General features: G+C 62.3%; 61 protein-coding genes and 1 pseudogene (1 of these 62 cut by a window edge). 50 read left to right on the top strand and 12 right to left on the bottom strand.

Translation table 11 applies throughout. From position 1 onward, the window contains the following. The 5 genes from NKJ09_RS28950 to NKJ09_RS28930 form a co-directional block, all read left to right on the top strand. Nucleotides 1-1,010: the final stretch of a hypothetical protein gene (locus NKJ09_RS28950; protein WP_352764280.1), read on the top strand. 1,264 nt of this gene lie to the left of the window's left edge; only the last 1,010 of its 2,274 coding nucleotides appear in the window; its start codon lies off the left edge, out of view; its stop codon occupies nt 1,008-1,010. A 253-nt stretch (nt 1,011-1,263) separates the two neighbouring features. After that, nucleotides 1,264-1,704, top strand: a complete 441-nt coding sequence (locus NKJ09_RS28945; protein ID WP_023723056.1) for a hypothetical protein — start codon at nt 1,264-1,266, stop codon at nt 1,702-1,704. A gap of 1,001 nt (nt 1,705-2,705) precedes the next feature. After that, entirely contained in the window at nt 2,706-3,038 is a 333-nt protein-coding gene (locus tag NKJ09_RS28940) for a hypothetical protein (RefSeq protein ID WP_352516071.1), read from the top strand. A 153-nt stretch (nt 3,039-3,191) separates the two neighbouring features. Then, nucleotides 3,192-5,945: a phage head spike fiber domain-containing protein gene (locus NKJ09_RS28935; protein WP_352764278.1), complete on the top strand. Its 2,754-nt coding sequence runs from the start codon at nt 3,192-3,194 to the stop codon at nt 5,943-5,945. A gap of 41 nt (nt 5,946-5,986) precedes the next feature. Further along, nucleotides 5,987-6,571, top strand: coding sequence for an acyltransferase (locus NKJ09_RS28930; RefSeq protein WP_352496028.1), 585 nt, complete (start codon nt 5,987-5,989; stop codon nt 6,569-6,571). A gap of 92 nt (nt 6,572-6,663) precedes the next feature. Here NKJ09_RS28930 and NKJ09_RS28925 read toward each other — a convergent pair whose 3' ends face one another. The 7 genes from NKJ09_RS28925 to NKJ09_RS28895 form a co-directional block, all read right to left on the bottom strand. After that, complete coding sequence (locus NKJ09_RS28925) at nt 6,664-7,410, bottom strand: hypothetical protein (RefSeq protein ID WP_352496029.1); 747 nt, start codon at nt 7,408-7,410, stop codon at nt 6,664-6,666. Between the two features lie 481 nt (nt 7,411-7,891). Beyond that, nucleotides 7,892-8,176 carry an acyltransferase family protein gene (locus NKJ09_RS28920; RefSeq protein WP_352496030.1) on the bottom strand — a complete coding sequence of 95 codons (285 nt, stop codon included), beginning with the start codon at nt 8,174-8,176 and terminating at the stop codon, nt 7,892-7,894. A 157-nt stretch (nt 8,177-8,333) separates the two neighbouring features. After that, on the bottom strand, nt 8,334-8,912 hold the full coding sequence (locus NKJ09_RS28915; protein ID WP_352496031.1) for an acyltransferase family protein: 579 nt from the start codon (nt 8,910-8,912) through the stop codon (nt 8,334-8,336). A 370-nt stretch (nt 8,913-9,282) separates the two neighbouring features. Continuing rightward, nucleotides 9,283-9,456 (bottom strand): hypothetical protein, encoded by a 174-nt coding sequence (locus NKJ09_RS28910; RefSeq protein WP_023723043.1) that lies wholly within the window; start codon nt 9,454-9,456, stop codon nt 9,283-9,285. Between the two features lie 164 nt (nt 9,457-9,620). Continuing rightward, nucleotides 9,621-9,788, bottom strand: coding sequence for a hypothetical protein (locus NKJ09_RS28905; protein WP_352496032.1), 168 nt, complete (start codon nt 9,786-9,788; stop codon nt 9,621-9,623). A gap of 181 nt (nt 9,789-9,969) precedes the next feature. Next, entirely contained in the window at nt 9,970-10,119 is a 150-nt protein-coding gene (locus tag NKJ09_RS28900; RefSeq protein WP_352496033.1) for a hypothetical protein, read from the bottom strand. Between the two features lie 169 nt (nt 10,120-10,288). Then, entirely contained in the window at nt 10,289-10,474 is a 186-nt protein-coding gene (locus NKJ09_RS28895; protein ID WP_023723040.1) for a hypothetical protein, read from the bottom strand. Nucleotides 10,475-10,625: 151 nt separating this feature from the next. Here NKJ09_RS28895 and NKJ09_RS28890 point away from each other — a divergent pair, with 151 nt between their 5' ends. The 6 genes from NKJ09_RS28890 (at nt 10,626) to NKJ09_RS28865 (ending at nt 12,889) form a co-directional block, all read left to right on the top strand. Next, nucleotides 10,626-11,423 carry an N-acetylmuramidase family protein gene (locus NKJ09_RS28890; protein WP_352496034.1) on the top strand — a complete coding sequence of 266 codons (798 nt, stop codon included), beginning with the start codon at nt 10,626-10,628 and terminating at the stop codon, nt 11,421-11,423. 1 nt (nt 11,424) lies between these two features. Next, nucleotides 11,425-11,637 carry a hypothetical protein gene (locus NKJ09_RS28885; RefSeq protein WP_352496035.1) on the top strand — a complete coding sequence of 71 codons (213 nt, stop codon included), beginning with the start codon at nt 11,425-11,427 and terminating at the stop codon, nt 11,635-11,637. After that, nucleotides 11,637-11,906, top strand: a complete 270-nt coding sequence (locus tag NKJ09_RS28880) for a hypothetical protein (protein ID WP_352496036.1) — start codon at nt 11,637-11,639, stop codon at nt 11,904-11,906. The genes NKJ09_RS28885 and NKJ09_RS28880 overlap by 1 nt, the downstream gene beginning before the upstream one ends. Further along, nucleotides 11,891-12,094, top strand: coding sequence for a hypothetical protein (locus NKJ09_RS28875; RefSeq protein ID WP_023723036.1), 204 nt, complete (start codon nt 11,891-11,893; stop codon nt 12,092-12,094). Before NKJ09_RS28880 ends, NKJ09_RS28875 begins: the two co-directional genes overlap by 16 nt. Further along, nucleotides 12,094-12,417 carry a hypothetical protein gene (locus NKJ09_RS28870; protein WP_036245970.1) on the top strand — a complete coding sequence of 108 codons (324 nt, stop codon included), beginning with the start codon at nt 12,094-12,096 and terminating at the stop codon, nt 12,415-12,417. The genes NKJ09_RS28875 and NKJ09_RS28870 overlap by 1 nt, the downstream gene beginning before the upstream one ends. 172 nt (nt 12,418-12,589) lie before the next feature. After that, nucleotides 12,590-12,889, top strand: a complete 300-nt coding sequence (locus tag NKJ09_RS28865) for a hypothetical protein (RefSeq protein ID WP_352496037.1) — start codon at nt 12,590-12,592, stop codon at nt 12,887-12,889. Between the two features lie 63 nt (nt 12,890-12,952). On the opposite strand, the gene NKJ09_RS28860 is transcribed toward NKJ09_RS28865, so the two are convergent. Next, complete coding sequence (locus NKJ09_RS28860) at nt 12,953-13,228, bottom strand: hypothetical protein (protein ID WP_023723033.1); 276 nt, start codon at nt 13,226-13,228, stop codon at nt 12,953-12,955. Nucleotides 13,229-13,398: 170 nt separating this feature from the next. Here NKJ09_RS28860 and NKJ09_RS28855 point away from each other — a divergent pair, with 170 nt between their 5' ends. The 5 genes from NKJ09_RS28855 to NKJ09_RS28835 all read left to right on the top strand — a co-directional run bounded on the left by NKJ09_RS28855 (nt 13,399) and on the right by NKJ09_RS28835 (nt 16,429). Continuing rightward, nucleotides 13,399-13,695 (top strand): hypothetical protein, encoded by a 297-nt coding sequence (locus NKJ09_RS28855; RefSeq protein ID WP_352481617.1) that lies wholly within the window; start codon nt 13,399-13,401, stop codon nt 13,693-13,695. 376 nt (nt 13,696-14,071) lie between these two features. Then, on the top strand, nt 14,072-14,377 hold the full coding sequence (locus NKJ09_RS28850; protein WP_031195423.1) for a DUF1236 domain-containing protein: 306 nt from the start codon (nt 14,072-14,074) through the stop codon (nt 14,375-14,377). 77 nt (nt 14,378-14,454) lie between these two features. Beyond that, nucleotides 14,455-14,712, top strand: coding sequence for a hypothetical protein (locus NKJ09_RS28845; protein ID WP_352481616.1), 258 nt, complete (start codon nt 14,455-14,457; stop codon nt 14,710-14,712). Nucleotides 14,713-14,795: 83 nt separating this feature from the next. After that, nucleotides 14,796-15,020: a DUF2934 domain-containing protein gene (locus NKJ09_RS28840; RefSeq protein ID WP_352481615.1), complete on the top strand. Its 225-nt coding sequence runs from the start codon at nt 14,796-14,798 to the stop codon at nt 15,018-15,020. Between the two features lie 707 nt (nt 15,021-15,727). Beyond that, entirely contained in the window at nt 15,728-16,429 is a 702-nt protein-coding gene (locus tag NKJ09_RS28835; protein WP_352496038.1) for a hypothetical protein, read from the top strand. Between the two features lie 143 nt (nt 16,430-16,572). Here NKJ09_RS28835 and NKJ09_RS28830 read toward each other — a convergent pair whose 3' ends face one another. Then, entirely contained in the window at nt 16,573-16,905 is a 333-nt protein-coding gene (locus tag NKJ09_RS28830) for a hypothetical protein (protein WP_023721299.1), read from the bottom strand. Between the two features lie 274 nt (nt 16,906-17,179). Between NKJ09_RS28830 and NKJ09_RS28825 the strand changes: the two genes are divergently transcribed. The 10 genes from NKJ09_RS28825 to NKJ09_RS28780 all read left to right on the top strand — a co-directional run bounded on the left by NKJ09_RS28825 (nt 17,180) and on the right by NKJ09_RS28780 (nt 25,995). Next, the gene (locus NKJ09_RS28825) at nt 17,180-17,434 is read left to right on the top strand and encodes a hypothetical protein (protein WP_023721298.1); all 255 of its coding nucleotides are present in this window, start codon (nt 17,180-17,182) and stop codon (nt 17,432-17,434) included. A gap of 167 nt (nt 17,435-17,601) precedes the next feature. Then, complete coding sequence (locus tag NKJ09_RS28820) at nt 17,602-18,327, top strand: GntR family transcriptional regulator (protein ID WP_023721297.1); 726 nt, start codon at nt 17,602-17,604, stop codon at nt 18,325-18,327. A gap of 3 nt (nt 18,328-18,330) precedes the next feature. After that, nucleotides 18,331-19,371: an ADP-ribosylglycohydrolase family protein gene (locus NKJ09_RS28815; protein ID WP_023721296.1), complete on the top strand. Its 1,041-nt coding sequence runs from the start codon at nt 18,331-18,333 to the stop codon at nt 19,369-19,371. Beyond that, nucleotides 19,368-20,342: a PfkB family carbohydrate kinase gene (locus tag NKJ09_RS28810; protein ID WP_352481613.1), complete on the top strand. Its 975-nt coding sequence runs from the start codon at nt 19,368-19,370 to the stop codon at nt 20,340-20,342. The genes NKJ09_RS28815 and NKJ09_RS28810 overlap by 4 nt, the downstream gene beginning before the upstream one ends. A 53-nt stretch (nt 20,343-20,395) precedes the next feature. Further along, nucleotides 20,396-21,457 (top strand): ABC transporter substrate-binding protein, encoded by a 1,062-nt coding sequence (locus NKJ09_RS28805; RefSeq protein ID WP_352481612.1) that lies wholly within the window; start codon nt 20,396-20,398, stop codon nt 21,455-21,457. Nucleotides 21,458-21,523: 66 nt separating this feature from the next. Further along, entirely contained in the window at nt 21,524-22,393 is an 870-nt protein-coding gene (locus tag NKJ09_RS28800; RefSeq protein WP_352481611.1) for an ABC transporter permease, read from the top strand. Then, a complete protein-coding gene (locus NKJ09_RS28795; RefSeq protein WP_031194613.1) occupies nt 22,393-23,181 on the top strand; it encodes an ABC transporter permease in 789 nt (262 codons plus the stop codon). The genes NKJ09_RS28800 and NKJ09_RS28795 overlap by 1 nt, the downstream gene beginning before the upstream one ends. Then, entirely contained in the window at nt 23,181-24,248 is a 1,068-nt protein-coding gene (locus NKJ09_RS28790; RefSeq protein WP_023721291.1) for an ABC transporter ATP-binding protein, read from the top strand. The genes NKJ09_RS28795 and NKJ09_RS28790 overlap by 1 nt, the downstream gene beginning before the upstream one ends. Before the next feature lie 80 nt (nt 24,249-24,328). Further along, a complete protein-coding gene (locus NKJ09_RS28785; protein WP_352496039.1) occupies nt 24,329-25,576 on the top strand; it encodes an aconitase X in 1,248 nt (415 codons plus the stop codon). Beyond that, nucleotides 25,573-25,995 (top strand): aconitase X swivel domain-containing protein, encoded by a 423-nt coding sequence (locus tag NKJ09_RS28780; protein ID WP_352496040.1) that lies wholly within the window; start codon nt 25,573-25,575, stop codon nt 25,993-25,995. Before NKJ09_RS28785 ends, NKJ09_RS28780 begins: the two co-directional genes overlap by 4 nt. Here the strand turns inward: NKJ09_RS28780 and NKJ09_RS28775 are convergent. After that, on the bottom strand, nt 25,992-27,074 hold the full coding sequence (locus tag NKJ09_RS28775; RefSeq protein WP_352496041.1) for an SIP domain-containing protein: 1,083 nt from the start codon (nt 27,072-27,074) through the stop codon (nt 25,992-25,994). The two genes, NKJ09_RS28780 and NKJ09_RS28775, sit on opposite strands and share 4 nt — an antisense overlap. A gap of 2 nt (nt 27,075-27,076) precedes the next feature. Continuing rightward, nucleotides 27,077-29,209: a TonB-dependent hemoglobin/transferrin/lactoferrin family receptor gene (locus tag NKJ09_RS28770; protein WP_352589779.1), complete on the bottom strand. Its 2,133-nt coding sequence runs from the start codon at nt 29,207-29,209 to the stop codon at nt 27,077-27,079. Nucleotides 29,210-29,459: 250 nt separating this feature from the next. Between NKJ09_RS28770 and NKJ09_RS28765 the strand changes: the two genes are divergently transcribed. From NKJ09_RS28765 to NKJ09_RS28755, 3 genes are read left to right on the top strand one after another with little or no spacing between them, the layout of a single operon-like run. Then, nucleotides 29,460-29,741, top strand: coding sequence for a hypothetical protein (locus NKJ09_RS28765; protein ID WP_352481605.1), 282 nt, complete (start codon nt 29,460-29,462; stop codon nt 29,739-29,741). Next, a complete protein-coding gene (locus NKJ09_RS28760) occupies nt 29,717-30,082 on the top strand; it encodes an ABC transporter substrate-binding protein (protein WP_352481604.1) in 366 nt (121 codons plus the stop codon). The genes NKJ09_RS28765 and NKJ09_RS28760 overlap by 25 nt, the downstream gene beginning before the upstream one ends. Next, nucleotides 30,073-30,342 (top strand): hypothetical protein, encoded by a 270-nt coding sequence (locus tag NKJ09_RS28755; RefSeq protein WP_352481603.1) that lies wholly within the window; start codon nt 30,073-30,075, stop codon nt 30,340-30,342. Before NKJ09_RS28760 ends, NKJ09_RS28755 begins: the two co-directional genes overlap by 10 nt. Nucleotides 30,343-30,405: 63 nt before the next feature. On the opposite strand, the gene NKJ09_RS28750 is transcribed toward NKJ09_RS28755, so the two are convergent. Continuing rightward, complete coding sequence (locus NKJ09_RS28750; protein WP_023721287.1) at nt 30,406-31,437, bottom strand: LacI family DNA-binding transcriptional regulator; 1,032 nt, start codon at nt 31,435-31,437, stop codon at nt 30,406-30,408. A gap of 373 nt (nt 31,438-31,810) precedes the next feature. Here NKJ09_RS28750 and NKJ09_RS28745 point away from each other — a divergent pair, with 373 nt between their 5' ends. The 21 genes and pseudogenes from NKJ09_RS28745 (at nt 31,811) to NKJ09_RS28645 (ending at nt 55,403) form a co-directional block, all read left to right on the top strand. Further along, nucleotides 31,811-33,424 carry an extracellular solute-binding protein gene (locus NKJ09_RS28745; protein ID WP_352764268.1) on the top strand — a complete coding sequence of 538 codons (1,614 nt, stop codon included), beginning with the start codon at nt 31,811-31,813 and terminating at the stop codon, nt 33,422-33,424. Between the two features lie 76 nt (nt 33,425-33,500). Beyond that, complete coding sequence (locus NKJ09_RS28740) at nt 33,501-34,361, top strand: carbohydrate ABC transporter permease (protein ID WP_023721285.1); 861 nt, start codon at nt 33,501-33,503, stop codon at nt 34,359-34,361. Then, nucleotides 34,358-35,317, top strand: coding sequence for a carbohydrate ABC transporter permease (locus NKJ09_RS28735; protein ID WP_352481600.1), 960 nt, complete (start codon nt 34,358-34,360; stop codon nt 35,315-35,317). The genes NKJ09_RS28740 and NKJ09_RS28735 overlap by 4 nt, the downstream gene beginning before the upstream one ends. Next, a complete protein-coding gene (locus NKJ09_RS28730; RefSeq protein WP_352481599.1) occupies nt 35,314-36,405 on the top strand; it encodes an ABC transporter ATP-binding protein in 1,092 nt (363 codons plus the stop codon). Before NKJ09_RS28735 ends, NKJ09_RS28730 begins: the two co-directional genes overlap by 4 nt. Nucleotide 36,406: 1 nt before the next feature. Further along, complete coding sequence (locus NKJ09_RS28725; protein WP_352481598.1) at nt 36,407-37,480, top strand: ABC transporter ATP-binding protein; 1,074 nt, start codon at nt 36,407-36,409, stop codon at nt 37,478-37,480. Nucleotides 37,481-37,515: 35 nt separating this feature from the next. Then, complete coding sequence (locus tag NKJ09_RS28720) at nt 37,516-38,619, top strand: Gfo/Idh/MocA family protein (RefSeq protein WP_352481597.1); 1,104 nt, start codon at nt 37,516-37,518, stop codon at nt 38,617-38,619. Between the two features lie 26 nt (nt 38,620-38,645). Further along, nucleotides 38,646-39,560, top strand: coding sequence for a sugar phosphate isomerase/epimerase family protein (locus NKJ09_RS28715; protein WP_352496044.1), 915 nt, complete (start codon nt 38,646-38,648; stop codon nt 39,558-39,560). Nucleotides 39,561-39,597: 37 nt separating this feature from the next. After that, nucleotides 39,598-40,539, top strand: a complete 942-nt coding sequence (locus NKJ09_RS28710; protein WP_352481596.1) for a sugar ABC transporter substrate-binding protein — start codon at nt 39,598-39,600, stop codon at nt 40,537-40,539. A gap of 46 nt (nt 40,540-40,585) precedes the next feature. Then, nucleotides 40,586-41,605 carry an ABC transporter permease gene (locus NKJ09_RS28705; protein ID WP_502900369.1) on the top strand — a complete coding sequence of 340 codons (1,020 nt, stop codon included), beginning with the start codon at nt 40,586-40,588 and terminating at the stop codon, nt 41,603-41,605. A 1-nt stretch (nt 41,606) separates the two neighbouring features. Beyond that, nucleotides 41,607-42,383, top strand: a complete 777-nt coding sequence (locus NKJ09_RS28700; RefSeq protein ID WP_352764265.1) for an ATP-binding cassette domain-containing protein — start codon at nt 41,607-41,609, stop codon at nt 42,381-42,383. Nucleotides 42,384-42,417: 34 nt separating this feature from the next. Then, the gene (locus NKJ09_RS28695; RefSeq protein ID WP_352496046.1) at nt 42,418-43,599 is read left to right on the top strand and encodes an aldose 1-epimerase family protein; all 1,182 of its coding nucleotides are present in this window, start codon (nt 42,418-42,420) and stop codon (nt 43,597-43,599) included. A gap of 91 nt (nt 43,600-43,690) precedes the next feature. Continuing rightward, nucleotides 43,691-44,779 carry a fatty acid desaturase family protein gene (locus NKJ09_RS28690; protein WP_352496047.1) on the top strand — a complete coding sequence of 363 codons (1,089 nt, stop codon included), beginning with the start codon at nt 43,691-43,693 and terminating at the stop codon, nt 44,777-44,779. A 42-nt stretch (nt 44,780-44,821) separates the two neighbouring features. Continuing rightward, nucleotides 44,822-45,136, top strand: a complete 315-nt coding sequence (locus NKJ09_RS28685) for a MocE family 2Fe-2S type ferredoxin (protein ID WP_352481591.1) — start codon at nt 44,822-44,824, stop codon at nt 45,134-45,136. A gap of 37 nt (nt 45,137-45,173) precedes the next feature. Beyond that, nucleotides 45,174-45,974 (top strand): 3-methyl-2-oxobutanoate hydroxymethyltransferase, encoded by an 801-nt coding sequence (locus NKJ09_RS28680; RefSeq protein WP_352764264.1) that lies wholly within the window; start codon nt 45,174-45,176, stop codon nt 45,972-45,974. A gap of 228 nt (nt 45,975-46,202) precedes the next feature. Then, nucleotides 46,203-47,646: pseudogene (locus NKJ09_RS28675) on the top strand (DHA2 family efflux MFS transporter permease subunit). Nucleotides 47,647-47,925: 279 nt separating this feature from the next. Further along, nucleotides 47,926-48,912, top strand: a complete 987-nt coding sequence (locus tag NKJ09_RS28670) for an ABC transporter permease (protein ID WP_352496049.1) — start codon at nt 47,926-47,928, stop codon at nt 48,910-48,912. Nucleotides 48,913-48,971: 59 nt separating this feature from the next. Continuing rightward, a complete protein-coding gene (locus NKJ09_RS28665) occupies nt 48,972-49,997 on the top strand; it encodes a sugar ABC transporter substrate-binding protein (RefSeq protein ID WP_352481587.1) in 1,026 nt (341 codons plus the stop codon). 83 nt (nt 49,998-50,080) lie between these two features. After that, nucleotides 50,081-52,204 carry an ABC transporter permease gene (locus tag NKJ09_RS28660; protein ID WP_352481586.1) on the top strand — a complete coding sequence of 708 codons (2,124 nt, stop codon included), beginning with the start codon at nt 50,081-50,083 and terminating at the stop codon, nt 52,202-52,204. Next, complete coding sequence (locus NKJ09_RS28655) at nt 52,201-53,259, top strand: SMP-30/gluconolactonase/LRE family protein (protein ID WP_352764262.1); 1,059 nt, start codon at nt 52,201-52,203, stop codon at nt 53,257-53,259. Before NKJ09_RS28660 ends, NKJ09_RS28655 begins: the two co-directional genes overlap by 4 nt. Beyond that, entirely contained in the window at nt 53,259-54,755 is a 1,497-nt protein-coding gene (locus NKJ09_RS28650) for a sugar ABC transporter ATP-binding protein (RefSeq protein ID WP_352496050.1), read from the top strand. The genes NKJ09_RS28655 and NKJ09_RS28650 overlap by 1 nt, the downstream gene beginning before the upstream one ends. A 240-nt stretch (nt 54,756-54,995) precedes the next feature. After that, entirely contained in the window at nt 54,996-55,403 is a 408-nt protein-coding gene (locus NKJ09_RS28645; RefSeq protein WP_352481584.1) for a carboxymuconolactone decarboxylase family protein, read from the top strand. Nucleotides 55,404-55,534: the final 131 nt, after the last annotated feature.

Genomic DNA, 55,534 nt, shown 5'->3' with positions numbered 1-55,534 from the left:
AGGCATTCGCGAACCTTGATGCGGCCTGGAGCAACCTGTCGAAGCCGGGAGACTATCGGGCGGCGATCATTGGCTCCATCGCCGCCCAGCAACAGTTGGGTTTTGAGACCGCCCAGCCGCTACCCAACTCTGTCGCTGAGGACATTGTCGGCAGACTCAAGGCCCAGCCGCAACACCAGACCGCAGAGCTGCGCAATGTGTTCGCCGCGCTACCGAATCAAGCCGCGCGCGAAGCGGTGCTGAGCCACCTGTTTCAGACCAGCGCGTCCCAAACGGACAACAGCATCGCGGACAGGTCGGTCCGGGCAGCTGTAGTCGACCCGATGATGCTGCTCGATTTAGCCAACACTGTCGAGCCAGGACGATCGGTATCAAACGCGGAACTCACCAACTACTTACCGACGAATCAAGAGTGGCTCGGGAGATTGATAGCCGGCGACAGTGAGCGGGGGAGCCTATGGCGTCTTCTCGCGCAAAAACTCGTGGGCTCCGATGGGCTTGGCGAAGACAGCATCTCGGTGGCCGACTTCACGCCGTTGGGGACGTCATTTGCACTGGAGAAGGCTGGAAATGCAGCGCTGGAAGGCAACTACGACCAAACACTGCTCAATGCCGCGGGCGCAATTCCTGGCGATAGGTTGGCGGTGGTGGCCCTGGAACGCGCCGCGGCGAAGATTGCCAAGCCCTGGGTAGAGAAACTCTCAATATTTTCGAGGCGGCCGACTGACCTAGTCGAAGGCGGCGAGGCACTTGTTCGTGGGGTCGATGCCGAAACCCTTAGGCACCAGCAAGCGCTTGCGCGCTCGGTCTCGCCACCAATCCCACGCCGGAAGACGCGAGCCGGTGAAATGTCCGATAGTGCCTTTGATACCGCGTTACTAGGTGCGATGCTTGCTAGGGATACGTCCAAAGTTAAACATGCCGGGGCGAAGGTTGGGTGGGCTCCATCCAAGGACTATCGAAAAACCTTTTTCGACGCGAATCCTAGTCTCAACAAAGCGACTATATAGTGCATCATGGCGTCGAGCAGGGAGTTTTTAAAAGGTATCCCGGGCTTTTTGCAGAGCAAGAGCTGCATTCAATCGAGAATCTTCGTGGAATCCGGAACGAGTTCGACATAAATTTGCACCAGAAGGTCATTCGGAACGAGTGGGAATATTTCTATAAGAAAAACCCTCATGCTACTCGCCAGAATGTCCTTGACTATGTTACGGAAATCGACAAGAAGTATGGACATTTGTTCTATCTACCAATAGGTGACTGATGAGATACTTTGACATTCTGCCCGATGTGGCCGGCGGATTGGGCGACGGCACTGTCATGGATACCAGTGTCCACCCTCCTATCGTGAGCAAGCTTGTGTACCAGATGGAGGGATGGATCGGTGATGTTCTTATAACAAGCTTTCCATGTTTCCTCGTGACGGAAGAGGCCGCGCACGCATTGTCAGAAATCGGCTTCACCGGAGCGGCATTCGCCCCTGTTGAAGTCATAACGTCCGAAGATTTTCGCGAACAGCAGCCCGAGGTAGAGCTTCCATCTTTCGTGTGGCTGAAGGTGAGCGGGAAGGCGGGTCACGATGACTTCGGCATCGCCAAGAACCTTGACCTCGTCTTATCAGAGCGAGTCTTCGATGTGTTTGATGAACGAGGTCTCCCTTCAGCTACCATCAAGCCGTTCGACATTTGGCATGAGCAGCGTTGAGCTTTGCGAGCCCATTCCGGTAGAGCCGTGCAGCGCACTCGCGACAAGCCTGTGCAGCGCTGAATATGGATGTGTCTCACGAGAAAGCGCTGGCCGACCGGGGGCACGCATCGTGCGAGAGCAGATCATATTAAACACCATAGCGATGCAGGAGACTATGCTCGCTGGGCAAGAAGAAGATGGCTCAAGCAAGAAATGAAAGGGAACACAAGTGGTCGAGCGAAATTGTAGCGACGTCAAACCCGACTTGACTAGCGTCACCCGCTTGCCGTCGGCTGACAAAAGCACAGGCGATGAAGAGCTTGATGCTGCACGTCTGGAAGCCCGAAAATATCTTGAGTTTTATGACTGGTTTCAGACATCAAGGGAGAATATCTTGGGTATGGGGCCGACGGCATAATATATATTTTCCTTTTCGAGATTGTACCTGGCAGGCCGGAAGTGGATCCGTGAGTATGGGTGATCGTAGGCGATGTGCCTCCGACATACCTGACTTGTGAGGACGCCAAGACTCCATACGAGGCGCTGGATGGATATGTCGGCGCCATGGAAGAGTGGGTCGAAGCTGCGCGACGAGGGGACCCGGTGGCGGATCTAATCCCGGTCGATGTGCCGGCTAGCCCAGCCAACGCCGAAATGTGGGTAGCCGTCTCAAGTTCCTTGATGAGAATGTGCTTCCGTTACTTCCGAAGTGATGTATAGGCGCTTCTCTGCAAGCGCCGTCAGCTAGCTAAAGGTTCTACCGTGCGGTGATCATCGGCAAGCCCCGAACTCGAGCAGCAAGCAGGCGCATTGCCCAGACTTCGATCGCAAAGAGCCGCGGCAAAGCAGCTTGGTTCAACCAGCTATACTAATCTTTTAGTGCTTTCACGATGCTGGCTTATGGCCCGCTAACCGCAGAGCGGTCAGTTGGCGGTGCCTTTTGGATCGCCCCCTGTTTCAGATGAAGGATTGACCTGTTGCGTACCGACTCTTTTGCGACCATGGCAAGGATCGCTTTTTTGCTTACCTTGGCCGCTGTTCTCCTGCTCGCGCTTTCGCCGGTGCGCTTCCTGCAGGAGTTGGACATGGGCTTCACCTTCCACCATGACAAGCTCAACCACGCCGCGGCGTTCGCTGTGCTGGCGGCGCTCGGAAGCCTCGGCTGGCCGGAACACAAGACGAGGCTGGTCGTGCTCCTTGCCATTACCGGCGCGGCGATCGAGCTGCTTCAGGGCGTGCAGCTGATCGCGCGCGATATGGATATCCTCGACTGGGTCGCCGACTGCGCCGGCATGGCCTGCGGGCTGGCGGCGATCGGCGGCACAAGAAGGCTTGTTGGCGGATTGCTATAGGCCTGGACCGCGTTGCTCGCTGTCCGCAAAATCGTCCGTGCCTGCCGCGCCGGATAACGCGGTGTCCGGCAGGCTAGCTTAGATTTCCCACCGCCAGCACCGAACCCCTTCCAGCCTCGCTTATGCGGGGCTTTTTTTATGGAGCAACCCCTCATGTCCCGACCTGCAACTGCCGCCGTTCGTCTCCTGACCGGCGAACGCGAACCCGTGCGCCTCGCAACCACGGCCGACATCCTCCTGCACGGCCTGCAGGCCATCGACGGCGTGCCGGCCGAAATCGGCGACCGCGTGCTGGTCAAGGACCAGGCCGACCCGACGCAAAACGGCATCTACACGGCGAGCGCAGGCGACTGGTTCCGTGCCGCCGACGCCCGCACGACGCGCACCGTGCAGAAGGGCACGACGGTTCACATCCAGATCGGATCGGTCAATGCCGACCGCGTGTTCGAATTCACCGCCGACGAGCCGGCCGTCGGCGCCGATGCCATCACCATCGCCGCATCCGTTCCGCCCGACATCGCCGACGTAGTCGAAGAGGTCGAAGCGCTGCGCGATGAAACCCAGGCCTTGAAGGATGCTGCGGAAACCAGCGCCGGCCAGGCATCGGCCAGCGCAGCCGCTTCCGCCGCGAATGCCAGCCAAACCACGGCCGACCGGGCTGCCACCAATTCCGATGCCGTCGCCGCCGCGGCGGCCGTCGTCAGCGCCCAGGCCGCACGCGACGCTTCGTTCTACGGCAAGGGCATTTTCCCGACGACTGCGGCGGCAATCGGCTTCGGCGTCGTCGGCAATGGTGCGATCACGGCAGGCTCGGGCGGCGCCAATGGCACGTTCGACCTGGCGTTTACCGGCGGCACCGGTTCGGGCGCCGCCGGCCGCTTCGTGGTGGCGGGCGGGGCGCTGACGCAGATACTGATCACGGCGCCGGGCTCCTACACAGTGGCGCCGACGTTGAGCTTTGCGGCGTCGGCGGGGCTGGCCGGCGCAGCGGCGGTGGCGGTAATGGGCAGGAATGTCGATGTCGCCGAGTATTTCTGGACGGAGGTCAGCGCCGGCTTGCTTGGCCTATTCCGAGTTGACGCCGGGCCGGTTGCAACCGACATAGGAGTTCGTTCATCGACGGCCAGCATTGTGACGAACGTCGATGCGCTGTCGCGCATAGAAGGGCTTGCGGTCACTACGATCAAGCTGACCGAGGGCACTGGTTCCGTCGCGCCGACCTGTTTCCGAACCTATACATTCTCGACTGGCGTCGTAGTCGAGCATGTCGTGACCGCCAGGGCATCCGAGCGCCGGCTGCTGCAGCTGCTTTCCAACGGGCCAGCTGTCTATACCGCCAATTTCGATCTGTCGGACGGTACCTGCACCGGTACCGGCCCGGCACTCACCAGCTTCTCTATGATCGCGCTGGGCGGTGGCGAGTACGAATGCAGAGCGGTAGTCACGCCGACTGCGAACGGCGCTGCCAACGTCCAGACGCGGTTTTCGCCGGCCGGCGTGTTCCCCTTCACCGGCGATGGCGCCTCCGGCGTTTACGTGCGGAACATCGTCCTGCGGCTTCCGTCAACGACCACCAATCTGTTTCCGAGCAGCGACCCGACGAACGCCGTCTTCACCAAGACCAACTGCACAGCCGCGGCCGCGACCGTCCCGGAAGTCAGGGTGGTGCCGCAGTTGCAGGCGCTGGTCGACGTCATCGATGTGCTGGTCAATGGCCGGCTAACGGCCGACAAGATCATCGAGCAATCCGGTTCGGGCAGCCCGTCTGTATATCAGGCCATCGCATGGGTGATCGGTCAGACCTTCGTTTGGGATGTGTATGCCCAAAAGGCCGAGAGGACACGCCTTAACCTGTTTTCCAACGGGGCCTGCGCCTTCGACTGCACCTTCGATCTTGCAGGTGGCACCGCTTCCGGCAGCGGCGCGGCATTCGGCACCGTTTCGACGCAGGCGATCGGCGCCAACTGGTATCGTTGCCGGGTGACCGGCACTGCGAACGGCACCGGCATCGCCAATGTCCAGCATCGCGTGTTCCCGGCCGCCGGTGGCCATCCTTACGTCGGCGACGGCGTGTCGGGCCTCGGTCTCCAAAGCTCTAGCCTGAGCATCAACGGGGGCGCGAACATCCTCAATTCGCCGCGCGATTTTTCGTCCGCAGCCTGGATCAAGGCTGCTGGAATGCCGCCGGTTGCCGCCAACACCATCCGCTATGTCGGCGCGCTCGATCCGAGCGCGATTGACGCGGATGCCGACGACGGTCGGGCAGCGCTTGTCGGCAAGAAATGGACGCTGCTCGGTTCGAGCATCACAGCCCAGGCGTTCTATAGGGGACCGCTGGCCGTGAAGACCGGCATGGTTCCGACAAATCTTGCCTATAGCGGTGGGTCCTTGGGAATTGCCACCAATGGGCACTATGGGTCGCAAAAGATCTACGACCAGATTGCCCTTATTCCGGTAGATGCCGAGATCATCACTTTAGAGCCGGGTCCGAATAATTTCGGAGCGGCCGACGTAGTTCTAGGCGACCTGGGGGATCAAACCCTTGCTTCCGGCTTCACCGGGGCCATGGTTGATGCCTTCAAGGCCATGCGCCTCCGAGCCCCTATTGCCAAGATCATATGCCTCGGTACTTACAGCGGTGGTCCTGGCCACGCTACTCATAGGCTTTTCAGGACAAACAGTCAGGGGAACACTCTCGACCAGTTCATGCGGAGGGAACGCGAGGTCTGTGAAATGATGGGGATCGGCTTCATCGACGTCGGCGGCGGCAGTGGTATCGGGTACCTGACCTCGACACTCTACATGTCGGACGAATTGCACCTCAACAGCGTCGGCGGGGAGAGATACGCCAGCTTCGTTGCCGATAAGCTGCGCGCGCTATCGCGGGTTGGATTCTTTGGCACTTGATCTAGTTGGAAATTTCGCTCGCTTGTGGCAGATACCGGTGAATGCGTATCTTCTCGACCTTCCTCGCTTTTCGCCGTCTCTTCTGGTCATGGATCGCCACCGGCGCTGCCAGGGAGAATGCGATCGTCGGACCCCGGACGCGGTTCGGTGCAGGGGCGGAAATCTTCAACATCCACGGCGACCGAGCGAGGGTTTCGATCGGTGCCGACAGCCATTTGGATGGACATTTGCAAATCTTCGCCCATGCAGGCCGCATCGAGATCGGCGATTGGTTCTACCTTGGACCCGGCTCAACGGTTTGGTCGTCTGATCCGGTGGGGATCAAGATCGGCAAGCGGGTGCACGTTTCATGGGGGGTCGCGATCCACGATACCAACTCGCATCCCATGGACCCTCGGAAGCGGTTTGCGCAAATGCAGGCCATCTTCAAGGAAGGTCACCCGCGCGTCGACCCCGGCATCCGATCGTCGCCAATTGTGATTGGAGATGACGTCTGGATCGGCAATAGCGCCATGATCATGAAGGGTGTCACCATCGGCGATCGGGCTATTATCTCGGCCGGGTCAATTGTTCGATACGACGTTCCGGCCGATGCATTGGTGCGGCCAGCAGACCTAGTGAAGTGATGCCTGTCGCTGCCGCTCATCAACGAGGGTCGTGCCGTCGTATCGCACTGCATGTCGAGCCGGTCGTCCAGTCTACATTTCTCGTCTCGATCTCAGGGCGCTTCGATAAAAGGCATATGCTTGATGCGCTCCCATTGGTCTTTAGCCGTAGTTCTAGACCAGCGGTTACGCAGGACGTTCTCTCGATAGGCCTGGGCAGGCTCTAATTCCGGTATGTCCGAAGCGTCAGGTAAGAAGAACGCGTTCGCGCCGGCGGCCGAGACGGCAACGAGCTTGTAGTCGTGCGTCTTGCATAGCTTGGTCAGGGCGGTGATCGATGCACCGTGATACCAGCCGCTGTCATGCTTGGCCGTGCGGTCGAACGCGAGATCATAGGGCACGGTGATTGGGTTGAGACCGAAACTGGCATTGTACTCCGCGACAATGACAGCCGGACGCACTGGCAGCAGGGCTTGCAGAAACCAGTAGTCGTTGCCGTCGACGTCGACGGAAAGCACTCCAAGCTGTGGAAAATGCGTGGCGAGGTTTTTGATGTTGTCAAGATCGATGAAGCTCTGGCGCACTTCGATTCGCTTTGGAAGCAGCGAGCGGGCCAACCGCACGGTCGTTGCGTCGCCGTCGACGAGCAGACCCCTGAAGTCGCTAAGCCCAATGCAGTTGTATTCCGTGGGATGAAAACCAAACTCCAAGAATGTTTTCGGGCTTTGACCAACGATCCGCGACAGGATCACGCTCTCGTCGGATTGTGGAGACCCACCAAGGTGAGCTTTTGCGAGGTGAAAACAATAGCGGAGCGGGGTTGCGCGAAGAAAGGCATGCACGCGCGACTGGACATTCATCGCTAGATGACTCCTCGATCGCCCGCCCGCAGCAAATTATTTGCAACAAACAGCGACGGTTTGCAACCTTGCGCAACGACCGCGACCGCCTGCCAGACGCTTCGTTCGAACCGCCGAAAAGAAGAACTGCGCTCGAGAGCGGCGCGAGTCGCATCTGCAAAGGCATTTGACCGGAAAAGGCGCTCCGGCTGAGGTTGATGGCCGAGGCGCCGAGACTACCAGAGCGTTTCACTAACCTGCAAAGCTGTCGGCTCAGGAACGCCTTGCGATCGGAACATTGGCGCTAAATTGGGTGAGCTGCTGTCGTGCAATGCCTTGCCGCAGATGGCGCAGATTCAGCAGTTGCGCTTGTTGAGGGTGGGATTCTGCGGTTTGTCGCTTCAAGCCGGTTCCACCTATAAAGCTTTCGCGACGCAACCATAGTCCTACGGCGACGCTTGCTCAGTTCCTCTGGCGAACCTGTTGGGATAAAGGTCGGTCCCTAGCCTTCTGATGACAGCAAGGGCGCCTGTGGTTCCGCATCTGAGATGGGCGCTTTTACGATATCTGGCGCAGCGCGGCGCGCTTTGCTGCCATAGTCGATCTTCTTCGACTGCTTCTTGGCCCACTCTTCGACAAAATACCAGAGCAACAAAGCCGCGCCGAAACACGCGGCAAGCGCAATAGCCGATGCCAGCCATGGGGAGCCGGGGAACACCCGCTCGGATAGTTTTACGAACCTCATGCCGATAGGGACGTGCACGAGGTAAAGCGAATACGAGATCATCCCGACCCTGCTGAACAGGGACGACGCCGGCACCCAAGAGATTGCAATCGCAGTCGAGGCTAGAAGACAGGTGATTGCCCGCTCCGGTCCAAGCGTCCACCACGGCGCAAAGGGCAGCGATCCCGACGCAGAACGTGTTGAGGTCAACCCGCTTCGTCTAGAACATGAAGGTCAGAATGCCGGTGCCGAACACGCTCAAATGGGCCGGCAGGAATTCGACATATCCGGTGCTCACGATAGAGAGCGCGGCAAACCCGCCAAGCATTGCCAAGCCTGCAGTCCTGCTGCTGACCTGGATCGGAAAGAGCAGTCCTATCACCACGTAATATTGAAACTCGATAGCCAGCGTCCAGAACGGTCCGCTAAGCCAAGGCTGACCCACGAAGGCGTTCACATAGCCGATATGCAAAAGCACGTTGGTGACGGTGTAGGGAGGATGCGAGGTGTTGAATTGCGGGATGTGAGCCAGCGCCACGCCGCTGATCAGGATGAAGGCGATCGTCACGAAGTAGGGCGGTTCGAGGCGGACCATGCGCCGGGCAATGAAGCGGAAATAGCCGCTGATCTTGTGCCCAGCGAGGTCCATCGACAGCGGAACGATAAAGCCTGAAATCACGAAGGACAGCGGCACGCCCATGCGGCCATAGCTCCACACGTCATCGACGCCGTTTCCAATCCCGGCAGTACCGACGACATGGAAGACACACCATGAGAGCCGTGATGCCTCGAAGGGCATCTAGTGTCTGGTTGCGCATTCTTCCCCGCCGTGAGTTCGTCGCTAAGCCGCAAGGTGTGCCATCCGGCAACTGAATGCGCAACGTCAATTGCTATTCTGGCGCGGCTTCGCAGGGAGAAACGCCCTAATCTGTTCCGCCCATAAAGTATATGCGGCTCCCGTAATATGCGTGCCATCGACTGAATATTTCGGCAGCAACCTACCCGCGAGGGCGGAGCTGACTGGAGCGCTCTGCTCGTCGCAGTAGCATTTAATCTCGCGGGAGGATCGGGTCCCTCGCTAGCCAAACAATCTGCCTAGACATTTAGAGTCACGACAGCAGAAAAAAGCCGAGCAAAACCGCGAACACTGCGTCCGCCGCCGCCAGCGGCTACCGCCTGCTGTCCTGCGGCTTCTCGTGAGGCTCCTGGCCTTTCGACCACCAGACAAAATACAGCGAGCCCATCTTCATCACGGGAACGCGGCGGTCGCGTTCCCGGGCTCGCAGCTCACGATAGGTCTTCATCTTCAGGGTGCCGCCCGGCAGCCTGATACGCACTGCCATCGGTCCAACTCCCGTTGTGCAACGCAGCAATTGTGTGCAATGCGGTAAGTAGAGACCTTCCGTTACGGAAGAGTCAACAGCAGCATCATCAACTTATTTTGCGAGCTGGCCGGCGCAGGCTTCGCGGTGCCGGGCGGGCAGGCGCATGCCTGTCCGAAGGAGCTTCATCCTGGCGAGTGGTCGTCAATCAGGCGCTGGCGGTTCGACCACCAGGTGAAATAGACCCGGCCGAGCCTGACGACGGGTACGCGGCGGGCGCGTTCGCGATCGCGCAATTCGCGATACACCTTCACCTTCAGCGTGCCGCCAGGCATCCTGATACGCACCGCCATCGATTCCGCCACCCCATTGTGCAACGCAGCACAAGAGACCTTCCGTGGCGGAAGAGTCAACGCCTGCCCGCTGACTATTTTTGGGATCTGGCGAGCGGTCTTCGGAGGTTTCGGCGCGCAGGGCGGTTCCTGATCCCGCACGGAGGCACCAGTGCCCGGTCGGGATCGTCGGGTGCGCGGGCTATTTCCTGGGCGGGGGTTTTTTGGGTGAGGATGGACGATCGGACATGCCGCTCGGCCACCAGATGACGAAGTAATTGCCGACCTGCCAAACCGGCACCTCGCGATTCTGCTCGCGGCGCCGCAGCTCGTCGCTTTTCTTGATCTTCAAAGTCCCGCCTGGGAGTCTGATTCTTATCGTCACGTGTCCTCCCGCACCCGCTACAGGTACGAACGATATACGCGAACAGTTTCATCCCGGCTAAGCAATTTCATCCAGGCCGAGCAATTTCGGGGCCGATACAGCGCGCCGGACCGGCGCGAGATCGCCGAAACCGGCTCTATTTGAAGAAATCCGCAATGCCGTTGATGGCCAGCACCGCATAGACGATCGGTCCGGCGATAAACGCACAATAAAGGCAGAGGATCGCTGCCAGCACCGCGAGCAGCGGCTTGTCGCGACCGACGGCGCGGAGCTCGGACCTCACCGACCAGCGCGCCGCAGCGGTTTGTTCATCATCAGGCATGTGCACCATCCCGCGCCCATTTCACACGGCGGGTCGAAAACATCAACCTTCCTTGCAACATCGGCACGCGCTGCCGCCCAATTCTGCTTTGCCGCCACGCATCCGTTTTTCAACCTCAAAATCCTGCCCGAAAGGGCGGAAAGGACTGCCCATGGACCTTTCATTCAAGGGCGCCGCGAGGCGCCTCGATGACATAGACTTGCCGAAACTCGGCGCCCGGATCGGCGTCGGCGAGGACGAGATCCACGCGTTCCTCGATGTTGAAACCAGCGGGCACGGCTTCGACGCCGTTGGCCGGCCGGTCATCCTGTTCGAACCGCACGTCTTCTACCGCAACCTGTCGGGTGCCAAGCGGGCAACAGCGGTAGCCGCCGGCCTCGCCTATCCGAAGTGGGGCGAGAAGCCCTATCCCAGGGATAGCTACCCACGGCTCAGGGCAGCTTGTGCGATCGACGAAACCGCGGCGCTCAAATCCGCCTCATGGGGCTTGGGCCAGGTTCTCGGCGAGAATTTCAAAGCCGCCGGCTTTCCTACCGTGCAGGCGATGGTCGAGGCGATGATGGCGGACGAGGCGCTGCAGCTCGGCGCAGCGATCGATTTCATCGTCGAGAAGCGGCTCGACGACAATCTGCGCAATCACGATTGGGCGGGATTCGCCAAGGGCTACAACGGCCCCGGCTATCGCAAGAACGCCTACGACACCAGGCTTGCCGAGGCCTATCGCAAATGGTCGCGCATCAAGGACACGCCGTGGCCGTCTGCCGGTCCGGTGTCATCGGCGGTCGTCCCTGCAGCTCCGCCAGAGTCCGCAAAACCGATTGCCGTTCCACCGCCGGCCGCGGCGCCCTCTGCGCCTCCTGTGGCTGTCGCCAAGCCCGGCTTCTGGGCAGCGCTGATCGCCGCCGTCCTCGAACTATCAGCCATCTTCAAACTGTTTGGAAGGAAATGACATGTGGACCCGGATCAAGAGCTTTTTCTGCGACAGCGAGACAATATTCTGGGCGCGGCTTCAGGCGGCCATCGGCGTCATCGCGAGCATCGTCACCCATGTCGACCCGCAGGTTCTTTCGCCGATCATTCCGGGGGAATGGTTCCCCTGGTTTCTTGTGATCAACGGCGTTTTGACCGAGTTCCTGCGCCGCCGCCGCGCGGAGGATTTGTGATGGCCGCACTCCTCGCCATTCTCAGCGCCATCATCGGCAACAAGGTCGTCATGACGGTATTCGCCGCTGTGGCCGGCGGCATCGGCCTTTATGTTGCGGGCGGCATCAATCGGGCGAAGAAGGAGGCGGCTAAACAGGCCGAGGCAAAAATCGCGGCCGCCGAGGACCGCCTCGAAATGAACCGCGAGGCCGCCGCCGAAGAGCGCAAGGCCGCCGGCATGACCGATGCGGCAGCACGAGCGGAGGCTGGGAAATGGGCAAAGCGCTGATCCTCTGCCTGGTGCTCGCCGGCTGCACGACAACCGCGCCGGCCGGCAATCCGCGCCAGGTCTGGTGCGACCACAACCAGCCGCGCCGGCCATCGGCGGCCATCGTCGCCGCCGTGACCCGGCCCGAGCTCGACGAGATGAACGCCTTTAACGGGCAGGGTGCCAGATGGTGTGGGTGGACGCCATGATGCATGAGCTGCTCGACGTTCTGGGCATCAAGGCGCCGGTGCTGGTCGCCGGCCTTTCCGGCGGTATTTTGCGGGCTTTGTCGCGTCATCGCTACAAGGTCCGCGAAATGGTGGCCTCGCCGATCTGCGGCGCGCTGGCGGCGGCCTATCTGACGCTGCCGGTCGTGCATTATTTCCGCGCCGCCGGACTGCCCATTCCTTCTCCGGACGACGACACCACGACGCTCGCCGCGGCTTTTCTAATCGGCGTATCGGCGATGTGGATCTCGGATATCGTCTTCGAGGTGATCGTGCGCCGGTTCGGGCCGGTGAAGGAGGAGTAAGCCGCCCAAGCCTGACAAAAGAGTGACGTTCAGTTGAAGCCCGCGGCGCCGAAAGGTGCGGCGGGCTTTTGCATTTTCCCTGGCAATCTGTACGATCTTTTCTCTGCGAGGGCGGCTCGATCCGGCGCTTGCGAAACCAAGATACGCTTTAGGCCTCACGGGAGATGGTGTCATGATTGCCAGAGTCCTGACACAAGCGGCAGTCCTGACAGCCGGGGCGCTTCTGTTTGCCGCGACGGCCTACGCCCGGCCGGACAGCCGCGCGATGACGTGCGAACAGACACAGCTACTGATCCAGAGGCATCGCTCGGTAGTGCTCACCACCGGACGGAACACCTACGACCGATACGTCCGCCGATTCGGCAATGAATGCGACTGGCCGCAGGTGCCGGGCGCCGCTTATATCAAGACGCGTGACGGTCAATGTCTGGTCTATCGCTGCCAGGAGCCGGTTTTCGACCTCCCGAATTGAAGGCAGGGGCTTTTTCATCCGGCCGCCGACGCGGACAGCGAGGGCAGTGCGAAAGGCGGTGGCTCATTCTTCGTCGAAAGGACCACCTTCGCGTGCGAGATCGCGTGAAATAACGCGTTCATCGGTATCGTCCGGCAAGGCCTCGTCGCTTTCCTGGTAAGCGTTATCGTCGTCCTCCTCCGGCAGTTCGCCGTCTTTCTCGACGTCGTAACGGATGTCGCCGTTTTGCGGCACGCCGTCTGGGAGAATTCTCCCGCTCCGGATGGCATCCCAGTCCTGTTGCTGGATGGTCGGGCTCTCCGTCTCGTCGTCGGTTCGTTCTTTCCTGCGCGGTTCCATCGCTGGTTCTCCATAATGTCGGCGGCCCTGAACTGGCTCAGTGGTTGAACTCATAAGTCTGGCGGCCGGTTCCCGGGCCACTGCGGTCCGGGCGCATTGCCGCACGACGGAACCAATCGCGCCTGCCTGGCTTCACAAGTCAGACGATCCTGGCGCGAAAGGAGCTCGACATGAGACCGCTCATTTTCTTGCCGTACATGCTAGGCGCGCTGGTGCTGGCGGTGCCGGCGTCCGCGCAGCCGGGCGAACAGTCGCAATTCGACCGCTGCAAGGTCGAGCCGCCGGACAAGAACAGCCAGCAGCAGCAGCCGGCCGGCAACAATTTGTCCGATATGCTCGAGCCATGCGGTGGGGTGCTGAACCCGCCGCCAACGGGCGATCAGGGCATGGCGGCGCCGCCGCCGGATGAGGGTAGGACCCCGGTGATCAAGCCCGGCGATGTGCCGCCACAGCCGCCCAAGCAGTAGCCGCTTCATTTGCTGCCACAGGGGCTGCCCATGGGGCTGCGACGGGCGGTAACGCCGCGCCGTTCGAGCCGGCAGGTTTGTTGCAGTCGCCTAGGAACATTAGCTTGTCCTAAATGTTGTTTTAGACGCAGCCGATATCACCCCCTCCGGTATCGCTGCTGATCGGGAAACCGATCGGCCCGCGTCTTGCGACGCGGGCCACCGCAGTTCATCCGCAGTCCATTCGCCGCACGCACGGGCACTTCACCGCTATTCGATTAGCCGCCACTTACGGAACAACAAGGTGGCCTGGGCGTTTGCCTAGAGGGTTCGCCGCTTCGACCGGAATGCCGCGTCGCAACCGTAAAGGCGAGGCCCGTAACAACAGGAGTAGACGATGAAAATCCACCTTGTTCCTGCTGCGGCGGGATTGGTGTTGCTCGCCGGCGTCGGCGTGGCCACCGCAGACCAGGTGATTGTCACACCCGAACAGCAGACGGTCATCCGCGAATACGTCCACAAGCACCCGTTGGCGTCGATCAATCTTCTGGGGGTGGAGCTCAATATCGGTTCCACGTTGCCCGATACGGTCGAGCTGCAACCGATCGATGTTCCCGACGTGCAATACAGATACGTCGTCGTCGACGGTCGCACCGTGCTCGTCGACCCCGGCACGCGCAGGATCGTGCACGTCATCGAGTGACCGGCGTTCCCAAACCGCGAACCGGATTTGGAAAGGTCACGGTTTTATGAAATCGAGTTCCATCCCGAGCGATCGGGATGGAGCTGCCGCTGTCGTCTCGGAATAAGGAAGGAGCCATTCCCATGCTGCCGCATGTCGAGCCGACCAACGTGGCCGCAGCCGTCGACAAACTGCTTGCTGAACGAGGCGATGGCCTGCTGTCGATGAAGGCGGCGATAGCGCTGTTGCGCGAACGCACCGGAACGGAGCGCTCGGACGCCGATCTTGAAGGGCTGATCATCAAGAAGGCGGCGCTCCTCGGCGTTGCTGTCCTGTGTGACAGAGAGGCTCAATAACGGTGCCTGCCGCTCAAGACGCGGGTCGAAATTTCGGCTAGAACAAAGTTGCTTACGCATGAACCGAGCCGACGGAGGCAACAGTGACGGACAGGCAGGAACGGATTCGCCAGCGGGCACACGCGATCTGGGAACAGGCAGGCAGGCCCGACGGGGCGCATCAGCAGCATTGGGATCAGGCTACCGCCGAGATCGACGCAGAAACCGCCGCGCAGGAGACAGCCAGCCGGCCGAAGCCGAAACCACGCCAGCCTAAGCCGGCCACCAAGGAAGGAGCCAAACCCAAGGCGCGACCACGCAAAGCGTGAACTCGAGCGGATTTGATTCCATCGCTGGATCTCGCGGCCGGTCGGCCCATCGTAAGGCGGGACCAGTCCTAACCAGTCCCGCTGCCGCCCACCCTCGATGGTAAGCCTGATTGTCGTGGCTTACTACTTACCGCAATTGTTGTAGTTGACAGTCGGGGAAACCGTCCCGGCAGGCTTGTTGGACGCATCGGGTTGGGCACCTTGCGGGGTTGCAGGGCAGTTTTGATCCGCATTGGAGTTCATGGCACCCGTCGTGCGCATCGTGCTGCTGGTCGTGCCAGGGTCGATGCCATTCGGCTTGCGACGATGCTCTTCTCACTGCCAGGCGCATTGTTGTCCGAGCCGGCATTCTGGGCCATCGCCGCGGTCGCCAGACCGGCTGCAAGTATGGAGGCTGTCAGGATTTTCGTAAGCATGTTGATCTCCATCATTCGGTTGTCATCGCATGGCGACCGACCGTTGGGGCGACGTTCGTCTATCGCGGCGCCCATCAGTTGACGCTCGCATTGCTTCACCCGGCAGAGGACCTTCCCGAAGTAAAACTTTCGGAAAATTTCACTACAAACTTCACTCGGCTGTTGTGTGAACAGATACCATGAGGCCAGTAAGTTGATCGGCAAAGAAACCGATAATCTTCTTGCAAATTAGTAGGTATGCCACCGGCGATGTCGCGGGCTGTTCAGCGCAACTACAGCAAGGAGAGTGTTATGACCATCATAATCAAAACAATCACCGATGCGGTGGCGGGCAGCGCAGTTGTTTTCATGCTCTCGATGCCCGTGAATGCCGCGGACGGAATTGCCGTTGGTGTTGGCACTTCCATTGGCGGCAACGGCGGCATCAAAGCCGGCCTCGGCGCGACGGTTGGTGGCCGCCGGGGCATCAACGCTGGTGCCGGCGCAACGGTTGGGGGCAGCGGCGGCATCAAGGCCGGCCTCGGTGCGTCGCTGGGCGGCAGTCGCGGCATCAACGCCGGCGCCGGCGCAACGGTTGGCGGTTCCAGCGGCATTGCCGCGGGCGCCGGCGCGTCGGTCGGGGGCAGAAGCGGCATCAACGCCGGTGCCGGCGCCACGATCGGCGGTTCCGGTGGCATTGCCGCCGGCGCGGGGGTAGGTGTCGGCAGCGGCGTCAGGGCCGGCGCGGGGGTCGGGATCGGCAGCGGCATCAATGTCGGCGCCGGTGTCGGGATCGGCGGTGGTACCAATTCGAGCAATCCGTCCAACCCGGGCAGCCCGTCCAATCCCAACAATCCCAACAATCCCAGCAATCCCAACTTACCCCAGGTCGTCGCCGACATGTCGAGCGACAAGTTGGCCAGGATGAAGAGGCGCTGCGTCGACGTGCTCAGCAGCGAAGGCACTTATGACAGCGATTTGCGCCAGTTGTGCCTGCTGATCGCGCGCCGCTAGGGCGAATACATCGGAATGAAATGTCCGACCGGCCGAGAGGCCTTCGTCCACCAAACCTCCATCAGTCCAAAGCCCGCCATAATGGCGGGCTTTTTGCCGAGCACGTGGCGGCAGCATGACGGGGGCTCACAAGAGCACGCGCCTCAATGCGTTTGACGGCCAAAATCCGGCGAAACGGTCACCCCGCCCTCCAAGGCGTCCCGACCCAGCGCGGGACTGCTTTGCATCGGTTCGGGGCACGCGAACTCCGCCAGATCGGTTTCCGCGAAGCCGTCGAACTCGATAGCTGCGCCTTGGAGCTGGGCTGCTTGCATGACGAGCCATTCGATGTCTTCGCGCGCAACATTCTCGGCAAGGTTCTGCAGTCGCGCGGCTTCGGCGACAGCAGTCAGATTGATGGCAATCCCGGACCGCAATGTAGCTCGGACTCGGGAACTGACGTCTTCGTGCAGGCGAACCGAAAATCCGTAGCGCATGGAAAACCTTCCTTTCGGGAGCGGTTTGTCCCTCGTGTTCTACCATGCGCCCAGGGTCCGCGAGTGGCAAGCGAAAATCATCAAAAATCGTGTTGTGCCAAGTAGTTAGCGTATTTTGTTGATTGCCCATTTGATGCTTGATCCGCTTCATCGGACTTCTGCACGGATCATGCATCTGGAGGTCTTGACGTACTCTGCCAATATACCTAACTCTACAAAGAATTAGGAACATACTAACTCAGCTAATTTTAGCCTGGTATGGCTGGAGGCCGAGATGTCCGAACTGGAACGCCCGGAACGATTGCAGATCATGCTGACCGTCGATGAACTGGCGGCATTGGAGAACTGGCGCTTCGACAAGCGCATGCCGAGCCGGTCGGCTGCGGTACGCGAACTTTTGAGGCGAGGCCTCACAGCCGATGGCTTCCTGACGGCGGCGCATGGGACCAAGTCGCGCGACTTCGGCATTCTGCCGCATTCTGCCGATGGTGACGGGGCAGCCGAGGGGTCTTCCAGCAGCGAACAGTGAATCTCCAGCGACCCCGTTCGCCCGCCGCACCTCGCATGGCCTTCACGGCCACTGGGTATCATCAAGCAGCTTGGTTTATCTGTGTGGCCCCTCCGCCGTCGGTTGACAGAGCTGGCGTTGCAGATACATTGCACAGGACTATACAGGTGCAATGAACAGGTATGCCTATGGTCCGCCGCGTGGTCCCATCGTCTCCCGGTACGGGCAAGCCCGAACAGATCGCCACGGTTCTCGAACATGAAATCCGCTCCGGTGTTCTGGGCTTCGGCGACCGGTTGCAAAGCGAGAACGAGCTCGTCCAGCGTTTCTCCGTCAGCCGCAACACCGTTCGCAAGGGCCTCGAGGAACTGTCCAGCCGCGGGCTGATCACCACCAAGGTCGGCATCGGCTCTTTCGTCACCTTCGATGGCAAGCCCGTCGATGACTCAATCGGTTGGTCGCGGGCGCTCGCCAACGCCGGCGCAAATGCCGAGACGCGGACGCTGCGGCTCGAGGTGATCGAGGACCCTGATCTTGCCGCACTGCTTGGTATAGAAAACCCGTTTTTCATCGCTGTCGATCGGGTGCGCACCAATGCCAGCGACGGCCACGCTATCTCCATTGAGCGCAGCCGCCTGCCATTGTCACCCGAACTGGAGGACGTGCCGTTACGCGGTCTGCGCGAAGGCTCGCTCCACCAGACGCTCCGCGGCGCCGGTCTCATTCCAGACCATGGCGAGGAATGGGTCGGCATCGAAATGCTCAACCCAGAGGACGCCGCAATCCTCGGCTGCCCGCAAGGCACGCCGTTCCTGCGCGGTTGCCGCTTGACCCGCGCCGCCGATGACCGGCCGATCGAATATGTGACCAGCCTGCTCAACCCGGCGCATTTTGCGCTGCATATGAGGTTCTGAGTGATGCCGGACGACACCGGGAACATAACCGATCGGGCCATGGGAGCGCTTGTGGGCGGGGCACTGGGAGATGCGCTGGGAATGCCGACGCAGCTTTTGTCGCCGGCGCGGATTGCCGAACTCTACGGTCATGTCGAGGACTTCATTGCTCCTTTCGCCGACCATCCGGTGTCGAAGGGACTCCCGGCCGGGACGATCACCGACGACACAGAACAGGCGCTTCTGCTTGGCCGTATCCTGGTCGAATCCGGTAACCGGTTCGACCATGCGCGGTGGGTCAACGCGCTGCTCGACTGGGAACGCGATGTCAAGGCGCGCGGCAGCTACGATCTGCTGGGACCATCAACCAAACGCGCCATCGACGCCATCAATAACGGTATGCCAGCCGAGGAAGCGGGACGCAGCGGCGACACAAATGGTGCAGCCATGCGCATCGCGCCAGTCGGCATCATGATGCCGCCAGAGCCGCTTGACGCACTGGTCGGCAAAGTGGCCGAAACTTGCAGGGCGACGCACAACACGTCAATCGCAATCGCTTCGGCCGCAGCGGTCGCTGCCGCCATCAGTCGCGGCATCGCTGGCGGTGACTGGCGCGCCGCTTCCGACAGAGCCATCGCCGGGGCGAGGCACGGGGCAACGCTCGGCTATTGGGTGACCGGCGGTGACATCGCCGCGCGCATTGGGTGGGCGCAGAAGCTCGTACGCGGCAAGGAGACGAGCGACGCGATCCGGCTGATCACCGATTTGGTCGGCACCGGCGTCGCCAGTCAGGAGTCCGTTCCGGCTGCATTCGCGGTGCTGGAAGTCGCCGGCGGCGATCCCTGGCAAGCGGCAGTCATCAGCGCCAATCTCGGTGGCGACACCGACACGATCGGCGCCATCGCGGCCGGCATGGCCGGTGCCTGCACCGGCTTTTCCCGATTGCCACAAAAACACATCGCCCGGATCAAAGGCCTAGACATTGGGCGGGTGCGCGCGCTCGCCGCCGACTTGGTCGCCCTGCGGACGGCGAAGAGCAGGTCCGGCAAGGATGCGGCAGCATGAGCGGGCGTCTCGTCCACATCGGCAGCGCGGTAGTCGACTATGTCTACCGCATCGATGCCTTGCCGGCACCGGGCACGGAGAAGACCGCATCGAGCTTTGCACAAGTCGCCGGCGGCGGCTTCAACATGATGGTCGCGGCCAGCCGCACCGGCATGAAGGTGGTGTTCGGCGGCCAGCTCGGCAGCGGACCCAATGGCGACTTCCTGCGCGCGGCCTTAGCCACGGAGGGGATCGAGACACTGACGCGGGCATCGCCGGTTCTGGACAGTGGCAATTGCGTCGCCATGATCTCGAGCGATGCCGAGCGCACCTTTGTCTCGTGGCCTGGTGCAGAGAGTTTGCTCAGCCTTGACATGATGGCGCTCATTTCGGTCGCACCGGGCGACTGGGTGTTCACCTCCGGCTATACGGTTAGCTATCCGGGAAGCCGAGAGGCGCTTGTCGACTGGATCGAGGTGCTGCCGGCGGAAATTCCTTTGGTCTTCGATCCGACGCCGATCATTTCAGACATTCCGCGCACCATTCTCGACCGGGTGCTGGCGCGCACGAGCTGGCTGAGCTGCAACGCCGCCGAAGCGGCTGAGATCGCCGGCACCGGCGATGTCGAGGCTATTGCTGCCCGGCTGCTGGCCAGCCACTGCCCCAACGCGGCAGGCGTGGTCGTCCGCGCTGGCGCAAAAGGCTGCTTCGTGCGGCTGGCCGACGGCACCGCCCAAGATGTGCCCGGGTTCAAGGTCGCGGCGGTAGACACCAACGGCGCCGGCGACACTCATATCGGCGCCTTCGTCAGCGCGCTCTCGCACGGCGTGTCGCCGTTCGAAGCGGCGCGTTACGCCAATGCGGCGGCGGCGCTCTCGGTCACCCGCCATGGCGGGTCGATGGCGCCGAACGACCAGGAGATCCAGCGATTCCTCAGCCATGACGATCGACCGACGACCGTGCATGGCCGGAAACAAGAGGCCCATTTCTGACAGCCTAATGGGATAACAAGCCCGCCAACCGGGCAACAATGAGAGGAACGAACATGCGCATGCCCAAACTGACTGCTTTTCTGACGGCAACCGCTGTCTTCGCTTCGGCGCTTACGCTGGCCGCCAGGGCCGACGAGGTGCACGTACTCAACTGGAAGGGCTATGGCGCCGACGAGCCCTGGGCCATAGCCGCCTTCGAAAAGGCAACCGGCAACAAGGTCGTCAACGACTTTTTCAATTCCGAACAGGAAATGCTGACCAAGCTCAGGACCAATCCCGGCCTTTACGATGTCGTCATGATCAATGCCGCCTTCAACGATCAGGCGATGGCGGAAAAGCTCATTCAGCCGATCGACACGTCCAAGCTGGCGAACTATGCCGACATCAGCAAGGACAAGGCCGGATCATCGATGCTTGTCCATGACGGCAAGGTCTATGGGGTGCCGTGGGTTTGGGGGCTGACGGCGCTCGCCATCAACGACAAGTCATTCGACAAGCCGCCGACCAGCATCGCCGAAATGTGGGATCCCGCCCACAAGGGCCGCGTTACCATCCGTGACGATGCCGTCGAGGCCGTGCAGTTCGGCGCCATCGCTACCGGCCAGAACATCAACGACGTCAAGGACATGGAGGCGGTCAAGGCGAAGCTGACCTCGCTGATGCCGCAGATCAAGACGTTCTGGAGCTCGGAGAACGACTGGAACCAGATGGTTGCCTCCAACCAGATCGACATCGGCACCTATTGGAGCGGCTCGGCCGACCGCGCCAAGACGCATTTCAAGCTGCCGGTCTCGCTGGTCATTCCCCAGGAGGGTGCCGTCGCCTGGCTTGACGCCTTTTCCATTCCGGTCGGTTCCAAGAACGTCGCCGGGGCGCAAGCCTTCATCAACTACATGATCGACCCAAAGTTCTATGTCGAATGGGTTACCAAGGTCGGCGCGCCGGTGTCGGCCAACACCAAGGCGGTCGAAGCGCTGCCAGAGGGTTCCTTCAACCGCAAGGTGATGGGCGACCCGGCAGTCGCCAAGCGCATCCAGTTCCAGGCGCCGATTACTGACGCGCAGCGCGAGACCTATCTGGCGCTCTGGCAGCAGCTCAAGGTCGACGTGAAGTAACAGCAGAAGCCGCGATCAGCCGACCATCAATGTCGGCTGATCCTTCCTATCCTGGGAGGAGATGTCATGGCAGTACAGATCGCAGCCGCGTCGCGCAGCGGGCTGAGATCGGCCTTGCCGCTGTTGGCGCCTGCCTATCTCTGGCTGACGGTTGCAATTTTCCTGCCGCTCTCGGCCATGGTCTTCTTCTCCTTCATGACCGATCTGCCGCTATCGGGAAAGCCGTGGGCATTCACGCTCGAAAACTATGCCGCCTTCTTTTCACAAAGCCTTTACCTGACATTGCTGGTGGCCTCGCTGCGCCTCGGCCTCGAGGTGACGCTGTGGTGCATCGTCATCGGTTATCCCGCCGCTTACGTGCTGGCCAAGGTGCTGAAAGGCCGCAGCCGCGAGGCGATTTTCCTGCTCGTCATCCTGCCGTTCTGGTCGAACGGGCTGGTGCGCATCTTCTCGTGGGCGATGGTGCTGCGTGAAGGGGGCATTCTCGACACAGCGCTCAACGCCGTGCTGCCGTTCAAGATCAACATTGATCTCATGTATTCCTATCCGGCCGTCATCATCGGGCTGGTGCACTCCTACGTGCCTTACATGGTGCTGACCTGCTATCTGACCCTGCAGGCCATCGATGACTCGCTGATCGAGGCTGGGCGCTCGCTCGGCGCCTCGCGGCTGCAGGTGCTGAAGCGGGTCATCATTCCGCTGTCGATGCCGGGGCTAGTGGCGGGCGCAGTACTCATCTTCGTGCCGGTCGTTGGCTCGTTCATGGAACCGCGCATCCTCGGCGGCCGCACCGGCACCTTCTACGGCACTGTCATCGAGGACCAGTTCGTTGCCGTGTTCAACTGGCCGCTGGGTGCCGCACTGTCCTTCATCCTGCTGGCTGTGGTGCTGGTCATCCTGGCGGTTACTTCGCCGGTGCTGCGGAGGGCCGCTTAGTGGCGACGACCCGAATCCTGGAATGGCTCGGCCGGGTCTACATTCTGATGCTGCTCGCCTTCCTGTACCTGCCCATCATCATCATGGCGCTGATGTCATTCAACGTCTCGCCCTTTTACCAACTGCCGTTCGAGTGGACGACGGAATGGTATGCCTCGCTCTGGCAGAACAATCAGCTGATCGCGGCCACGCGAAACAGCGTCGAGATCGCCGTCATCACTACCATCATCTGCACCGCGCTCGGCACCGCGGCGTCGCTAGGGCTCTATCGCTACGACTTCCGCGGTAAGAAATTCCTGCAGGCGCTGCTGTTTCCGCCGATCGCCATACCGTGGCTGATCACTGGCACGGCGATGCTGATTTTCTTTTTCGGCGTTGGCATCGGCCGCGGGCTGCATGCCATCCTGCTCGGCCACGTGGCGTTGGCGCTGCCCTATGTCATCGTCGTCGTCTCGGCCCGGCTGCAGACATTTGCGCCAGAGCTCGAAGAGGCGGCGCGCTCGCTCGGCGCCAATCAATGGCAGGTGACGAACCGCGTCACGCTGCCCTGGATCATGCCGGGCGTCATTGCCGGCGGGCTGTTCGCCTTCGCCGTGTCCTTCGACCAGTTCGTCGTCTCCTACTTTCTGTCGACGCCCGGCCAAACGACGCTGCCGGTCGAAATCTACGCGGCGATCCGCAAGGGTTTCACGCCCGAGATCAATGCTGTCTCGACGATCATCATTGTTGTGTCGATGGCGCTGATGCTGCTGACGGCGCGCTTCTTCAAATTCGGCGGAGAGAAATAATGGCGGGCGTGCAGGTATCGAATGTGTCGCGCAGTTTTGGCGCGCACAAGGCGCTGGACGATGTCTCGATCGATTTCGCCGACGGCGGCTTCTACGCCCTGCTCGGTCCCTCCGGCAGCGGCAAGACCACGCTGCTGCGCCAGATCGCAGGCTTCGACTTTCCCGACTCTGGTCGCATCTCCATAGGCGGCGAAAGTGTTGAGCGGGTGCCGGTGGAGAAGCGGCGCATCGGCATGGTGTTCCAGAACTACGCGCTCTTTCCCAATATGAGCGTCTCCGACAATGTCGCCTTCGGACTGTCGGTGCGCGGCGAGCCCAAGGCGGTGATTGCCAGCGAGGTGCAGCGCGCACTCGACCTCGTGCAACTCGGCACGCTCGGTGGTCGCCGGCCGCACCAGCTCTCCGGCGGCCAGCGCCAACGGGTGGCGCTCGCTCGCGCGATCGTCACCACGCCGCGCGTGCTTCTCCTCGACGAGCCGCTCGGCGCGCTCGACAAGGCGCTGCGCGTGGACATGCAAATCGAATTGAAGCGTATTCAGCGCGAGATCGGCATCACCACGATCTTCGTCACCCACGACCAGGAAGAAGCGCTGACGATGAGCGACCGCATCGGCATTCTGCGCGATGGCAAGCTGGTGCAGGAAGGCCCGCCCGAGGAGATCTACGATCGGCCGAAGAGTGAGTTTGCCGCCACCTTCCTGGGCGACGCGAACATCCTTCGCGGCAACGCCACTGGTACGGGCATCCGGCTGCCTGACGGAACGGGGATTGCCGCAAGCGCGGGGGTTACGCTTGTCGCCGGCATGAAGGCGAGCTGCGCCGTGCGGCCCGAACGAATCCGCATCGCCACCAATGCCGGCGTTCCGGACCGAGCCCATGCCAACATACTCACGGGGCGGGTCTCCAAGCGTATCTTCGCCGGCAACAACAGCACATATTTTGTCGATCGCGATGGCCAGACAATCAAGGTCATCGTGCAGAACACCGGCATCGAAAAGCTGGCGGAAGGACAACAGGTGGTGCTGCGCTGGTCGTCCGAGAGTACGGTGCTGATCGACGCGAGCTAGCAGATCCAATCCTTCAGTCTTGCCAGGCGGTCGGCAATCGGGGAAAGCATGGTCGGGCAAACTCCGAAGCGGAATGCTCGATGCCCCTTGAATTGAATGCGGGCGACCAGTCGATGCTGCATGGCGAGCAAGGCTCGGCAGCGGCTGCCGCCATGAAGATCCTGGTCGCCTTCGCGAAGGCGGTCGACGCGCGCAAATTGCTGGACATTGCCGGTGCCCATATCGACGGCTGCCTCTATCACGGCCAGGCCAGCCTCGATTTCGTCGAAAGGCTGATCGAGGGCGGCGGCCGCGTTCGAGTGCCAACGACGCTGAATGTCGGCTCGTTCGATCTGATCCATCCTGGACTGGTGAAGATGACAGCCGCGGAAGAAGTGCCGGCGCGCCGTCTGATGAAGGCGCATCTGGAACTCGGCTGCCAGGCGACTTTCACCTGCGCGCCCTATCAGACGCGGTTTCGGCCAGGGTTTGGCGAGCAGATTGCCTGGGGTGAATCCAACGCCATCGTCTTTGCCAATTCGGTGATCGGTGCGCGGACCAACCGCTATGGCGATTTTATCGATTTGTGCTGCGCAATCACCGGGCGCGCGCCAGCCTGGGGGTTGCACCTGATCGAAAACCGGCGTGGCCAGGTACTGTTCGAGCTGACTGGCGGCCTCGAGCCTACCGACGCCCTGTTTGTCGGCGTCGGGCTGATCGTCGGGCAAAGGAGTGGCGACCGCATTCCGGTGATATCGGGCCTGCCGCCGCCGCGCGACGAGGACCAACTGAAGGCGCTGGGGGCGGCGGCGGCAACGACGGGCGCGGTGGCGCTATTTCATGCCGTCGGCATCACACCGGAGGCGAAGACCCGCGATGAGGCGTTGCACGGCCTGGTGCCGGAGCAAAAAATCCGTATCAGCTGCGCCGACATCGACCATGCTCTGGCCAGGCTATCGAGCGTCCCCGACGGTGTGCTGCTTGCCGCCGTCTCGTTAGGCACGCCGCATTTCTCCTACGAGGAATGGATGCGCCTGTTGCCGTTGCTGCGCGAGGTCGCGCCGGGCAGAGGCGTTCCGATCTATGTCAACACAGGGCGTGCCACCCTGGCGCGGCTGCAGGACGAAGGCGCACTGGCCGGCATGGGAGCATTCGGCCTCGTTCCGGTCGCCGACACCTGCACTTACGTCACCACGATCATCGAGCGGCTCGACGGTGTGGTGATGACCAATTCGGGCAAATGGGCGCATTACGCACCTGGCAATATCGGTGTCTCGGTGGCCTTCGGTGACATGGAGGACTGCGTCCGCTCGGCTGCTGCCGGCCGCGTCGTGCGAGGCGCGCCATGAGGGGGCCGGACAGAACAGGTACATTCCACCTTGCCGGCTCGGCACAAGGCCCGGCGCTGGTGCTTTCGCAGGCGCTCAGCTTCTGGGGCGGAATCGACGTCGAAACGGGCGACATCATCGACCATTCGCACCCGAACCTCGGCGGCAACATCGCCGGCAAGATCCTGGTGATGCCGAGCGGGCGGGGGTCGTCGTCCTCGTCTTCGGTTCTGGCCGAAGCGATCCGCAGGGGCACGGCGCCGGCCGGCATTATCCTGGAGCGGCCGGACCCGATCCTTGCCGTCGGCGCCATCGTTGCCGAATTCCTCTATGAAATCAGCATGCCGCTGGTCGTCTGCGAGATATCAGGCATTGTCTCCGACGACCGGATCGCAATCGATCTGGGCGAAGATGCCCAAGCGATGGTGAGCAAGATCTAGCCGGCCATCAGTCCCGCCGCGCCCCGCCGCCAGTAGGCTGCCGCCAATGTTTCGTTGCGGCCGAGCGTCAGCGTGCCACGCCAGTGTTCGCGCACGGTCCTGGCGGCGGCTGCTTCGGCCGCGAACCAGCCGAATGCCGAACCGGTCGGCCATGCGACCGACCGGATGGCGCGCGCCAGCCTGTCGTCGAGCCCGGCCGGCACGCTATTTCTCGGCAGCCAATGCAGCTCGATACCGGTCTTGTTGTCGATGGCCTGCCGTTCGCCGTCGTCGGCGATCTCTATGAAGGCCACGCCTTTGGTCTCGGCGGGCAGCGTCTCCAGCATGCGGGCCAGCGCCGGCAGGCCGGTTTCGTCGGCGCCCATGAGATACCATGATGCCGGTCGTACCGGACGGCCGACCGGCCCCATGATGCCGATCTTCATGCCAGGCGCCGCCTGCATGGCCCAGCAGGCGCCGACGCTGTCGCCGGGATGGATGAGGAAGTCGACGTCGATGATGCCGTTTTCGACGTCGAGGGCTCGAATGGTATAGACGCGCGCTACCGGGCGCCTGTCGTCCGAGGGCCAGGCCGGCAAGCCATTGCTGCCAAGCACGGGCCAGAGCGGATCGGGGACATCCCTGGTCGGGAACAGCATGCGGATATGCATGCCGCCGAATTTTGCGAAGCGCGTCAAATCCTCGCCGGCGAAGCGGATGCGGCGCATATGCGGGGTCAGGTCGCCGACCTGGGTGACGACCATCTCACGGAACTGCGCAAGGCGGGTTTCTTCGGCGAGATCGCCGGTCCAGACGATCTCGGGTTTTTCTTCCTTGGCATAGACTTCGACAGCGGTAGCCAGCAGGTCCTTGATGCGGGCCAGCCCATCGCGGTCGGCGGCGTTGGCCCGCATCACCAGCCGCTCCATGTCAAGGGACGCGTCGCCGAAGGCGAAGCGGAAGTCGAGCCGCTGCCCCTCGCGCGAGGCATCGGCATCGAAGCTTTGCAGCCTGTCGCTGATGCGGTCGATGTAATGCGGCAGGTTGCGCAGGTTCAAGCGCGCTTCGCAGGCCAGTCCGCTCGCTGATGCTTGCCTCATTCTCAACCTCCGATCCTGCCTGTGAGCGCCACCTTGAAGGTGCGGCCCTTGCCCTGTTCCGTTGCCGCCGTCGTCGACCAGGCGCTTTGCGGGTCGGTGTAGGCGGTGTTGAAGACGTTATCGACGCCGAAATCGAGCTTGGCATGGTCATTGATGCGCCAGTTGGCAAAGACGTTGACCAGGTCGAAGCCTTCATCGACCACGGGCGGCGCGTCGGGGTTGGTGCGGCTTGTCCGGGTGATCTTGCCGACGCTGAGATATTGCGCACCGACGGTGAACTGGTCCTCCAGCATGCGGAAACCGACGGTCGCCGAGAAGCGGTCGAGCGGCGTGTTGTTCAGCGCCTGGCCGGAGTAAACGCCGCTGACGACCTTGGCGTCGATCAGGGCGCCGGCGAGGTTCACGAAACCCCAGCCATAGTCGTAGACGGCCTCGGCCTCGATGCCCTTCAGCCGTGCGTCGCCGATGTTGATCGCCGTGCGCGGCAACACAGTGAGGTCGACGTCGATATAATCTTCGACGGCGGTGTGGAAGACGTTGACCTTGGCACGAAACAGGTCACCCGCGGCCAGCACATCGTCATATCTAAGATTGATCCCGGCTTCCCAGTTCTTCGCCGTTTCGGGCTGCAGAAGCAGGTTGGGCTGGTAGCTGTCGCCGCCGCCATGCGCGCCGCCGCCGCGGTAGACGTCCTGCAGGCCCGGCGCCCGGTAGCCTTCCGAATAGGTGCCGTAAAGCTGGAAACCTTCCAATGGCGTTAACCCGACGGTGAGGCGCGGCGACCAGCGGTCGCCGGAAATCGAGGCTTCCGCCGGCGGCACGGTCTTTGTCTCACCGTCGAGTTGATAGCCGTCATAGCGCATGGCGGCGATGAGCTGCAGCCAGTTCTCATAGTCGCCCTGCCATTGCAGGAAGCCACCATAGCCCTGCTGTTCGCCGGCGCCGAAATGCGCGGCGTCCGACGAAGCCTTCAGATAGTAGTAATCGAGGCCGTAGGTGAGGGTGTGAGCGATCTCCCAGGCATCGAAGCGTGAGGAGTTCTTCAGGTTGAAGCCGCTCGTGGCGACGTCGTAGTAGCGGAAGTTGCCGATCGCCGTTGCCGGCCAGACCTGCGTCTGCTCGGCGCGCGTGCGGTTGTGGTAGGCGTTGACACTGAGGTCGACCAGCTCGTTGTCGTCCGGCCTCCACGTATAGCCAGCCGTGTAGGTCTGGTTGGTCGTGTCGGTGTCGTAGCGGCTCAGCGTCGGCGAGGTCGAGCCGCTCGATCCGGTGACCTGGTCGCTGTAGCGCTGAAGGATCGCGCCGAGCTTGAGCTCGTGGCCGTCGGCGGGCCGCAGGGTCGCCTTCACATAGCCGCTGGTGATGCTCTCTCCGGTCCATGGCACGGTGTCGCCATTGCCATCGGTGTAGCTGTCGCGGTCGCGGTAAATGACGTTGCCGATGATGTCGGCGTCGTCGCTGAAACGGTAGGCACCGGTGGTGCTGGTGGTGAAGCCGTCGCCATTACCCTCATAGCCCAGCTTTTCGCTCAGCGCCCAGCGTTCCTCCTGCTTGAGGAAATCGCCGGCATCCCTGGTTTCGAAGGAGACGACGCCGCCGATGCCGCCCGAACCATAGGCATTCGAGACCGGGCCGCGAATGACGGTCGCTTCCTTGATCAGTTCCGGCTCGACATAGAATGAGCCCGAGCCGTGGCCGACGCGCCAGTAATCCTGGCGGGCGCCGTCGAGCGTCACCACCACGCGGCCATATTGTTCGAGGCCGCGAATGTTGATGGCGGTCGCCGGATCGTCGCCGTTCATCGAGGCGGCAACGCCGGGCGTGGTGCGGAACATGTCGGCGGCGGTGTCTGGCTGGATGCGTTCGAGTTCTTCCTGATCGACGGCGCTGATGGCGGCCATCGATTCGATGATCGCCGTCTTGATCATCGTCGCCGAGATGGTGATCAGGTCGAGCACGGTCGGCTCGTTCTGCCCAGTCCTGGCCTGCTGGGGCGGCTTGACCGGCCGGTCGGCCTTGGCGGCGGCGCCCTTCTTCTCCGGCTCCTGTGCTGCGGCGGGCGGCGCGGCACACAGGCCGAGCGCGAAGGCGAGCGCGGTGCACGCCATCAAGGTTTTGTTGCTTGTCAGTTTCATGCGTGCAGCCCCGGAAAAGCAAAGATTGCTGGCGGCGGCCGTTGGCCCTGGCTGGCATGATGGAGAAGCCTCGACACGCGGGCCGGGCAGGGCTACTTATTAAAACATGATGATAATAGTCAACTTAATTTTACAGGCCGCGACCATGACCGAATTATCTAAAATGGAGCAGCGAAACGGCGGGGTCTGCAGCGGTAGACGGTGGAGGCAGACGCGCTGGTTTCAATTGGGCGGGATGGTGGCGGTGCTGATGCTGGCGCTTTCTGCTCTTGCGCCGTCTTGCGGCTTCAAGGCGCTGGCCGCCGAGACGATTGTCGATGCATCGGGGCGCACCGTCGCGACCGGTCCGGGAACCAGGATCCTGACACTCGGTTCCGATGTTACCGAGATCGTCGATGCGCTGGGTGCCGGCGAGCGGATCATCGCCGTCGATCGCGGCAGCAAATATCCCGCTTCCGTCGCGCAAAAGCCCAATGTCGGCTACCGGCGCAGTTGTCCGCCGAAGGCTTGGTCGCGCTTCGCCCGGACCTGATCCTGGCGGCCGAAGACAGTGGGCCGCCGGAGGCGATCGAAGTGCTCAAATCGCTGGCGATCCCGATTGTTCTTGTCCCGGAAGACAACAGTCCTCAAGGCATCGACCACAAGATTACGTTGATCGCTGCCTCGCTCCACCTCGAGGACAAGGGCAGGAAGGTTTCAAGGCAAGTGCTCGACGCCTTCCAGGCCGCTGCCGACCTGGCCGCGAAAATGCCGGCCGAGCGCCGCAAGAAGGTGGTGTTCTTCCACGGCCTCGTGCGGCTGAGTGCTGCCGGTGCGGGCACTGCGGCCGACGCGATCATCCGCTATGCCGGCGGCATCAATCGATGGCCGTAATGCAGGGTTACAAGGCAGCGTCGGAGGAGAAGCTGATCGAAATGGCGCCCGACGTCATCCTGATGATGAGCGACGGCAAGGGCGGACCCACCGCCGAGCAGGTGTTCGCCACGCGCGCGCTGAGCGCCACGCCGGCGGCGAAGGCAAAGGCGCTGATCGTATTGGACGGCGCCTATATGGTCGGCTTTGGCCCGCGCACCGCCGATGCAGTCCGCGACCTGGCGCAGGCGCTGTATTCGGAGACAGCAGACGCCGACTAAGTCATGAACTTTATGACGTCATGTTCAGTGGGTACTCGCGCCCCATCTGCCCCAAGCTTCCGTTCAGATCTCCGGGATGCTTTCCCTAAAGATCACCTGCAGCCTTGGCTGGTGCAGTTCGTAAGGCAATCCCCTGACCGCATGGGTCAAGGTGTTGAGCGCTTCGCGGGCTTCGACGCGCGGGTTCTGGTCGATGACCGCGTCGAGCGTGCCGTCGAGCAAAAGCTCCTTGGTGCCTTCCGTTACTTCATGGCCGAGAAAGACCGTCGACAGTGCACGCCCGCGTTCCCGTAGCGCGCGGGCGATGCCGGTGTTGCCGGCGCCGACATTGTAGATGGCGGCCAGGTCCGGGTGCCGATCCAGCAGGGCGGAAGCCTCCGAATAGGCCTTTTCCCGATCGTCGAGCATTTCGCGCATCTCGACGATCTGCAGATTGGGCGATTCTTCCGTCAGTATGTGGCGGAAGCCCATCTCGCGCTCTTCGTGGCCGCGGTAGGAGAGCGAACCGGCGAACAGCGCGACCTTGCCCGGACGCCCTGCACCCATGAAGCGGTTGAGCAGGTAGCCGGCGAGCCGGCCGGCGGCGCGGTTGTCGATGCCGATATAGGCGACCCGCGGCACATGCAGGATGTCGGAAGCGATGGTAACGACCTTGACCCCGCTGGCCGAAAGCGAGCGGATCGCCTCGCGCACCGTCGGATGGTCGAGTGCGATCACACCGACGCCTTGCGTCTGTCCGTGCAATTCCTGCAGCAGCCGGGCAAGCCGGTCCGGATTGAAGCCTTCGATAGTGGCGACGCGGACGTCGAGGTCCGGCCGCGACTGCGCCTGCGCCTCGATCTGGCGGTGCAGCATCTTGATGAAGGAATTGGTGCCGGCGGGCAGGGCGAAATCGAGCCGTATAACCTCACCAGGTATCGCGTTGCGCGAGTTCGGATTATTCGAATTTTCAGCGATATAGCCAAGCCGTTGCGCCGTTTCGAGCACGACCTCGCGGGTGCGCGCCCTGACCCCGGCGCGGTTGTTGAGCACACGGTCGACCGTAGCGGCGGAAACGCCGGCTTCCCGGGCTATGTCTGTCAGGGTGGACCGCACTGTCGATCACCTCATTCCAAAATGCGCCAAGGGCGCATCGAGATTACGCATTTCATGGGTCCGCTGTCGAAGCGGCAGCTTCATCGCCAGCCGCGATTCTGATGGGAAATGATGTAACCAGCCTTGGCCGATACGCAAGCTGCCGCGCTACACCAAAATGCCGAAACGGACCAAAGCGGGGAGGTGGGCAGCCTGGCTCCCTCAAATTCAAGCACCGGCTTCAGTGTGAGTGCCTTGATACACGCCATTCGTCCCCTCCCATGAGATGTTATGAGGTGTCTTGATTATTTATGATGTTGACAGGCTTCGTATAGTGCCGTCAATATCCATCATAAGGGCCGTGGAGGAACAAGGCCCTGAGGGAGGAGTTCCAATGTCGAATTTGATCCGCGTGTCGCGGCGCCGTTTGCTGGCGTCCGGTGGAAAGGCGGCAGTCCTTGTTGCTGCCGCAGGTATCGCACCGAAATTCATTCGCCCAAGCCGTGCCTATGCGGCCGATGCCCTGGCGCCCGGCATGATCGGTGGCCCGACGGGCTTCGACGGCTCGGAGCGCTATCAATATGGCGCCGACACGCCCGAGGGCCGCGCCATTGAGGCGGCCAAGGCGATGAAGGGCGCCGGCAAGGCGCCGGCCAAGATCGTGCTTGGCCTGTCCGATGGTTCGATCGGCCAATTGACACAGCCGTTTCCGGCCGGTGCGCCGTCGATCAAGGATCTCTGGGAGAAGGAAACCGGTATTCCGCTCGAGATCGTCGGTGTGCCGAATGGCCAGGAATTCACCAAGACGATGCAGGACATCTCCACCAAGGGTGGGGCGTATGACATCTACGCGGTCGAATGGAACCGTCTTGGCGACCTCGCCGAAACCGGGGGCATCCTCAAGCTCGACGACTTCGTCGCGCAGTACAAGCCGGAATGGGACGATCCCGAGCGCGGCTATGTCAATGGCGCCAAGGGCGTCTCGCTGCTCAATCAGTATCGCGGCTCGACCTATGGCGTGTCGCTGGATGGCGACTTCCAGACCTGGGTCTACCGCACCGATCTGTTCGGCGACGCAGCCGAGAAGAAGGCCTTCTCCGACAAATACGACTATGAACTGGCGGCGCCGAAGACCTGGAAGCAGCATGACGAGATCGCAGCCTTCTTCCAGCGCCCGGACAAGGGCCTGTTCGGCTCGACCGATCTGCGCAACCAGGGCTGGGGCTATACCAACTGGTATCAGCGTTATGTCTCAATGGCTTCGCCCAATCAGTTCTTGTTCGACGATACCGGCAAGCCGCTGATCAATTCGGAGCAAGGTATTGCGGCGACCAGCGAGTACATCGCGTCGCTTGCGCACCATTCGCCGGATGCGATCTCCTGGGGCTGGCCGGAGCAGTACGGCAATTTCGCAAAGGGCGGTGCGGCCATGACCTGCGCCTTCTCCAATCTGCCGAAATTCCTCGATAATGCCGGCAACAAGGATTCAGCTGTCACCGGCAAGATCGGCTCGATGCTGCCGCCCGGCCGCGAGATCGAGGGCAAGCTGGTCAGCCGTTCGGTGCTGTGGCTCAATCTGTCGGCGTCGGTGTCTTCGCAGGCCAAGAACCCGGAGGCCTGCTACCTGTTCCTGCAATGGCTGGGATCTAGTCGCATCTATGCGTGGATGACCGCCAACCCGGGCGGTTACTTCGATCCGTTCCGGCTGTCGGATTTCTCCGATCCGCTGGTCCGCCAGACCTATCATGCTTACCACATGGACGTGGTGCGCGAGACGGTCGCCCGCACCGTGCCCACCATCAACTATCCCGGCGCCACCGCCTTCCACAATGCGCTGGACGAGAACCTCGTCGCCGCGCTGACCAAGGCCAAGACAGCAGAGCAGGCGATGGCCGACACCGAGGCCGAGTGGAAGAAGATTGCCCGCCGCACCGGCGAGGAGAAGCTTCTCGAAGCCATCAAGACCAACAAGGAGGCCTGGCCCACCGTTCTCGATCCGATCGCCTGATCCTCCCGGATCTTACCAAGAGGGGAGGAGTGATTGCTCTTCCCCTCGATAACGAAGGACCCAGCAAAGCCGCAAGATGAAGCGTTCAGTTCCTTTCGAGATATTCCGCTATGCCGCGATCTTTGCGGCAATGGCGGTGACGCTGGTGCCGATCCTGTGGATGATGTCGATGGCGTTCAAGCCGATCGCCGAATGGTCGGCGACCGGCGCCGACCTGACCTGGTGGCCGAAGAACCCGACACTCAGCAATTTCCGCTTCGTCTTCGGTGAATCGACCAACAATCTTATCGTCGCGCTCGACCGCACAGCTTTGAAGCCGATCCTGTCGTCGCTGCTGTCGGCCACGTTCGGCACGGCGATCGCCATGTCGGCGGGCACAGCGGCGGCCTACGGGCTGTCGCGCTTCAACTCGGGCCAGAACCTGCCGCTGGCGCTGATCCAGCTTCGCCTGTTTCCGCCGATGGCGGTCATGACCCCGGTGATGATCATGTGGGCCTTCCTCAACTTCACCGACAGCTGGTGGGGGCTGTCGCTGATCTACGGCATCGTCACGCTGCCTTTCGCCTTCTGGCTGATGAAGACCTTCTTCGACGACATGCCGCGCGAGATCGAGGAGGCGGCACTGGTCGAGGGCTGTTCGCGGTGGCGCGTCTTCACCCGCATCACGCTGCCGATGATGCGGGCGCCGCTGGCCAGTGCCGCGCTGTTCGTCTTCATCCTCAACTGGTCGGACTATCTGATTGCGCTGCTTCTGACGACGCGCGAATGGGTCACGGTCCCGGTCTACATGGCCTCGCTGTCCTCCTCGATGACCGGACAGCTCTACGGCGCCAAGGCAGCTCTCGGCCTGATCGCCGCGGTGCCGCCGGTGATCATGGGCATCGCCATCCAGCGTCATCTGGTGCGCGGGCTGACCTTCGGGGCGCTCAAGCAATGAGCTCGGTGACAGCCACGATTTCGGAGGGCGACATGCAAGCCTCCAAGGCGGCGTCGGTGTTGCCGGACGAGGGCGCGCGGCTCGGATTCCGGCTGACCCTGCCGGCGCAGATCCTGGTGCTGTTCATCGCCGTCTTCCCGCTGCTGATGCAGCTCTACATCAGCCTGACCGACTGGTCGCCGCTGTCGGGCACCGGCTGGTGGAATGCCTGGTCGATGTGGAACAGTTTCGCCAATTACACCGACCTTGCCGCGGACGCGCGCTTCTGGAGCGCGCTGAAGCGCACGGCCATCGTCATGATCGTCTGCGTGCCGGCGGAGTTCCTGCTCGGCCTCGCGCTGGCGACGCTGTTTGCGGACGAATTTCCCGGCAAGCGGATCTTCTATTCGATCCTCTTGATGCCGATGATGGTGGTGCCGGCGGTGGCCGGCTACATGTTCTTCATGCTGTTTCAGTCGGGCGGCCCGGTCAACGACATCCTGTCGGCGATGTCAGGCTTTCCCGTCACCATCGCCTGGCTCTCGGATCCGACGCTGGCGCTGATCGCGGTGATGGTCGCCGACATCTGGCAGTGGACGCCGCTAATGTTCCTGATCCTGCTTGCCGGCCTGGTCGGCGTGCCGGAGGACCAGATCAAGGCGGCGACGCTGCTCGGCGCCAACCCCTGGCAGCGCTTCGTCACCATCGTGCTGCCGAAGATGAAGACGATCATCATCATTGCGCTGGCGATCCGGGTGATCGAGAACTTCAAAATATTCGACACCCTCTACATCATGACCGGCGGCGGTCCCGGGGTCGCTACCGAAACCATCTCCGTTTACATCTACAAGCTCACCACGCAGGACCTGATCTGGAGCTATGTGGCGGCAATCGCGCTGGCCATATTGATCGTGCTGTCCATCGCCGCTGTGTTTGCCATGAAACGCATGGCCCGGGTACGCGAGGTGGCGGCATGAGCACGATCCATCTGCAAAACCTTGTCAAGAAATTTGGCGACTTCACTGCGCTGCAGACGATGGATCTGGCCATTGCCGACGGCGAGTTCATGGCGCTGCTCGGGCCGTCCGGCTGCGGCAAGTCGACGACGATGAACATGATCGCCGGCATGGAAGAGCCGACCAGCGGCAAGATCCTGTTCGGCGAACGCGACATGGCCGGCGTGCCGATGGGGCGGCGCGGCGTCGGCTTCGTCTTCCAGAACTATGCGATCTTCACTCATATGAGCGTGCGGCAGAACCTCGCCTACGGCCCGAAAATGCGCGGCGCACCAAAGGCCGAGATCGACCGCCGCGTCGGCGCCATTGCCGAGATGCTGCAGCTGACGCCGCTGCTCGACCGCAAGGCCGACCGGCTTTCGGTCAACATATTGCAGCGGGTGGCGATTGGCCGTTCGGCGATCATGGAGCCGGCGATCTTCCTGCTCGACGAGCCACTGTCCAATGTCGACGCCGCCTTCCGGGCGGTGATGCGGACCGAATTAAAGCAACTGCAGCGGCAGTTCCGGCAGACCATGGTCTACGTCACCCACGATCAGCTCGAAGCGATGACCATGGCCGACCGCATCGCGGTGATGGACCACGGCGTGCTGCAGCAGGTCGGCACGCCACTGGAAGTCTACAACAACCCGGCCAACGTCTTCGTCGCCCGCTTCATCGGTGCGCCGGGCATGAACCTGCTCAAGGGCTGGTTGGCGGAAAGTGACCGTGGCCTGGTCGTCGATCTTGGCCCACTCGGGGCGACGCCGCCGCTGCCGGTCGAGATCGCCGATGCCGCCAGCCGGATGCGCGGCGAGGTGTTTTATGGCTTTCGACCGGAGCAGGTGACGCTGGCCGAAAGCGGCCGTGGCCTCTGCATGCCGGTGAGTTTCGTCGAGCGGATCGGCGCGCGCACCATCATCCATCTTGGCGAGGGAGAGACCGCGGTGAAGGCGGTGTTCGACAATGATGTCGGGCTGGCGATCGGGCAGACAGCCGTCGTCGCGCCTGCGGCGGAGGCGGTGCGCGTCTTCGACGCCGCTACCGGCCTTGCGTTGAGAGCAGGTTGAGATGGCCGATATCGTTTTCCGTAATGTGACAAAACGCTATGGCGGCACGCTGGCTGTCGACGATGCCTCGTTCGCGGTCAACGACAACGAGTTCTTCTGCTTCTTCGGGCCGCCGCTGTCGGGCAAGTCGACGATACTCCGTCTGGTGCTCGGGCTGGAAACCCCGGACACGGGCGAGATCCTGATTGGCGGCAAGCCGGTCAACACGGTGTCGCCGGCGGAGCGCAATGTCGCCATGGTGTTCCAGAATCTGGCGCTGTTCCCGCATATGAGCGCGCGCGACAACATCCGTTTTCCTTTGGTCGAGCGGAAGGTGGCAGAAGCCGAGATCGAAAAACGCGTCGCCGATGTCGCGGCCAAGCTGCATATCAGACATATCCTGCACAAACCGCCGGCGCAGCTTTCCGGCGGTGAGCGGCAGCGCGTCGCGATCGCCCGCGCGCTGGTGCGTGATCCGGCTGCCTATTTGATGGACGATCCGATCTCGGCGCTCGACGCCCGGCTGCGCGAGGAGACGCGCGTCGAGCTCAAGCGCATCCAGCGCGAGCTCGGCAAGACGCTGATCTATGTCACGCACGACCAGGAAGAGGCGATGTCGGTCGCCGACCGCATGGCCATACTGGAGAGCGGCAAGATCAGGCAGATCGGCGCGCCGGCCGAGATCTATGACCGGCCGGCCAGCACCTATGTGGCGCGGCTGCTCGGCTCGCCGATGATGAACATATTGAAGTCGGTGCACGGCGCGGAAGGCGTGGAGGCGGCCGAAGGCACGATCCGCATCGCGGACAAGGCGGCGCCGGCCGATGCCGTCGAGATCGGGCTCAGGCCGGAAGACATCAAGGTCAAGGCCTGGTCGGATGGAATCTCGGACGGGGGCGCGGGCCGCCCGGCGCGAGTGTTCGAGGTCGAGCCGCTCGGCGGCTACACCGTGGTGACGCTCGCCGCCGGGCAGGCGCGCCTGCGGGCGCTGTTGCGCGGCCAGCCGGACATCAGGCCGGACGCGATGGTGGCGATATCCTGCGAGCCGGGCAGGGTGCATTATTTCGGGCAAAGCGGGGAAGCGCTGGCAAGATGACGGCGGCTGCAAGAAACGAGCTTCGGGAGGAACATATGGCAAGCGAAGAAATAGCGGGCAACGGCTTCGAGCCGGACGTTAAAGTCCGCACCAGGGAATACAGGATCGGCTGCGTCGGCGCCGGTATGATCATGGCCGAATGTCACCTTGCCGCCTACAAGGAAGCCGGTTTTCCGGTGGTGGCGATCGCCTCGCGCACCAAGGCCAGCGCCGAGAAGGTCGCCAAGCGCTGGGATATCCCGACCGTCCATAACACGCCGGAACAACTCATCGAGGACAAGAACGTCGAGATCATCGATCTTGCCTTTCCGCCGGACCAGCAGCCGGCGCTGATCCGCCATGCGCTGAACCAAGCACATATCAAGGCGATCCTGGCGCAGAAGCCACTGGCGCTGTCGCTCGATGAAGCCGTCAAACTGCGCGACGAGGCGGCCAAGGCCGGCAAGATCCTCTCGGTCAACCAGAACATGCGTTACGACCAGTCGATGCGCGTCTTGAAGCAGATCATCGACAGCGGCGCGCTCGGCGACATCGTCTTCGCCCAGATCGACATGCATGCGATCCCGCACTGGCAGACCTTCCTCGAGGACTATGACCGGCTGACGCTCGCCAATATGAGCGTCCACCATCTCGACGTACTGCGCTTCTTGTTCGGCGATCCCCTGGAGATCACCACCCTGACCCGCAAGGATCCGCGCACCCGCTTTGATCATTCGGACGGCATCATCGTGTCGACGCTGCGGTTCCCGTCCGGCGTGCTCGCCGTATCGCTGGAGGATGTCTGGTCCGGTCCGCGCCAGGAGGGCTACCAGGACGACCAGCACATCAACTGGCGCGTCGACGGCACCAAGGGTGTCGCCAAAGGCACCATCGGCTGGCCGACGGGCGCTGCGTCGACGCTGACCTACGCCTCGACCGAGACCACCGATGGTCAATGGGTGACACCCAGCTGGGACACGATGTGGTTCCCGCATGCTTTCATCGGCGTCATGGAGCAGCTTCAGCACGCGGTTAAGACGGGCGAGCCGCCAGCGCTGTCCGTCGCGGACAATGTCAAGACCATGGCGCTGGTCGAAGCCGGCTACCGCTCGATCGACAAAGGCCGGACGGTCAAGCTTTCCGAAATATCAACTGACTGAATCACTTACAGGGAGGAATTCACACCATGATGCAGGCAGGTATTTTCACGGGTTATTTCCCGTATGGCCTCAAGGAAACCGCGCAGAAGATCCGTGCGCTCGATTTCAACACCGTGCAGCTCGACCTGCATTTCAGGGATATCGACCTGTCGTCCGGGCAGATCACCAAGGACAGGGCCAAGACCGTCCGCGATACGTTCCGCGACCACAATCTGCCGATCTGCTGTGTGTCGGGCTACACCAACATCATCCATCCGGATATGGGCGAGCGCGAGAGGCGCGTCGGCTATTTGAAGGAGATCATCCGCAACGCGCGCCATTTCGGCACCCCTTACGTGATCTCGGAAACGGGTACCTACAACACCGAATCCGACTGGGTGCATCACCCGAAGAACAAGACCGAGGAAGGGTTCGAGGAATGCCGCAAGGTCATCGCCGACCTTGCCCAGACGGCCTATGACCACGGCGCGGTCTTCCTGCTCGAAACCTATGTCAACAATGTCGTCGGCTCGGTCGAGGAGACGGTGAGGATGTTCGCGCAGGTCGACCACCCAGGCCTCGGCCTGTTGATGGACCCGACCAACTATTTCGAAACCCACAATATCGACCGGATGGATCAGATCCTGAACCAGGTGTTCGACACGCTGACCGACAAGATCAAGATCGCCCACGCCAAGGACGTCAAGCGTTCCGGCGGCGACAAGTCGGAGAAGCACGCAGACATTGGCGACGAGGACGCGCTGGAGAGCCACACTTTCCGCGGCGTCGGTGAGATCGAGCTGCCGGCGCCCGGCCTCGGTTCGCTGAACTACGACCTTTATCTCAAGCGGCTGGCCGAAAAGCACCCGAACATCCCGGTCATCATCGAGCATCTTTCGGAAGACGACGTGCCGCGCGCCAAGAAATTCCTCGATGGGAAATTCCGCGCCAACGGACTGTGATGGCGCGGTTCGGCTGCGAAACAAGGGAGGAAGAGAAATGTTGAAATTCGCGTTGAAAATCGCGGCTGCCGCGACGGTTCTAGCCGGTGCAACGCTGGGTACTCCGGCGGTGGCGCAGGACGCCCAGAAGACGTTCTACCTGTTGTCGCATGGCGGCCCGTCGGATGCCTTCTGGATCGACTGGAATGCCGGCGCGACCAAGGCCTGCGACCAGCTCAAGGTGACCTGCAAGATCTCGTTCAGCGGCGGCGACATGGCGGCGCAGAAGGAAGCCTTCAACTCGGCACTCGCCGCCAAGCCGGACGGCATCGCCACGACTTCGGCGCAGCCCGGCCTGTGGACCGAGGAGGTCAAGGCAGCGAAGGCGGCCGGCATCCCGATCGTGTTCTTCAACACCGACGATCCGGCAACCGGCCGGCAAGCCTATGTCGGCGCCGACCTTAGGGAAGCCGGTGTCATCTGGGCGAAATATCTGGTCGACCACAAAATGGTGAAGCAGGGCGACAAGGTGTTCCTGCCGGTCGAAGTGCCGGGTGCCAGCTACCAGCAGCTCGAGACCGAAGGCATTGCCAGCGTCTTCGATCCGCTCGGCATCAAATATGACGTGGTCGATTGCGGCACCGATCCGGCCGGCATCATCGCCAAGATGACGGACTACATGGTGGCCAACAATCCGCCGGCAATCATCGCGCTCGGCGATTCCGTCGCGGCCAGCGTCAAGCGGGTGTTCGATGGCGCCGGCGTGCCGGCCGGCAAGATTCCGGTCGTCGGCTGGGGCAATTCGAAGGAAACGGCCGAGTCCGTCAAGGCCGGTTTCGTCAACGCGGCTGCCTGGCAGTTCCCGTCGGCGCAGGGCTTCATGCCGGTGGCGCTGCTCGGGTTGGCCGCCGCCGGCGAACCGATCGGCTACGACATCCACACTTTCAGCCTCTACGACGCCTCGAGCGTCGAACCGATCCTGAAACTCTACAACAAGTGATTGGAACTGACGCTCGCCGCGCAGGCGGCGGGCCTCACCCTGGCGTATGGTTCGAGCTGTCATGACAATTGCCGCAGAAGAGGAAATGCCGCGTGCCAAACGCAGGTCGAGCCTGATCCGCTCGCCGCAGTTCTCGTCGCTCGTCATCCTGATCGTCCTGCTGGCGGTGTTCGCGATCGCCGATGCGAACTTCCTGTCGCCGCTCAACATCTCCAACATGATGGCGTTCCTGCCCGAGCTCGGCATCATCGCGCTCGGCATGACGCTGCTTCTGACGGCGGGCGAGTTCGACCTTTCGATCGGTGCTGTGTTCGGACTGGCGCCGGTTGTCGTCATGCTGCTGGTGCAGAACGGCGGGGTGGATATTGGCGTGGCGCTGCTGGCCGGCCTGCTGCTCTGCATAGCGATCGGTGCGATCAACGGGCTGATCGTCACCAAGATCGGCATCTCCTCCTTCCTGGTGACGCTGTCGATGCTGCTGGTGGTGCGAGGCGCGGCCCTCTACATCACCCAAGGCTTTCCGCTGAAGTCCTGGGACCAGCCAGGGTTCTTCGTGACGCTGCTGGCCGGCAGCTTCAATATCGGAACGTTCCGTTTCTATACCTCGCTGTGGTGGTTCATCGGCCTGTCGCTACTGGCGATCTATGTGCTGCGCTACGCCAAGCTCGGCAACTGGATCAGCGCCATCGGCTCGAACCGTAACGCCGCCGTGGCGCGTGGTGTGCCGGCCGATGCGGTCAAGATCTGGCTGTTCATCCTGACCTCGGTGCTGGCCGGTCTCGCCGGCATGATCAGCGCCTTCCGCATTTCTGCCGCCTCGCCGGTGGCAGGCACCGGCTACGAGCTCGAAGTGATCGCCATGGTGGTGGTCGGCGGCACCGCGCTGACCGGTGGGCGAGGCACCATTTTCGGCACCATCGTCGGCGCGCTGATGCTGCGCAGCATCCGCAACGGCATCGTGCTGATCGGCGTGCCTGGGCTCGCCTACAACATCTTCGTCGGCGTCATCATCCTTGCCATGCTCATTCTGCACGCTTTGCTGCAGAAGAACGCCGCCAGGAGCTGACATGGAAGTGCTTCGGCTGCACAACCTGCAAAAGTCCTTCGGCAGCGTCCGCGCCCTGAAGAGCGCCTCCTTCACGCTCAACGAGGGCGAAGTGGTGGCCTTGCTCGGCGACAACGGCGCCGGCAAATCGACGTTGATCAAGGCGATCTCCGGGGTGTTTCCGGTCGACCGCGGCGACATCTATGTGCGCGGCCAGAAGGTCTCCATCCGCTCGACGCGCGATGCGATGGATCTCGGCATCGAGACCATCCACCAGGACACCTCGCTGGCACCGGACCTCAGCATCGCGCGCAATCTTTTCCTCGGCCGCGAGCCGGTCAACCTCAAATGGCTGGGTGTGTTCGCGCCGCTCGATCTCGCGCAATTGCGCGATGCCGCCTCGGCTCTTTTGAAGCGCGTCGGCATCTCGAAGAAGCTCGACGCCGATGCGCTGGTCAGCACGCTGTCGGGCGGCGAACGCCAGTCGATCGCCATCTCGCGCGCCATGCAATTCGCCGCCAAGGTCATCATCCTCGACGAGCCGACCAACAATCTCGGCGTCGAGGAAACGCACGGCGTGCTGCGCTTCGTCAAGGAAGTGCGCGACGCCGGTCACTCGGTGCTTTTGATCACCCACAACATCCATCACGTCTTCCAGGTCGCCGACCGCATCATCGTCATGCGGCGCGGCGAGATCGTCGCCGAGCAGACGGTCGCCGACACCGACCTGCTGACCGTGGAAAGTATCATCACCGGCGCCGACATGTCGGCCCTGCTCAAGGAGACGAGAGCCAAGTGAAGGACGGGAGCAAAGTGAAGGAACTGGCCGTCACATGGTAGAGCTTTACGGCAAGACGCTGTCGCGCCGGCAGGTCTCGGAACGCTCGGGCATGCTGTCGCAGTTCGCCGGCGTGCGACTGATGACGCTTGGCGACGGCGTCGAGCACGGCATCCGCATGCTCGAATTCCGCACCGGCTCGGGCCTGCGCTTCACCGCGCTGGTCGACCGGGCGCTCGATATCGCCGATTGCGACTTCAAGGGCCAGGCGATCGGCTGGCATTCGCCGAGCGGCTTTCGCAATCCCGGCCTGCACGAGTATGAAGGCGAGGACGGGCTGGCCTGGGCGCGGTCGTTTTCCGGCCTTCTACTGACCTGCGGCCTCGACCATATATTGTTCATGAACGAGGTACCCGCCGACACCTACAACTATCCGCCGAAGAAGACGGTGCGCCATTCGCTGCATGGCCGCATCAGCACCATCCCGGCGCGGCTGAGTGGCTACGGCGAGACCTGGGACGGCGACCGCTGCGTGTTGTGGGCCGAAGGCATCGTCCAGCAATCGACTGTATTCGGCGAGGATCTGCATCTATTGCGGCGGATCGAGGCCGATGTCGGCGGCAACGAGATCCGGCTTTCGGACCGTGTCGTCAATCACGGTTTCAACCGAACACCGCATATGTTTTTCTACCACATCAATGTCAGCCATCCGGTGCTTGACGAGGGCGCGCGCTATCTGGCGCCGATAAGGGATGTCGTTTGGGCCGGGCATGCCGGCGAGCGTTATGAGGCGCAAAAGGTCGGCTATCGCACGGTCCCGGCGCCGCAGCCGCGTTTCAGCGAACAGGTCTGGCAGCACGAGCTCGGCGCTGGCAGCACCGGCGAAGTCCCGGTGGCGGTGGTCAACGATAGGCTCGGCCTCGGGTTCGAGGTGGTCACGCGCAAGGACCAATTGCCCTGCACCTACCAATGGCAGAATTTCCAGGCTGGACAGTACGCGCTTGGCATCGAGCCGTCGACGCATCATGTGCTGGGAAATCTGGCGGCGCGCGAACGCGGCGAGATGATCTGGCTGGAGCACGGCGAGAGCCGCTCGTACGATGCGGTGTTCCGGGTTCTCGACGGCGCCGGCGAGATCGCCGCCGCCGAGAGCCGGATCGCGGCAATCGCCAGGCAGCCGCAGCAGGATTATCCCCAGCCGTCGGGCCGTTTTCCTGTTCTTGGAGGCAGGTCGTGATAATGGCTAGGACGATACGAGACACCAGTTGGGAGGCTGGTCCCGGCCGGAGCGGGGAGGGTTCGCGGCCGAGCTGGAATTGGAGGTCACAATGGCTGGCACGGTAAAGCGCGATTACAGCCTGGTCGGCGAAAGCACGCGCAGGGCGATCGAGACGGGACTGGCCTCGTCGGAGTGGTACCACACCGATGTCCCCCGCAAGGCGATCAAGGAGTTGATGCAGCGCTCAGACGGCCCGGCGATCCGCGACACGATCATCTGGATCATCGCCATCCTCGGCTCCGCCGCCGGCGCCATCTATTTCTGGGGCACCTGGTGGTGCGTGCCGTTCTTCTTCGTCTACGGCGTGCTCTACGGCTCCTCCAGCGACTCGCGTTGGCACGAATGCGGCCACGGCACGGCTTTCCGCACGCGCTGGATGAACGATGTCGTCTACCAGATCGCCAGCTTCATGCTGATGCGCAATCCGGTGACCTGGCGCTGGAGCCATGCCCGGCACCATACGGACACGATCATCGTCGGCCGCGACGCCGAGATCGCCGTGATGCGCCCGCCGGACCTGCTGCGTGCCGCGCTGGCTTTCACCGGCATCCTCGATTTTCGCTATTCGCTTCCGGCGCTGGTACGCCAGGCGTTCGGCAAGCTGACGCCCGACGAGAAAAGCTACGTTCCCGAGATGGAACAGCACAAGGCCGTCATCGCGGCGCGCTGGCATATCGCGATCTACATCGCGACGATCGCGCTCGCCGTGTTCATGCGGTCGTGGATACCGGTGGTGCTCATCGGCGTGCCGCGCCTCTACGGCACCTGGCACATGGTGCTGACCGGCCTGCTGCAGCATATCGGTCTGGCCGACAACGTCGTCGACCACCGGCTCAACACCAGGACCGTCTACATGAATCCGATCAGCCGGTTCATCTACTGGAACATGAACTACCACGTCGAGCATCACATGTTCCCGATGGTACCGTATCACGCGCTGCCCAGGCTGCATGAACTGATCAAGCACGATCTGCCCGAGGCGAACCCGTCGATATGGCATGCCTATCGCGAGGTCTGGCCGGTCCTGCTCAGGCAGCTCAAATACGAGGATTATTTCCTTAAGCGCGAACTGCCGCCAACGGCACGGCCCTATCGTGGCGAGTTCCACGAAGTGAACATGTCGGCAGCGGCTGAGTAGGCACTGCACGAGCGCAACGCAGAAATTTCAGGAGAAGCAGAGATGGCCGATTGGGTCGAAGCGTGCGCCGTGGACGATGTCGAAGAGGAAGATGTCATCCGCTTCGACCATGGCGGCCGCACCTTCGCGATCTACCGTTCGCCGGACGATGAATTCTTCGCCACCGACGGGTTTTGTACGCATGAACAGGCTCATCTGGCCGACGGGCTTGTCATGGACGACATCATCGAATGCCCCAAGCACAATGGCCGCTTCAATTACAAGACCGGCCAGGCGAAGGGCGCTCCCGTTTGCGTCAATCTCGCGACCTATCCAGTCAAGGTCGAAGCTGGCAAGGTGATGATCCAGATCGCCTGACCGGCCTTCTGTCACGTAGCAAAGGGGACCAAAATCCATGAGCCGGAAAAGACCGACCGTCGCCGACCTGCGCGCCATGAAGGGCAAGCGGCAGCTGACCATGCTGCGCGTGCTGAGGATGGACGAGGCCGAGGCCGCCGAACGCGCCGGCGTCGATATCGTCTCGGTGCCGCCGGAGCTGGTGCTCAATCCGCAATACCGCGATGCGGCACCCAGCCTGTTCACCATGCCGGGCGAGAATTTCTTCGAGATCGGCACCGCGGATGATTTTGTCCGCTGGGCGTTCCGGCTCTACAAGGCCAGCGCCGATGCGGTCTATTGCAGCGCCGGCTACGCCACCATCAAACGGATGGCCGACGATGCAATTCCGGTGATCGGGCATGTCGGCCTCATCCCGTCACGCGCCACCTGGACCGGCGGCTTCAAGGCCGTCGGCAAGACCGCCGATACCGCCATGCAGGTGTTCGAGGCGGTGAAGCAACTGGAGGCCGCCGGCGCGATCGGCGCCGAGATCGAGGTGGTGCCAGTCGAGGTGGCCAAGGCGATTTCGGAACGCACTTCGCTGATCATGCTATCGATGGGGGCGGGCACCGGCTGCGATGCGCAATACCTGTTCGCAGACGATATCCTCGGCCAGAACCGTGGCCACATGCCGCGCCATTCCAAGGTCTATCGCAACTTCGCCGCCGAATACGACCGCCTGCAGGCCGAACGCATCGCCGCCTTTTCCGAATATGTCGCTGATGTGAACAGTATGGCGTATCCCGAAGACAGGCACGTCGTGCACATGGATCCGGACCAGCTCAGCCTGTTCCTGGAGAAGATCGAAGCCGCATGAGACACACCGGCAACAGCGCGAAGCGCCATCGCGGATCGTAAAAACGCCGGTTCGGCGGCAGGGCCAGGTCATCGCATAGCCGGCTGCGATGTCACACGAAAGTTTGTTGGTCCATGTCTGGACGGCATCGGCCAAATGCAGTTGAAACCGGTGCGTCATCGGTTTTGCCGGACATTTGTGCGGTTGCCGATGAGGCGGGAGAAGATTCCCCTTCGGACAGTTCTGCGCATGACCGCCATTCCCGAAAACAAAGCCTTACCCGAAACCGCGCCGGCGGCGCGGCAAGCCCGGCGGGTGGCGCTGATCGTCGCCGTCGCCTTCTTCATGCAGCTTCTGGATTCGACCATCATCTCGACATCGCTGCCGCAGATGGGAGAATCCTTCGGCGTGCCGGCGGTGGCGATGAGCATCGGCATCACCGTTTATATGCTGACCATGGCGGTGTTCGTGCCGCTGTCCGGCTGGCTCGCGGACCGGTTCGGCGCGCGCAACATCTTCCTCGTGGCGATCGCCCTGTTCACGCTGGCCTCGCTCGCCTGCGGCATTTCGCAGAACCTGGCCGAATTCGTTGCCGCGTGCGCGGTGCAGGGCGTGGGCAGCGCGCTGATGACGCCGGTCGGCCGCATCCTGGTGCTGCGCAATGCGCCGAAGTCCGAGCATTCTCAATGCTACGGCGCTGATCACCTGGCCGGCGCTGTTTGCGCCGGTGGTCGGGCCGGTGCTTGGCGGCTTCATCACCACCTATGTCTCCTGGCACTGGAATTTCTTCATCAACATTCCCCTTGGGGTCGTCGGTTTGGCGCTGGTCGCCCGCTTCATTCCCGGCGACCGCGAAGCCGGGGCCAAGCCGCTCGACTGGCCGGGCTTCCTGCTGACCTCGGTGGGGCTCGCCGCGATGCTCTATGGCCTCGAGCGCATCGCGCATCCGGAAGAGGGTGCCTTGCCGACCGTGGCACTGCTCGCCACGGGCATTTTGGTCGGCTGGCTGGCGGTGCGGCATCTGCGACGCGCCAACCATCCGCTGCTCGATCTCACAGCTTTCAAGGTGCAGACCTTTGCCATCTCGACGCTGTCGGCCGGCACGATTTTCCGCATCGCCATCAACGCCACGCCGTTCCTGCTGCCGCTTTGGTTCCAGGTTGGCTTCGGCCTGAGCCCGGTCGATGCTGGCATGATGGTCCTGGCCTATTTCCTCGGCAATCTCGGTATGAAGGCGGTGACGACGCCGACGCTGAGGCGGTTCGGCTTCCGTTCGGTGCTGATCGTCAACGGAGTGATCGCCTCTTTGTCGATCATGGCCTGCGCGGCGCTTACGCCGCAGACGCCGAAAGCGTTGGTGGTGGTGCTGATGCTGATCGCCGGACTGTCGCGTTCGATGCAGTTCACCGCGCTCAACACACTGGCCTTCGCCGATGTGGCCTCACCGCAGCGTAGCTCGGCGGCGACGTTGTCCAGCATGCTGCAGCAGGTGGCGATGCTGTTCGGCGTGGCGGTCGCGGCGGCGTTGCTCAACCTGTCGCAGATCGCCAGGGACGCTGCGGCGCTCGATCTCGTCGACTTCCGACTTGCCTTCCTGGTGATCGGCGCAATCGGGCTCGTCGCCTCGTTCCGCTTCCTGGCGCTGCCGAGGGCTGCCGGCGCCGAGGTCTCGGGCCATGTTTTGCGGATTTGATGCAGGAACTGCGCGGCGAGCGCGGACATGAATTCCGCCTGCTCCGCTCGTCCGGGAGCAAACCTTTACCAGCGGTTCGATCGGCACGATCATTGCAAAAGTGCTTGAGTTCCGGGCATTGCGCCAGCCTCGCCAATCGGTGCGTCCAACCGCGGAATTTCCTCGCAAGCCGGCCTGCAATGCGCGGATTCATTTGACGAATTGGTCTTGAGCCGATTAGCTTTCGTTCCGATGGCCGCAGAGGGAGCAGGGCGTAGCCATCGCGGGTGAAAGCGGGCAATGAACGCGACCGGCTGGCTAAACTGGAGAAGCCTGAACCAGGAGGGCATTGTCTTTGCCATCGCGGTCGTGCTGTTCATTGCCGCCGCCATCGGACTGCCCGGGTTTATCAATTCGAACAATCTCGTTGCAATCGTGCGCTCGGTCTCGGTGCTGGGCATATTGGCGCTCGGCATGGCGGTCGTCATTATCGGCAGGGGCATCGACCTGTCGGCGGTGGCGATCATGGCGATGTCGGTTGCGTGGTATCTGCAATTGCTGAATTCGGGGATGTCCGACGGGCTGGCCTTCGCCTATGTGCTAGCCGGTGTTCTCGCCATCGGGCTGTTGAACGGCATTTTGGTTGCCTACGCCGAGGTTCCGGCGATCTTCGTGACGCTGGCGACCGCGTCCTTCGTCTTCGGCTATGTGCGCTCACAATTGATCACACAGGACGCCGTGCCGGTGCCGCCCGGCCATTGGGTCGAGCTTCTGGGCGGGCTTCGGTTCCTCGACATCCCGGTCGAGGTTTTTGTCTTCGCCGGGCTGGCTTTCGCCTTTTTCCTGTTCCTGCGCTACACCAAATGGGGCCGCTACGTCTATTTCGCCGGCGACAACCCGGTTGCGGCGCGCAATATCGGCATTCCAGTGCGCCCGATGCTGGTGCTGCGCTACGTGTTGTCGGCCTTGGTCTCGCTGATTGCCGGCTTGCTCACCGCCGCCAGCCTGCATTCGATCAACACCCGCATCGTCAATTCCACGCTGCTCTACGACATCGTGCTGGTGGCGGTGATCGGCGGCATCGGTCTATCGGGCGGGCGGGGCGGGGTGCGCAACGTGCTGGTGGGTGCCGCGCTGATCGGCATCCTGCTCAACGCCATGACCATCATCGACATTCCGCTGCTCTATCAGAACCTGATCAAGGCGGCGATCCTGCTGGCGGCGATCATCGTCGATGGGTTCATCAATCCGCGCGACGAGCAGACCGCGCAGCAAGGCGACATTTAGACTGACGCGAACGGTTGGGGCCGGCCGCGAACGACAACGACCAAACCAGAGGATGTGACATGAAAATGATCAGGACGTTTATGGCCGCCGCGGCAGCGCTTGCCGTCTCCGCCTTCGTGGCGCCAGGCTTCGCCGCCGAAGATCCGGGTCCGGGCGCCTATTCGCAAGCGCTCAAGGGCAAGCGCGTGATGCTGGTGCCGATGGCGATGGGCTTCGATCTGGCACAGGGCTGGGCGCATTACCTGAAGACCGAGGTCGAGGCCTGGGGCGGCGTGTTCGAGACGCGTGACCCGAACTGGGTGGTCGATGCCGGCGCGCAGGCGATAACCGACGCTATTTCGTCTGACACCAGGCCGGACGTGCTGATCATCCATTCGCCGGACCTCAACTCCTATGCCAAGCTGATGAAGAAGGCGCAGGCCGCCGGCACCTATGTCCTGCTGGTCGACAATCCGGCGAACTTCCCGGCCGATGCCTTTGTCGGCAGCGACTGGGATCGGCTCGGCCAGCTGGAAGCCGATGCGGCGATCAAGGGTTGTGGGCCGAACTCCTCCAAGAAGATCGGGCTGGTGCAGGGCGACCAGGCCAACTCGTCGAGCCTCTATCAATATGCCGGCATTATGAAGGTGCTGGACAAGAACCCCGACTTCAAAGTCGTGGCCAAGCCTGACTCGAACTGGGATGCGACGACCTCGCGCAACGTGACGACGACGATGCTGCAGCAGAACCCCGACATCTGCGCCATCATCGATTTCTGGGACGGCGACGCGACGGGCGCATCTGCTGCGATCCGCGATGCCAAGCTCGAGGGCAAAGTCTTTCTGGTCACCACCGGCGGCGGCGAAAAGACTGCCGACTGCGACAAGCTGCAGGACGGCACCTATGGCGCGGTGGTGATGACCGACCTTGCCCGCCAGTCGGGCGACATGAACGCCGTCATCAAGTTCCTGTTGCAGAGTGGCCAGCCAGCCGGCACCTCGCACACCTACATCTACACGCTGGAGAAGGCGACGACCAAGGCCGACCTCAAGCCAGACAGCTGCTGGGACTTGAAAGCACTGCAAGCCCAAGCTGCGGCCAAGTAAACCGCGGGTCCGTTGCAAGCATCGACGAGGTGGCCGGACCTTGTTCGGCCGCCTCTTTCTCTCTTGAGTGGCAGCAGCAACCGATGTCCTTTCGCGAACGCCTTCAATCCTGGCGCTACAATCTCGTGCCCGACCACCTTGTCGGCGAGATCCTAAGCAAACGCTGGACTGATAACGCCATTCCGTTCCTGGCGCTGGTGGCGACGCTCAGCGTGTTCGGTTCGATCATTCCCGGCTTCTTCAAGCCGATGTCGCTGCAGGAATCGACCCGCCAGCTCGGCGAATTTTCGCTGGTCGTCACCGGCATGACGGTGGTCATGCTCGGCGGCGGCATCGACCTTTCGGTCGGCTCGATCTTCGCGCTGTCCTGCTTTTCCGCCGTGTTCGTCTTTTTCATCCTCGAACAATCGGTATGGCTGGCGCTGGCCGCCTCGATCGCCACCGGGCTGCTGTTCGGCGCGATCAATGGTTATCTGATCGGCTATTTCAGGCTGCGCGCTTTCCTGACGACACTGGTCACCTTCATCTTCGGGCGGGCGCTGTTCGACATATTGGTCACCACCTATGCCGCCGACGTCCAGCTTTCCGATGCCACATCGGATGTGCTGGACTTCATCGGCGACGATACCTTCTGGGGCCTTTCGGTTGCGGTGTGGGCGGCGATTATCCTGGCCATCATCACCCATGTCGCGCTGACGCGCTCGCGGCCCGGCTGGCATGTGCAGGCGGTGGGCGGGTCGCGGCGATCGGCCCACAATGCCGGCATCCGCGTGCGCCGCACCGTGTTCATGACCTATGTGTTCTCCGGCTTCTGCGCCTCGCTCGGCGGCTTCCTCATCGCCTGCCGGCTGAGCGGGGCAGGGCCGGGCACAGGGCTCAATCTCGAGGTCATGGCTTTGACAGCAGCGGTCGTCGGCGGCGTCAGCCTGGGCGGCGGCCGCGGTTCGGTGATCAAGGGGCTGATGGGCGCGATCATCGTGCTGACGATGACCAACGGGCTGATCCGGCTGGGCTATGGCACCGGCACCAACCAGATGGTGTTGGGCATCATGCTGGCCGTGGCGGTCACCATCGACATTCGCTGGCTGAAGAACCGCCACAAGGTGCTGGACGAGGTCTATGTCGCACCGGTCTATTTGAAGATGGGGGCAACGCAGTCGGCCGCACCGGGCTCCGGCACGCCTTACGAGCTCGACAATCGCCTATCGGAGGCCGACCATATCGGGCTTGGCGAGCTGGAAGGGCCGGAAGACGTCATCCTCGACCGCGACGACCATCTCTATTGCGGCACCAGGCATGGCGAGATCGTCCGTTTCTTTGCGCCGGATTACAAACGTTCGGAGGTCTTTGCCCATATTGGCGGCTTTCCGCTCGGCCTGGCCTTCGACAAAACAGGCAATCTGATCAGCTGCGTCGGCGCGATGGGCCTTTATTCGGTCTCGCCGGAGCGGGAGGTGAAGCGGCTATCGGCGGAAACGTCGCGCTCCTGGACTTCGATCGTCGACGATGCGCGGCTGCGCGATCCCAATGATTGCGACATCGCGCCGGACGGCCGCATCTACTTCACCGATTCCACCAAGCGCTATGACGCCCACGACTGGGCGCTGGACTCGATCGAGAACCGCGCCACCGGGCGGCTGCTCGTCTATGACCCGAAGGACGCTTCGACGAAGACATTGCTCGACGGCTACCGCTACACCAACGGCGTGTGCATGGCGCATGACGGCAAGTCGCTGTTCTTTGCCGAAAGCTGGGCCTGCCGCGTGCACCGCTACTGGCTGGAAGGGCCGAAAGCAGGCACCGCCGAATGCGTCATCCGCGACATGCCGGGCTACCCCGACAACATCAACCGCGCCTCCAACGGCAACTACTGGATGGCCTGGCTCGGCATGCGCACGCCGAGCTTCGACCTGTCGCTGCGCCATCCCGACATGCGCAAGCGCATGACGCGCCGGCTGCCGCAGGACGAATGGCTGTTCCCCAACATCAACACCGGCGGTGTGGTCAAATTCAACGAGAAGGGCGGCATCGTCGAAGCGATGGGCGACCTGTCGGGCGCCGCGCATCCGATGGTCACCTCGATGCGCGAGCACAAAGGCTATCTGTTCGTCGGCGGCATCCTCAACAATCGGATCGGCCGCTACCGGATTGCCGGTGCCGACCCGAACTGGACCAGCCCCGCTTCCTATTGGGGAGCGAAGCCATGATGCTGGACCCGATCCTTGACATCTTTCGCGGCAAGGCGGTGACAATCCCGCCGCTCGATGGCGCCTTCAGGCCGAATACGCTGCTGGACGATGCTCCGGCTTTTGTTGAACTGCCGGAGCCTGACAACCTGCTGATCGATAAGGACCGGTTGCTGGCGGCCAGCGGCAATGCCGTCTATGCGCTCGCCGCCGGTGCCGCGCCGACGATAGTCGAGACATTTCCGTCCCCGGTCACAGCGCTCGCGCGCTCGCCCGCCGGCGAACTGACGGTCGGGCTCGAAAACGGCAGGCTGTTGATCGCGGGTAAGGACGCTCCGCTACCGGCCGAAATCCGCTGCATCACAGCGCTCGCCTACGCAGAAGATGGCACGCTTTGGCTGACCAATGGCTCGGCCGAACACGGGCCGTCGCAATGGGCCGCCGATCTGATGAAGAAGGGCGCTTCTGGTTCGCTGTGGAAGCGCGAACCGGCAGGCAGCGAATTCCGCAAGCTCGCCGGTGACATCGCCTTTCCCTATGGGCTGCATCCAACCGGCAAGGATGTGTTGGTCAGCGAGAGCTGGCGGCACCAATTTATCCGCTTCGACGGCGCGACAGGCAGCCGCTCGACGGTGCTGGCGCATCTGCCCGGCTATCCCTCGCGCCTGTCGCCTGCCGCCGGTGGCGGTGCCTGGCTGGCGCTGTTTGCGCCCCGCAACCGGCTGATCGAATTCGTGCTGCAGGAAACGCACTATCGAAACGACATGCTGGCGCAAGTGCCGCCGCAGCACTGGATCGCGCCGGCACTTGCCTCCAACCGCAGCTTCCTCGAGCCGCTGCAATGCGGCGGCATTCGCACCATGGGCATTCACAAGCCATGGTCGCCGAGCCGCTCCTACGGCGTGGTGGTCAGGCTCGACCGGGAGATGCGGCCGCAATTCAGCCTGCACAGCCGCGCCAACGGCACGCGCCACGGCATCTGCAGCGTGGCGGAGAAAGACGGTCGCCTGTTCATTGCCTCGAAAGGCGGCGATTGCCTGCTGGCCATCGACTTGGGTCCAGGAGGACATCGCTGATGGAACCGATCGTCCGCCTGGAGAACGTGACCAAGACCTATCGCGGCGTGCCCGCGGTGAAGAATGTCAGCTTCGAGCTGCGCAAGGGCGAGATCCACGCGCTGCTCGGCGAGAATGGCGCGGGAAAATCGACGCTGACCAAGATCATCGCCGGCGTCGTCGACGCGACCTCGGGAAAGATGTTCCACAACGGGCAGGAGATCGCCTACGCCTCGCCGCATGCGGCCCTTCAAGCCGGTATCGCCATGGTGTTCCAGGAGACCAGCCTGGTGCCGTCGATGACAGTGGCGCAGAACCTTTATCTCGGCACGGAAAGCTTTCTCAACCGGCTGCGCGGCACCTACATTTCAGCGCAGCAATTCCTGCAGTCGTTGAACTTTCCCGTCGACCCGAACGCCATGGTGGCGACGCTGGGCGCGGCCAAACGGCAGATGGTCGAGATCGCGCGCGCCGTCCACCACAATGCCGAGATCATCATCTTCGACGAGCCGACGGCGACGCTGACGCCGGAGGAGAAGCGGCACTTCTTCGCGCTGATCCGCCGGCTCAAGGCAAGGGGTGTGTCGATCGTCTTCATCAGCCATGCGCTCGAAGAGGCGCTTGATGTCGCCGACCGCATCACCATTCTGCGCGACGGCGAACTGGTGATCACCGACGACACAGCCGCCTTCGATCGCGACAGGGTCGTCGCCGCCATGGTCGGGCGCACGCTGTCGGGGCAGCTCTACAGCCAGCGCGACGAGGCCAAGCTGCGCAAGGCCGGCAAGAAGGTGCTGTCGGTGCAGGACATCTCGATGAGCAATGTCGTGCGCAACAATTCCTTCTCGATCTTCGAGGGCCAGATCACCGGGGTGTTCGGGCTGATCGGCTCGGGTCGCACCGAGACGTTCAAGATCGTTTCCGGCATCTACAAGCGCGACTTCCTGCGCGGCGGCACCATAGAGCTGGACGACCGGCCGGTGCGCTATCTCGTTCCGAGCGAGGCGGTGGCGGACGGCATCGTCTATGTCACCGAAGACCGCAAGAGCGAGGGGATTTTCGAGACCATGGACGTTGCCGAGAACCTGTTCGGCGGCTTTTTGGCGGCCGGGCGGGAAAAGGGCTGGGTGATCAATGCGCAGGAGATGCGGGCGCTGTCGGCCGAATGGACCAAGACGCTGAACGTCAAGGCGATCAACGACAATGCGCGGGTGGTCGAGCTCTCGGGCGGCAACCAGCAGAAGGTGGTGATCGGCAAGGGGCTGGTGCAGAAGCCGCGCATCGTCATCTTCGACGAGCCGACGCGCGGCGTCGATGTCGGTGCGATCGCCGAAATCCACCAGATCATCAACCGGCTGGCCGATGAGGGCCTGGCCGTCGTCGTCATCTCGTCCTACCTGCCGGAGATCATGAACCTGTCCGACCGCATCCTGGTCTGCCGGCAAGGCCGCATCGTCGAGGAGTTCTCGCCGGCCGAGGCGACGGAGGAGAAGATCATGTATGCGGCGGTTCATTAGGTTCCAGGCGATGCGTACTTCGACAATTGGCGGAGTCACCAGTCCATTCGTCATCGAGGGGCGAAGCAAGGAGCGCAGCGACGCGGCGCAGACCCCAGGATGACGACGGTGAGGGCCTCTGCATTTCCAGGGTTCTGGGCCGGCCTGCAAAACGTGAATCACCAGAGCAAGTTAGCCGCATTCGCTACCAAGCCGATTCAACGACCTCTCTCATCGATTCAAACCGAAAGGAGCCTGCCCATGGCCACCACAAGACTTCTGACCGATGCCGAGGTCGAGGCGATTCCCGCTGTGAAGGCCGTGTTCGACGACATCCGCGCGACGCGCAAATCCGATTTCGTCAATAATTTCTGGCGCGGGCTGGCCAATGATCCGGTCTCGCTGAAGCGGGTGTGGGAACAGCTCAAGGCGGTGATGGTCGCGGACAGCGTCATCGACCCGCTGACCAAGGAGATGATCTACATCGCCGTCTCGACAGCCAATGGCTGCTCCTATTGCGTTCACTCCCACACCGCCGCCGCCCGCGCCAAGGGCATGACCGAAGCGCAGCATGGCGAGCTGGTGTCGATCATCGGGCTGGCCGGGCAGACCAACCAGATGGTGACAGCGCTGCAGATTCCGGTCGATCCGGAGTTCGAGGTGAGGTGAGGTGCGGCGCCTTCCCTTCTCCCCTTGTGAGGCCTTTGCAGAGAAGGCGCATAGATATGCGATTTGAGGCATATATGCTTTTTTGAGCGTCGGAGAGCGCTGCTTGGCCGTTCAGCGCGGCATTTTTCAGG

The organism is Mesorhizobium sp. M0189 (genome assembly GCF_040322135.1).
GTDB lineage: Bacteria > Pseudomonadota > Alphaproteobacteria > Rhizobiales > Rhizobiaceae > Mesorhizobium.
This window is presented reverse-complemented; position numbering and strand designations above follow the sequence as displayed.

Coding starts and splice junctions, on each gene's coding strand:
- NKJ09_RS28945 (WP_023723056.1), top strand. CDS start 1,264: ATGAGATACTTTGACATTCTGCCCGATGTGGCCGGCGGATTGGGCGAC.
- NKJ09_RS28935 (WP_352764278.1), top strand. CDS start 3,192: ATGTCCCGACCTGCAACTGCCGCCGTTCGTCTCCTGACCGGCGAACGC.
- NKJ09_RS28930 (WP_352496028.1), top strand. CDS start 5,987: ATGCGTATCTTCTCGACCTTCCTCGCTTTTCGCCGTCTCTTCTGGTCA.
- NKJ09_RS28925 (WP_352496029.1), bottom strand. CDS start 7,410: ATGAATGTCCAGTCGCGCGTGCATGCCTTTCTTCGCGCAACCCCGCTC.
- NKJ09_RS28920 (WP_352496030.1), bottom strand. CDS start 8,176: ATGATCTCGTATTCGCTTTACCTCGTGCACGTCCCTATCGGCATGAGG.
- NKJ09_RS28915 (WP_352496031.1), bottom strand. CDS start 8,912: ATGCCCTTCGAGGCATCACGGCTCTCATGGTGTGTCTTCCATGTCGTC.
- NKJ09_RS28910 (WP_023723043.1), bottom strand. CDS start 9,456: ATGGCAGTGCGTATCAGGCTGCCGGGCGGCACCCTGAAGATGAAGACC.
- NKJ09_RS28905 (WP_352496032.1), bottom strand. CDS start 9,788: ATGGCGGTGCGTATCAGGATGCCTGGCGGCACGCTGAAGGTGAAGGTG.
- NKJ09_RS28895 (WP_023723040.1), bottom strand. CDS start 10,474: ATGCCTGATGATGAACAAACCGCTGCGGCGCGCTGGTCGGTGAGGTCC.
- NKJ09_RS28890 (WP_352496034.1), top strand. CDS start 10,626: ATGGACCTTTCATTCAAGGGCGCCGCGAGGCGCCTCGATGACATAGAC.
- NKJ09_RS28885 (WP_352496035.1), top strand. CDS start 11,425: ATGTGGACCCGGATCAAGAGCTTTTTCTGCGACAGCGAGACAATATTC.
- NKJ09_RS28880 (WP_352496036.1), top strand. CDS start 11,637: ATGGCCGCACTCCTCGCCATTCTCAGCGCCATCATCGGCAACAAGGTC.
- NKJ09_RS28875 (WP_023723036.1), top strand. CDS start 11,891: ATGGGCAAAGCGCTGATCCTCTGCCTGGTGCTCGCCGGCTGCACGACA.
- NKJ09_RS28870 (WP_036245970.1), top strand. CDS start 12,094: ATGCATGAGCTGCTCGACGTTCTGGGCATCAAGGCGCCGGTGCTGGTC.
- NKJ09_RS28865 (WP_352496037.1), top strand. CDS start 12,590: ATGATTGCCAGAGTCCTGACACAAGCGGCAGTCCTGACAGCCGGGGCG.
- NKJ09_RS28860 (WP_023723033.1), bottom strand. CDS start 13,228: ATGGAACCGCGCAGGAAAGAACGAACCGACGACGAGACGGAGAGCCCG.
- NKJ09_RS28855 (WP_352481617.1), top strand. CDS start 13,399: ATGAGACCGCTCATTTTCTTGCCGTACATGCTAGGCGCGCTGGTGCTG.
- NKJ09_RS28850 (WP_031195423.1), top strand. CDS start 14,072: ATGAAAATCCACCTTGTTCCTGCTGCGGCGGGATTGGTGTTGCTCGCC.
- NKJ09_RS28845 (WP_352481616.1), top strand. CDS start 14,455: ATGGAGCTGCCGCTGTCGTCTCGGAATAAGGAAGGAGCCATTCCCATG.
- NKJ09_RS28835 (WP_352496038.1), top strand. CDS start 15,728: ATGACCATCATAATCAAAACAATCACCGATGCGGTGGCGGGCAGCGCA.
- NKJ09_RS28830 (WP_023721299.1), bottom strand. CDS start 16,905: ATGCGCTACGGATTTTCGGTTCGCCTGCACGAAGACGTCAGTTCCCGA.
- NKJ09_RS28825 (WP_023721298.1), top strand. CDS start 17,180: ATGTCCGAACTGGAACGCCCGGAACGATTGCAGATCATGCTGACCGTC.
- NKJ09_RS28820 (WP_023721297.1), top strand. CDS start 17,602: ATGGTCCGCCGCGTGGTCCCATCGTCTCCCGGTACGGGCAAGCCCGAA.
- NKJ09_RS28815 (WP_023721296.1), top strand. CDS start 18,331: ATGCCGGACGACACCGGGAACATAACCGATCGGGCCATGGGAGCGCTT.
- NKJ09_RS28810 (WP_352481613.1), top strand. CDS start 19,368: ATGAGCGGGCGTCTCGTCCACATCGGCAGCGCGGTAGTCGACTATGTC.
- NKJ09_RS28805 (WP_352481612.1), top strand. CDS start 20,396: ATGCGCATGCCCAAACTGACTGCTTTTCTGACGGCAACCGCTGTCTTC.
- NKJ09_RS28800 (WP_352481611.1), top strand. CDS start 21,524: ATGGCAGTACAGATCGCAGCCGCGTCGCGCAGCGGGCTGAGATCGGCC.
- NKJ09_RS28790 (WP_023721291.1), top strand. CDS start 23,181: ATGGCGGGCGTGCAGGTATCGAATGTGTCGCGCAGTTTTGGCGCGCAC.
- NKJ09_RS28785 (WP_352496039.1), top strand. CDS start 24,329: ATGCCCCTTGAATTGAATGCGGGCGACCAGTCGATGCTGCATGGCGAG.
- NKJ09_RS28780 (WP_352496040.1), top strand. CDS start 25,573: ATGAGGGGGCCGGACAGAACAGGTACATTCCACCTTGCCGGCTCGGCA.
- NKJ09_RS28775 (WP_352496041.1), bottom strand. CDS start 27,074: ATGAGGCAAGCATCAGCGAGCGGACTGGCCTGCGAAGCGCGCTTGAAC.
- NKJ09_RS28770 (WP_352589779.1), bottom strand. CDS start 29,209: ATGAAACTGACAAGCAACAAAACCTTGATGGCGTGCACCGCGCTCGCC.
- NKJ09_RS28765 (WP_352481605.1), top strand. CDS start 29,460: ATGCTGGCGCTTTCTGCTCTTGCGCCGTCTTGCGGCTTCAAGGCGCTG.
- NKJ09_RS28755 (WP_352481603.1), top strand. CDS start 30,073: ATGGCCGTAATGCAGGGTTACAAGGCAGCGTCGGAGGAGAAGCTGATC.
- NKJ09_RS28745 (WP_352764268.1), top strand. CDS start 31,811: ATGTCGAATTTGATCCGCGTGTCGCGGCGCCGTTTGCTGGCGTCCGGT.
- NKJ09_RS28740 (WP_023721285.1), top strand. CDS start 33,501: ATGAAGCGTTCAGTTCCTTTCGAGATATTCCGCTATGCCGCGATCTTT.
- NKJ09_RS28735 (WP_352481600.1), top strand. CDS start 34,358: ATGAGCTCGGTGACAGCCACGATTTCGGAGGGCGACATGCAAGCCTCC.
- NKJ09_RS28730 (WP_352481599.1), top strand. CDS start 35,314: ATGAGCACGATCCATCTGCAAAACCTTGTCAAGAAATTTGGCGACTTC.
- NKJ09_RS28725 (WP_352481598.1), top strand. CDS start 36,407: ATGGCCGATATCGTTTTCCGTAATGTGACAAAACGCTATGGCGGCACG.
- NKJ09_RS28720 (WP_352481597.1), top strand. CDS start 37,516: ATGGCAAGCGAAGAAATAGCGGGCAACGGCTTCGAGCCGGACGTTAAA.
- NKJ09_RS28715 (WP_352496044.1), top strand. CDS start 38,646: ATGATGCAGGCAGGTATTTTCACGGGTTATTTCCCGTATGGCCTCAAG.
- NKJ09_RS28710 (WP_352481596.1), top strand. CDS start 39,598: ATGTTGAAATTCGCGTTGAAAATCGCGGCTGCCGCGACGGTTCTAGCC.
- NKJ09_RS28705 (WP_502900369.1), top strand. CDS start 40,586: ATGGTTCGAGCTGTCATGACAATTGCCGCAGAAGAGGAAATGCCGCGT.
- NKJ09_RS28700 (WP_352764265.1), top strand. CDS start 41,607: ATGGAAGTGCTTCGGCTGCACAACCTGCAAAAGTCCTTCGGCAGCGTC.
- NKJ09_RS28695 (WP_352496046.1), top strand. CDS start 42,418: ATGGTAGAGCTTTACGGCAAGACGCTGTCGCGCCGGCAGGTCTCGGAA.
- NKJ09_RS28690 (WP_352496047.1), top strand. CDS start 43,691: ATGGCTGGCACGGTAAAGCGCGATTACAGCCTGGTCGGCGAAAGCACG.
- NKJ09_RS28685 (WP_352481591.1), top strand. CDS start 44,822: ATGGCCGATTGGGTCGAAGCGTGCGCCGTGGACGATGTCGAAGAGGAA.
- NKJ09_RS28680 (WP_352764264.1), top strand. CDS start 45,174: ATGAGCCGGAAAAGACCGACCGTCGCCGACCTGCGCGCCATGAAGGGC.
- NKJ09_RS28670 (WP_352496049.1), top strand. CDS start 47,926: ATGAACGCGACCGGCTGGCTAAACTGGAGAAGCCTGAACCAGGAGGGC.
- NKJ09_RS28665 (WP_352481587.1), top strand. CDS start 48,972: ATGAAAATGATCAGGACGTTTATGGCCGCCGCGGCAGCGCTTGCCGTC.
- NKJ09_RS28660 (WP_352481586.1), top strand. CDS start 50,081: ATGTCCTTTCGCGAACGCCTTCAATCCTGGCGCTACAATCTCGTGCCC.
- NKJ09_RS28655 (WP_352764262.1), top strand. CDS start 52,201: ATGATGCTGGACCCGATCCTTGACATCTTTCGCGGCAAGGCGGTGACA.
- NKJ09_RS28650 (WP_352496050.1), top strand. CDS start 53,259: ATGGAACCGATCGTCCGCCTGGAGAACGTGACCAAGACCTATCGCGGC.
- NKJ09_RS28645 (WP_352481584.1), top strand. CDS start 54,996: ATGGCCACCACAAGACTTCTGACCGATGCCGAGGTCGAGGCGATTCCC.